General features: G+C 36.0%; 29 protein-coding genes and 1 rRNA gene. 16 read left to right on the plus strand and 14 right to left on the minus strand.

Going from position 1 to position 41,258, the window contains the following annotated elements:
• Positions 1-126, minus strand: a 16S ribosomal RNA gene (locus FFO06_RS16205); the annotation flags it as partial.
• A 306-nt stretch (positions 127-432) separates the two neighbouring features.
• Between FFO06_RS16205 and glyQ the strand changes: the two genes are divergently transcribed.
• The 3 genes from glyQ to FFO06_RS16220 all read left to right on the plus strand — a co-directional run bounded on the left by glyQ (position 433) and on the right by FFO06_RS16220 (position 4,418).
• Positions 433-1,311, plus strand: coding sequence for a glycine--tRNA ligase subunit alpha (gene glyQ, locus FFO06_RS16210; protein ID WP_137908963.1), 879 nt, complete (start codon positions 433-435; stop codon positions 1,309-1,311).
• Between the two features lie 172 nt (positions 1,312-1,483).
• Positions 1,484-1,969, plus strand: coding sequence for a DUF4079 domain-containing protein (locus FFO06_RS16215; protein WP_137908964.1), 486 nt, complete (start codon positions 1,484-1,486; stop codon positions 1,967-1,969).
• A 94-nt stretch (positions 1,970-2,063) separates the two neighbouring features.
• Positions 2,064-4,418 (plus strand): ComEC/Rec2 family competence protein, encoded by a 2,355-nt coding sequence (locus FFO06_RS16220; protein ID WP_137908965.1) that lies wholly within the window; start codon positions 2,064-2,066, stop codon positions 4,416-4,418.
• A 112-nt stretch (positions 4,419-4,530) separates the two neighbouring features.
• Here FFO06_RS16220 and FFO06_RS16225 read toward each other — a convergent pair whose 3' ends face one another.
• Both FFO06_RS16225 and era read right to left on the minus strand, forming a co-directional pair.
• Positions 4,531-5,004: a TspO/MBR family protein gene (locus FFO06_RS16225; protein ID WP_137908990.1), complete on the minus strand. Its 474-nt coding sequence runs from the start codon at positions 5,002-5,004 to the stop codon at positions 4,531-4,533.
• Between the two features lie 41 nt (positions 5,005-5,045).
• Positions 5,046-6,020 (minus strand): GTPase Era, encoded by a 975-nt coding sequence (gene era, locus FFO06_RS16230; protein ID WP_137908966.1) that lies wholly within the window; start codon positions 6,018-6,020, stop codon positions 5,046-5,048.
• Positions 6,021-6,366: 346 nt separating this feature from the next.
• Between era and rfbC the strand changes: the two genes are divergently transcribed.
• The 3 genes from rfbC to FFO06_RS16245 are packed head-to-tail and all read left to right on the plus strand — an operon-like array spanning position 6,367 to position 8,877.
• Positions 6,367-6,912, plus strand: a complete 546-nt coding sequence (rfbC, locus tag FFO06_RS16235) for a dTDP-4-dehydrorhamnose 3,5-epimerase (RefSeq protein ID WP_137908967.1) — start codon at positions 6,367-6,369, stop codon at positions 6,910-6,912.
• Positions 6,905-7,804: a dTDP-4-dehydrorhamnose reductase gene (gene rfbD / locus FFO06_RS16240; RefSeq protein WP_137908968.1), complete on the plus strand. Its 900-nt coding sequence runs from the start codon at positions 6,905-6,907 to the stop codon at positions 7,802-7,804. Before rfbC ends, rfbD begins: the two co-directional genes overlap by 8 nt.
• Complete coding sequence (locus FFO06_RS16245) at positions 7,801-8,877, plus strand: glucose-1-phosphate thymidylyltransferase (protein WP_137908969.1); 1,077 nt, start codon at positions 7,801-7,803, stop codon at positions 8,875-8,877. The genes rfbD and FFO06_RS16245 overlap by 4 nt, the downstream gene beginning before the upstream one ends.
• Positions 8,878-9,132: 255 nt before the next feature.
• Here FFO06_RS16245 and FFO06_RS16250 read toward each other — a convergent pair whose 3' ends face one another.
• Positions 9,133-9,450 (minus strand): helix-turn-helix domain-containing protein, encoded by a 318-nt coding sequence (locus tag FFO06_RS16250; protein ID WP_137908970.1) that lies wholly within the window; start codon positions 9,448-9,450, stop codon positions 9,133-9,135.
• Positions 9,451-9,751: 301 nt separating this feature from the next.
• Here FFO06_RS16250 and FFO06_RS16255 point away from each other — a divergent pair, with 301 nt between their 5' ends.
• Positions 9,752-10,012, plus strand: a complete 261-nt coding sequence (locus FFO06_RS16255) for an AbrB/MazE/SpoVT family DNA-binding domain-containing protein (RefSeq protein WP_137908971.1) — start codon at positions 9,752-9,754, stop codon at positions 10,010-10,012.
• Complete coding sequence (locus tag FFO06_RS16260; protein ID WP_199290866.1) at positions 10,006-10,329, plus strand: type II toxin-antitoxin system PemK/MazF family toxin; 324 nt, start codon at positions 10,006-10,008, stop codon at positions 10,327-10,329. Before FFO06_RS16255 ends, FFO06_RS16260 begins: the two co-directional genes overlap by 7 nt.
• A 167-nt stretch (positions 10,330-10,496) precedes the next feature.
• Here FFO06_RS16260 and pyk read toward each other — a convergent pair whose 3' ends face one another.
• Positions 10,497-12,266 carry a pyruvate kinase gene (gene pyk, locus FFO06_RS16265; RefSeq protein ID WP_137908973.1) on the minus strand — a complete coding sequence of 590 codons (1,770 nt, stop codon included), beginning with the start codon at positions 12,264-12,266 and terminating at the stop codon, positions 10,497-10,499.
• A 419-nt stretch (positions 12,267-12,685) separates the two neighbouring features.
• Here pyk and crtR point away from each other — a divergent pair, with 419 nt between their 5' ends.
• Positions 12,686-13,567, plus strand: coding sequence for a beta-carotene hydroxylase (gene crtR, locus FFO06_RS16270; RefSeq protein ID WP_028083201.1), 882 nt, complete (start codon positions 12,686-12,688; stop codon positions 13,565-13,567).
• A gap of 377 nt (positions 13,568-13,944) precedes the next feature.
• On the opposite strand, the gene FFO06_RS16275 is transcribed toward crtR, so the two are convergent.
• From FFO06_RS16275 to FFO06_RS16300, 6 genes are all read right to left on the minus strand, one after another.
• Complete coding sequence (locus FFO06_RS16275; RefSeq protein ID WP_137908974.1) at positions 13,945-15,201, minus strand: glycosyltransferase; 1,257 nt, start codon at positions 15,199-15,201, stop codon at positions 13,945-13,947.
• A gap of 98 nt (positions 15,202-15,299) precedes the next feature.
• The gene (locus FFO06_RS16280) at positions 15,300-16,559 is read right to left on the minus strand and encodes a glycosyltransferase family 2 protein (RefSeq protein ID WP_137908975.1); all 1,260 of its coding nucleotides are present in this window, start codon (positions 16,557-16,559) and stop codon (positions 15,300-15,302) included.
• Between the two features lie 142 nt (positions 16,560-16,701).
• On the minus strand, positions 16,702-17,160 hold the full coding sequence (locus FFO06_RS16285) for a DUF2141 domain-containing protein (RefSeq protein ID WP_137908976.1): 459 nt from the start codon (positions 17,158-17,160) through the stop codon (positions 16,702-16,704).
• A gap of 47 nt (positions 17,161-17,207) precedes the next feature.
• Positions 17,208-18,212, minus strand: a complete 1,005-nt coding sequence (locus FFO06_RS16290; protein ID WP_137908977.1) for an NAD-dependent epimerase/dehydratase family protein — start codon at positions 18,210-18,212, stop codon at positions 17,208-17,210.
• 219 nt (positions 18,213-18,431) lie between these two features.
• The gene (devC, locus tag FFO06_RS16295) at positions 18,432-19,610 is read right to left on the minus strand and encodes an ABC transporter permease DevC (RefSeq protein WP_137908978.1); all 1,179 of its coding nucleotides are present in this window, start codon (positions 19,608-19,610) and stop codon (positions 18,432-18,434) included.
• 109 nt (positions 19,611-19,719) lie between these two features.
• On the minus strand, positions 19,720-20,928 hold the full coding sequence (locus FFO06_RS16300) for an ABC exporter membrane fusion protein (protein WP_137908979.1): 1,209 nt from the start codon (positions 20,926-20,928) through the stop codon (positions 19,720-19,722).
• 1,620 nt (positions 20,929-22,548) lie between these two features.
• Between FFO06_RS16300 and FFO06_RS16305 the strand changes: the two genes are divergently transcribed.
• From FFO06_RS16305 to FFO06_RS16335, 7 genes are all read left to right on the plus strand, one after another.
• Entirely contained in the window at positions 22,549-27,942 is a 5,394-nt protein-coding gene (locus FFO06_RS16305) for a type I polyketide synthase (protein WP_137908980.1), read from the plus strand.
• A 96-nt stretch (positions 27,943-28,038) separates the two neighbouring features.
• Positions 28,039-29,769 carry an SDR family NAD(P)-dependent oxidoreductase gene (locus FFO06_RS16310; RefSeq protein WP_137908981.1) on the plus strand — a complete coding sequence of 577 codons (1,731 nt, stop codon included), beginning with the start codon at positions 28,039-28,041 and terminating at the stop codon, positions 29,767-29,769.
• A gap of 157 nt (positions 29,770-29,926) precedes the next feature.
• Positions 29,927-31,279, plus strand: a complete 1,353-nt coding sequence (locus FFO06_RS16315; protein WP_137908982.1) for a beta-ketoacyl [acyl carrier protein] synthase domain-containing protein — start codon at positions 29,927-29,929, stop codon at positions 31,277-31,279.
• A gap of 4 nt (positions 31,280-31,283) precedes the next feature.
• Positions 31,284-34,598: a PfaB family protein gene (locus FFO06_RS16320; protein ID WP_137908983.1), complete on the plus strand. Its 3,315-nt coding sequence runs from the start codon at positions 31,284-31,286 to the stop codon at positions 34,596-34,598.
• 131 nt (positions 34,599-34,729) lie between these two features.
• Entirely contained in the window at positions 34,730-36,400 is a 1,671-nt protein-coding gene (locus FFO06_RS16325) for a PfaD family polyunsaturated fatty acid/polyketide biosynthesis protein (protein WP_137908984.1), read from the plus strand.
• Positions 36,401-36,402: 2 nt separating this feature from the next.
• On the plus strand, positions 36,403-37,917 hold the full coding sequence (locus tag FFO06_RS16330; protein WP_137908985.1) for a thioester reductase domain-containing protein: 1,515 nt from the start codon (positions 36,403-36,405) through the stop codon (positions 37,915-37,917).
• Positions 37,918-37,974: 57 nt separating this feature from the next.
• A complete protein-coding gene (locus tag FFO06_RS16335; protein WP_137908986.1) occupies positions 37,975-38,766 on the plus strand; it encodes an SDR family NAD(P)-dependent oxidoreductase in 792 nt (263 codons plus the stop codon).
• Positions 38,767-38,901: 135 nt separating this feature from the next.
• On the opposite strand, the gene FFO06_RS16340 is transcribed toward FFO06_RS16335, so the two are convergent.
• The 3 genes from FFO06_RS16340 to FFO06_RS16350 all read right to left on the minus strand — a co-directional run bounded on the left by FFO06_RS16340 (position 38,902) and on the right by FFO06_RS16350 (position 41,163).
• On the minus strand, positions 38,902-39,354 hold the full coding sequence (locus FFO06_RS16340; RefSeq protein ID WP_236097167.1) for a hypothetical protein: 453 nt from the start codon (positions 39,352-39,354) through the stop codon (positions 38,902-38,904).
• Between the two features lie 131 nt (positions 39,355-39,485).
• On the minus strand, positions 39,486-40,430 hold the full coding sequence (locus FFO06_RS16345; protein ID WP_190396339.1) for an SPL family radical SAM protein: 945 nt from the start codon (positions 40,428-40,430) through the stop codon (positions 39,486-39,488).
• A 37-nt stretch (positions 40,431-40,467) separates the two neighbouring features.
• Positions 40,468-41,163 (minus strand): class I SAM-dependent methyltransferase, encoded by a 696-nt coding sequence (locus FFO06_RS16350; RefSeq protein WP_137908989.1) that lies wholly within the window; start codon positions 41,161-41,163, stop codon positions 40,468-40,470.
• Positions 41,164-41,258 lie beyond the last annotated feature (95 nt).

A 41,258-nucleotide genomic window follows, 5' to 3' on the forward strand; every position in this document is an offset into this window, starting at 1 on the left:
GACCTGAGGGTAGATTCTTACGCGTTACTCACCCGTCCGCCACTGTCTCCGAAAAGACCGTTCGACTTGCATGTGTTAAGCATACCGCCAGCGTTCATCCTGAGCCAGGATCAAACTCTCCATTTTGGTTCGTTCTTTTTAGCTCTTTCGACCGTTTTTACAACCACGGTCAGGTTATTTTTTTCTGACGCAGGGTACTTGTCGTATTCTGGCTTTCAAACTATAATATTTTCAAGGTTCGGTGCGCTGTTCGGCGTTGCCTCTCTTGGCTTCGCTGTCCGGCACTTATTCAATATATCTAATCTATTTGGGTTTGTCAACTACTTTTTCCATTTTTTTGGAAAAAAATTTTTTATTGCCCTGAAACCTGCCCACAGTGCTGGGTTTAGTCCACAATGGGTTAGAAATTGTTGACTAAAGGAAGAGTAGATAGTGAATTTCCAGTCCGTAATAGCGATATTGCATGAGTTTTGGGGACAGCGTGGCTGTTTAATTGCTCAACCCTACGATATGGAGAAGGGCGCGGGTACTAAGAATCCCCATACGTTTTTAAGGGCTTTGGGACCTGAACCTTGGGCTGTCGCCTATGTTGAGCCTTGTCGTCGGCCTACAGATGGTCGTTATGGCGAAAATCCGAATCGCTTTCAGCATTATTATCAATATCAAGTGTTAATTAAGCCGTCACCAGATGATATCCAGGAGATTTATCTTGATTCTTTGCGAGCTTTGGGGATTTGTCCTGAAGATCACGATGTTCGCTTTGTGGAGGATAATTGGGAGGATGCGACGGTGGGCGCTTGGGGTACTGGTTGGGAAGTGTGGTTAGATGGGATGGAAATTACCCAATTTACATATTTCCAGCAATGTGGAGGCATTGATTGTCGTCCTGTGTCCATTGAGATTACTTATGGTTTAGAGCGATTGGTGATGTACCTTCAGCAAGTGGAGGCTATTACTAAGATCCAATGGACTGATAACATTACTTATGGTGATGTTCATCTTCAAGGTGAGATTGAACAGTGTACTTATAATTTTGAAGCTTCTAATCCTGAAATGTTGCTGACGCTGTTTGGTTTATATGAGCAGGAAGCTACTCAATTAACAGAACGAGGATTGGTTTTACCTAGTTTAGACTATGTGATTAAGTGTTCTCATGCTTTTAATTTACTGGATGCTAGAGGGGTAATTTCGGTGACGGAACGAACTCGTTACATTACTAGGATTCGGCATTTGGCAAGGAAAGTGGCTCATTTATATGTTGAACAAAGGGAAAAGTTGGGTTTTCCGTTGCTTAGGAATAATATAAGCTAAAATTTTTGGCGTTGCATAATTGAATCATGAATTAACTCACGCAAAGGCGCAAAGGTAAGAGTTTTAAAAATGAAAGCCAGAGAATTCATACCTCAATTCAGCAAGTCCAAATTTTTCAATTCCCCCCCGCAAGGGGGATACGGAAGTTAATGTTAAAACAGTGGTGTGTAAGATGGTAAATATCAGTGCAGTTTTAGAACCAATTGCGAGTTGGTTTCGTTCTCTGGGTGTTCCTGAACCGATTGTACATTGGGGACATCCAGTAATGATGGGAATTGTGATTTTTGTGGTGGGGACTTTTGTGGGGGTGATGGGTTGGCGTGGTAAGTTGCTGGAGGGGAAGGATAAGGATGCAGCTATTCAAAGCCGTAATGCTCATCGTCAATTAGCTCCTTGGTTGTTTTTATTTTTAGCCGGTGGGTATATTGGTGGAGTTTTGTCGTTAGTGATGCAGCAAAAACAGCTGTTTGCAAGTCCTCATTTTTGGACTGGTTCGCTGGTGTTGATACTGTTATTAATTAATGGTGTGATTTCTCTAAGTGGATTTTTCGGGGATAAAGCTGGGTTGCGTGTAGTTCATGCTTATTTGGGGACTATAGCACTAGGGGTTATGTTTGTTCATGCTGTTTTAGGGTTTAATTTGGGTATTTCTTTATAATTTTCTGATTGCCAAAGTTACCAAAGATGAATTATTTGTGTAAAAAGCAAATTAAATTTTAATCTACTGGGCGCTTTGGCATTTATTGTGATTTATGATGCAAACGAGTGGAATAATTATCTGTCTTAGTTATATTTTGGGTTTGCTATTTACCGCAATTCCCTGGGGTGGTGTCTGGATTTTATTTTTGGGTGTGGTTGGGGCAGTGTTATTTCGCCGAATATATGTTAATTTAAGGAAATTTGCTCTCAAAAGAGATGGGACTGCTGACAAAACAAAGCTGGTTGCTAATAACTGGACAAATATTCCCCATCCTAGTCTGTGGTTAATAGCTGGTGTGGTGGGTTTGTTGGCTACTTTTTATTTTAATTTGCGATTACCTCAACCGGGAATAAAAGATATTAGTCGCTTTGTGGCTAGTGATAAAAGTAATCTTGAACAATCAGTGATTGTGCGAGGGTTGGTGGATAGTAATCCTCGCTTAACTCGCAGTCAAAGGGGACAATTTTGGTTAGCAGCGACTCAGTTAGATGAGGTACAGAATAATCAAGCTTCTGGAGGGAATCCCAGGGAGGTAACAGGTAGGTTATACGTGACTGTACCGATACTTCAGTCTACTGGTTTATATCCTGGACAAGAAATTGCGGTGACAGGATTTTTGTATAAACCAACAGCAGCGTTAAATCCTGGTGGTTTTGATTTTCAGAAATATCTGCGACAGGAGGAGACTTTTGCGGGTTTAGCGGGAAGACAGGTCAATATTCTCGATGATCAGCGTCCTTGGGGATGGTGGCAAGTTCGTGGGAAAATCGGGAGATCACAAGCTCGTTCATTAGGTGTTCCTGAAGGTCCTCTTGTCAGTTCCATGGTTTTAGGTGCTAAGGCTGTTGATTTACCCTATGATATCCGTGATTTATTTGTGAGGACTGGTTTGGCTCATGCTTTGGCTGCTTCTGGTTTTCAAACTTCTTTAATTTTGGGTGTAATTTTACAGCTAACTAAAGGTACAAATAAAGCCGCCCAGATCACTCTGGGTGGCTTGGGATTAACTGGTTTTTTGTTTTTAGCCGGTTTTGAACCTGCGGTATTAAGAGCCGTAATTATGGGCTTTGCGGCTTTGCTCGGTTTGGCTTTAGAAAAAGGTGTGAAGCAGTTGGGATCTTTGTTGATAGCAGCAACATTATTATTATTATTTAATCCTTTGTGGATTTGGAATTTAGGTTTTCAATTGAGTTTTTTAGCTACGTTAGGATTAATTGTCACCGCACCAGCAATAGATAAACGTTTAGATTGGCTACCACCAACAATTAGTTCTTTAATTTCTGCATCTTTAGCAGCAACAATTTGGACTTTACCCCGATTGCTAGAATTTGCTTGTGTAATTGTAGTTTATAGTGTGCCTCTTAATATTCTGACGACACCATTTATTTCTATCATTAGTCTTGGGGGAATGATTAGCGGTTTAGTAGGTTTAATTTTACCAGATTTAGGAAGTATTTTAGCGGGTTTTTTATATTATCCTACCCATTGGTTAATTCAACTGGCGGAATTTTTTGATCATTTACCAGGAAGTCAGATACCTGTTGGTAGTATATCAATTTGGCAAATGTTGATTATCTATCTTTTAATTATTTTACCTTTGTTAGTAAAATGGTGGCAGAAACGCTGGTGGTTTGCAGGTTTTATTGTGGTCGGTTTGGTGCTTTTTCCCCTGTGGTATTCTCATGATAATTTGCTAAGAATTACTTTATTAGAAACCAGGACTGAACCTGTTTTAGTAATTCAAGATCGAGGAAATATTGCGATAGTTAATGGGGGAAATGAAGGTACGGGTAGATTTACAATTCTCCCATTTTTAAGACAGCAAGGGATAAATCAAGTTAATTTGGCTGTCGCTAGTAAGTTCCCTGGTCATAGTTATGATCCTTGGTTGGAAATTATGCAAGATATACCAATTAAAAATTTCTATGAATATACTCCCAATTTAGAGGACAATATTGCCACTCAATTACTGCAACAGCAACTCCAAGAAGAGCAAGGAATATATCAAGGTTTAGCAGTTGGTCAACCGATAAATAATTCGACAATTATCGCACAATTAATTAATGAGCAAATACCAATTTTAAAATTACAAATTTTTAATCAAAACTGGTTATTAGTCGGTAATATTAAATCCCAACAAATTCAAGAACTAATTAAAAGTGGAGATTTGTCTTCTCCCCAGGTTTTATGGTGTCCATCAGAATCTTTACAAGATTTAATTTTAGCACTTAAACCCCAAATAGCTATCACTCCTGCTAATAATTTAGATAGTAAAACATTATCTTCTTTAAGTAAAGGACAAACGAAGCTCTTTTTTACTGGTAAAGATGGTGCAGTTCAATGGACACCGAATGGGGATTTTCAATCTTTTATTCAAACAACAGAAAATAAATCTTCTGTTTTGTAATATGGGGTTTTTTCGTGCCAAAATACAAAGGAGCAAAGACGCGAACAAAGAGATAAAACCTATGATAAAAAGTTGAAAGTTAAACATCATTAAGACTTTCAACTTTCCCGTTTTAAGCATCTTGAGGATTAAGACGACTCATTTCCCATGTGGTGTATGTACCTATAGGACTCCACAGTAAATAAGGTAATAATAGTAACGCTGCCCACATGGATACTGGTAAAACTGCTAATGTGATTAATAAACAAATCAGCAATCCTGTACCACCGATAATTGTCCCAACTATGAGACTGCGAAAATGTAACATTACAGGGGTGTAAGCTATGGTAAATATTTCTAAGAGTAGGTATAAACCCATCATTAAGCGTGCTGTATAGCTATTTGGGTTGTGTTCCCAAATGATGTAAGCTGACCAAGCACCACAAATAAATATTACTGTCCAAATCAGAGGAATTGCTGATTCAAATGTTAACCATCGAGGTCTTTGTAATTGTCTAAACCACTGACTCTGGTTGGGTGAGATCCAGTTACCAGCAAAACCTACTAAGAATGCTATAATGCCAATTATCATCCAAGATTTAATCATAACTGCCTTGGTGCTGACTTTTACCATAACTAGTTTATCACTTATTCCTCGACACGATAACCTAGTTCGGCTAACCGCACCCGTGAATGTCGCCATTTGGGTTGTACTTTGACAAATAATTCTAGATAAACTTTCCCAGCAATTAGCTTTTGAATTTGTTCTCTAGCTGCACTACCAACAGATTTAAGCATTGTTCCCCCTTTACCAATGAGAATACCTTTTTGCGAATCTCTCTCAACATGGATGGTGGCAAGAACGCGGGTAATTTTTGGGGTTTCTTCGACTAAATCAATGGCTATGGCTACGGAATGGGGAACTTCTTGACGAGTTAGTAATAATATCTGTTCTCTAATCAATTCACCCATAATAAACCGTTCTGGCTGGTCTGTAACCAAATCTGGGGGATAATAAAATGGTCCTGGTTCGAGGTGACTAATTAATAAATCTTGCAGTTGTAATAATTCCGCGCCAGTTTTAGCAGAAAATTTCGCAGTTTCCCATTGATAAGTATTAGCTAATTGAATATAACTTTCATTTATTTTTTGAGCATCTTCCGGTTGTTGATCAATTTTATTAATTCCTAAAATTACGGGTGTTTGACTATGAGTTAATAATTCAGCAACATAGCGATCGCCCGCACCACAGGCAACCGTACCATCAACTACAAATAATACAACATCTACTGACTCAATGGCAATTTTCGCATTTTTTACCAGCACTTCCCCTAATTGATGATGTGGTTTATGAATACCCGGTGTATCCACGAAGATCAACTGGGCGGTTTCTGTAGTTAAAATACCTCTTAAACGATTGCGAGTAGTTTGGGCTATGGGGGAAGTAATGGCTATTTTTTGCCCAACCAATTCATTCATTAAAGTGGATTTACCGACATTAGGACGACCGATAATACCGATAAAACCCGATTTAAATCCAGCAGGTGCTTGGGGAATCATCACACCACCGAAATCAGTAAAAATATTATTATCAATATGAGACACTTGTGATTCTACTTGCATTGTTTACAGTTATGATCAATAGATGATTTTGATGAAAATTCTCTTGAAGAATACAGATATATCAATTATTGCATATTTATGGAAATAACAAGAAAGGATAAATCAAAATTTGGCCTTGCTGATTAAATATATGAATATGTATCACCGAAAGGCGCAAAGATGCAAATAATCAGGTTGTAGCTGTTAAACTTTGATTGTGAAATTAACATTTTGTGCTATTATTTAATAGTTTTGAGAAAAAATAGGACTAAAGTTCTGACTACAAGTTAGAACATTATAGCAGTTGGCTAAGTCCTAAAAAAATAATACTTATTTATTAATTAGCGAACTAGTAAAATTAAAAACCATGAAAACTATTGCTACGGAGATACCAGAGATTATCTTGATTGAAACGCCAATCTTCCAAGACTCAAGGGGCTTTTTTTTGGAAGCCTATAACGAAAAAATATTCACAGAAAAACTGGGAATTACAGCCAAATTTGTTCAAGATAATCACTCAAAATCGGAAGAAAATGTGTTGCGAGGATTACATTATCAAATTATCCAGCCCCAAGGTAAATTAGTTCGCGTTATTGCTGGTAAAATCTTTGATGTGGCTGTGGATATTAGAAAAAAATCTCCCACATTTGGACAATGGGTAGGTTACGAACTCAGCACCGAAAATAAACTCCAAATGTGGATACCAGCAGGTTTTGCTCATGGCTTTCTCGTACTTTCAGAAATGGCAGAGGTGATATACAAAACTACAGATTATTATGCACCGGGAAGCGATCGCGCTATCATTTGGAATGATGCAGATTTAGCTATAGTTTGGCCTCTGAAAACACCTCCAATTTTATCAGCTAAAGATAGTAATGCTCCAACTTTTAAAAAAGCGGAAGTTTATGAATAAATCAATATTACTAATAGGTAGTAACGGACAAGTGGGTACAGAACTAAAAAATACCCTTTCATCCAACTCTACCAACTATAAAGTTATTGCTTATGCACGTCCGCAAATAGACTTAAATCAACCTGAGAACCTCCGTCAAATTATCAAAGAAACCCACCCGGAAATAATTATCAACGCTGCTGCTTATACAGCCGTAGACAAAGCCGAAAGCGAACCAGAAATAGCTAATACTGTCAATGCTATAGCCCCGCAAATTATCGCCGAAGAAAGCCAAAAACTAGGAAGTTTCTTAATTCATCTTTCCACAGATTACGTATTTAACGGTAATCACAATTATCCCTATCAAGAAACTGATATTCCTAATCCATTAAGTGTCTATGGAAAGACAAAATTAGCCGGAGAAATAGCAATTCAAAAAACTTGTCCCCATCATCATATAATTATCCGTACAGCTTGGGTTTATGGGACTTATGGAAAAAGTAATTTTGTGAAAACGATGTTACGACTTGGTAAAGAAAAACCCGAAATTAGGGTAGTTGCAGATCAAATTGGTACTCCTACTTGGTCTCAAGATATAGCATTGACAATATCCCAAATTATCCCCCAATTAACATCAGAAATTACTGGAATTTATCACTATACAAATAGTGGTGTTGCGAGTTGGTATGACTTTGCTATAGCTATTTTTGAAGAAGCTGAAAAACTGGGCTTTTCCCTGAAAATTGAAAAGATCATTCCTATTACCACTCCCGAATATCCCACACCCGCAAAACGTCCCGCTTACTCCATTTTAGCTTGTGATAAGATATCTAGAATATTGGCAACTTATCCTCCCCATTGGCGACAAAGACTAAGATTAATGTTAAAAGAATTACAAGGAAAATCTCTATGAAAGCACTAATTTTATCCGGTGGAAAAGGCACAAGATTACGCCCCTTAACTTATACCGGAGCAAAACAACTTGTCCCAGTTGCTAATAAACCAATTTTATGGTACGGAATTGAAGAAATGGCAGGGGCGGGAATTACGGATATTGCTATTATTATCAGTCCAGAAACAGGAGAAGAAGTCAAAAATAAAACCGGAAATGGGGAAAAATTCGCTGTGAATATTACCTATATTTTGCAAGAACAACCAGCCGGTTTAGCCCACGCTGTCCAGGTGGCGCGTCCTTTTTTAAAAGATTCTCCATTTATGATGTATTTGGGAGATAACTTAATTCAACAAGGGGACTTAAGTTCATTTTTGCATAAATTTAGCCAACAAGAACCAGATGCTTTAATTCTGTTGCGTAAAGTCCCAAATCCTAGCGCCTTTGGTGTAGCGAAGGTAGATGAAAAAGGTAAGGTATTACAATTAATTGAAAAGCCAAAAGTTCCCCCGTCAAATTTAGCATTGGTAGGAGTTTATTTCTTTTTGGCGACTATCCATGATGCAATTTCTCAAATTAAACCTTCAGCGAGGGGAGAATTAGAAATTACGGACGCTATTCAATGTTTAATAGATCAAAAAAAAGAAGTTTTAGCTTATAATCTTGATGGTTGGTGGTTAGATACAGGGAAAAAAGATGATTTATTAGAAGCTAACAGGCTAATTCTTGATACCTATTTAACAAAATCAATTTTAGGCGACATTGATAGTAAAACTCAGATTATTGGTAGAGTAGAAATTGGTGCTAAATCTAAAATTATCAACTGTACAATTCGTGGACCTGTGATAATTGGGAATAATTGTTATTTAGAAAACTGTTTTATCGGTCCTTATAGTAGCATTGCGGATAATTCAACCCTGATAGAAACGGATTTAGAACATAGTGTAGTTTTAGAAGGTGCTAAAATTACGGGTATTCAACAGCGGATTATTGATAGTTTAATTGGACAACGCGCCCAATTAAGTATAGCCCCCCGTCGTCCTAAAGCATTACGTTTTTTAATTGGTGATGATTCGCAAATTGAACTAACTTAAAGGCAATAGGTATCATTCTAGACACTGTACTAATATTCAATAAAAAGGCTGGTTTTAGCAATACTATAAATACCTTGCTACAACTGGCTTTTATATCAATATTTTCTGTCATGATTATTTCTTTTTATCTTTAGGACTTACGCACAAGTTACTAAAAACGAACCACGCCAGATCACAGAGATCACAGAGGAATGAGAGTTTGAGATCGAGTAAATATCTACCATTCATCAAAGTCAACCTTTTCACAAGCACAAATTAAACTACTATTATCCGTGCATCATCTCTAGATTTAGCTTTGACTGTAATTTCTACATCAATTCCCAAAGTATTGAGAAATCTAAACATTCTTTCTAGAGAAAAACCTGTAAGTCTTCCTCTCATTAAAGCAGAAACTTTTGGTTGATCAATTCCTAATAATTCAGCCGCTTCTGCTTGTGTAATATGACGTGCAATGATAGCATTACTGATTTTTCGTGCTAGTTCTGCTTTTACTAGTATTTCATCTGGGTTGGGTAAACCTAAGTCAGTAAATACGTTACCGCTACTGGGTTTTATTTCAATATGTTCTGTCATGATTATTTCCTTTTCTCTTACTGATAAACTTGTTTATAATGCTGTTTTTCTCTTTCAAGTCTTGCTTCAATTAAGTCAATGTCTTGCTTAGATGTAGCAATACCATGTTTTGATTTTTTCTGGAAGAAGCGAATCAATAGTTAACAGGCATAAAATCCCTTGAATTTCTTGCGTGGCGTGGCTGTATACAAAAAATATTAAGCCCTATCCTAAGTTTACATCATTACTTGCGGCTTTCTACTTGACTATTTTTATTTATGTAATTACAATGTAAACACCACCCTATCCCCAAAAACATAAAATGGGTACAGCAATCAAAACCCGAATAGTCAAAATTGGTAACTCCCAAGGGTTACGCATCCCCAAAACCCTATTAGAACAAAGCGGAATTAACTCAGAAGTAGAAATAGAAGTTCAAGGAAATCATCTCATTATTCGCCCAATTGAACAAGTCAGAAAGGGTTGGGAAAAAGCATTTATAGAAATGGCAGAAAACCGCGATGATATCTTATTAGATGACATCAACACAACAGAATGGGATGAAAATGAATGGCAATGGTAGTTAACAGATTTGATGTTTTCTTAGTTAATCTTGACCCTACCATTGGTAGTGAAATTAAAAAAACACGCCCTTGCTTAATAATTTCACCCAATGAAATAAACCATTATATTTCCACCGTAATAGTTGCACCAATGACAACAAAAGGGCAACCATACCCCACAAGAGTAACCTGTCAACTTCAACGAAAAGAAGGGCAAATCGTACTTGATCAAATTCGCACAATAGATAAAATCCGATTAGTCAAACTTCTCGGTCAAATTACTACAGAAGAACAAAAAGCCGTTTTGGATATCTTAGCGGAAATATTTGCAGAATAAATAACCTTCTTCTTCCTTCGTGTGCTTCGCTCCTTCGTAGTTTATTTTTATTCCTCATAAAACCAAGACGCAGAAAACGCCTTTCGCGCCTTTTGCGTCTCTGCATGAAATGTTTTCAAAACCCAAAAATTAAAAATCCAAAATGATTTTTTTGAATTTTTAATTGTTTAAGTTCCCACCGCCCCAGAGTAAATCAAACCTCGCTGTATATCTAAAGTTAAAATCGCACCGTCTTTAATTACCTGTGTTGCTTCCTTCACACCCAGAATTACTGGTACACCTAAACGTAAACCGATAACTGCGGCGTGACTAGTGAGACTATCTTCCTCAGTAATAATCCCCCCAGCTTTGCGAATTGCTTCTACAAAATCGACACCTGTGCGGGATGCTACTAAAATATCACCGGAATTAAAATTACTGGCATCCATAGCATTATGAACTACCCTAGCACGTCCACTGACTGAACCTTGACCTAGACCAATTCCCTGGCCGAGTATAGCAGTTACCACTTCCACCTTAATCAAGTCTGTTGACCCAGAAACCCCCTGAAGTGTACCAGCAGTCATTACTACTAAATCACCTTCCGTTAAGAGGTTTTTTTCTTGGGCTACATTGATAGCGGCTTGGAACGTCTGACCAGTGGAAGGTAATTCTAAGACTAAAAGCGGTCTTACGCCCCAGACCATCTGTAACTGTCGCGCTACGTTAACATGGGGTGTAATTGCTAAAATTGGTGTTTTCGGACGGAATTTAGAAACATTGCGGGCTGTAGCTCCAGTTTGTGTTAAAGTCATAATTGCTGCTGCGCCCAAATTTTCCGCAATTTGACCAACTGCTTGACTAATAGCATTGGGAATAGAGGGTTTATTATCTCGTGACTGACGGGAGTTGGGGTTTTGTGCGTACTCCTGTTCCATGCGTTCTGCTATCCTGGCCATGGTCGCTACAGCCTCCACAGGAAAACTACCGACGGCGGTTTCATTGGAAAGCATGACAGCGTCTGTACCGTCTAAAATCGCATTAGCGACATCGGATACTTCCGCACGAGTGGGACGGGGGTTACTGACCATGCTATCTAGCATTTGGGTAGCGGTAATGATGGGAATACCCAAGCGGTTAGCCGTAGCAATTAGCCGTTTTTGTAGTACGGGTACATCTTCCGCTGGTAATTCCACCCCTAAATCACCTCTAGCGACCATGACACCGTCACACAAAGACAGAACTGCCTCCATTTGTTCAATGGCTTCGTGTTTTTCGATTTTAGCAACTACAGGGACACTTTTACCGGTGCTGGAAATTAGTTCTTTAATTTCGATGATATCCTGGGGATTACGGACAAAGGAAAGTGCTACCCAATCAACACCCTGGTCTAGACCAAACATCAGATCCTCGCGGTCTTTGTCGGTCATGGCTTTAATGGATAAGTAAACTCCCGGAAAATTAACACCTTTGTTGTTGGAAAGTTTACCTGGAACTGTGACGCGACAGTGTAAATCACCTTTTTCGCGGTTGATGTCCTCTACCACCATTTCGACTTTACCATCATCGAGGAGGATTTTTGCACCCGTGGGAACTTCATCGGCTAAGTAATCGTAAGTGACACAACTTATTTCTTGAGTTCCTTCTATGGGGCGATTTGTCAAAGTGAAGCGATCGCCCTTGCCTAAGATTATAGAACCATTTTCAAACCGACCCAAACGGATTTTGGGACCCTGTAAATCTTGTAGAATTGCTACTGGTCTATTTAATTCAAAAGCAGTTTGCCGAATTAACCGAATACTACGCTGATGATCAGCATGAGTTCCGTGGGAGAAGTTGAGTCTAAGGGTTGTAGCACCCGCTTCAATAATTGCTTTCAGCATTTCTGGGCTACTGGTAGCAGGTCCAATAGTAGCAACAATTTTAGTTCGGCGCTGAGAATCTCTTAATTGCGTCATGGGCTGGGTTGAAGATTTTTGGAGTCTACCGGGGAATTTATCGTCATCTTTGCTTATACCATTTGAGATTTAAGATTTTGGATGATGAAAGACTGACAGTATCAGCAATTCATTTTTCCATTGATCACCATCATTTTGCAAATTGGTATGAATTAAACGAACTGTCTTTTTTATTAACTGCTAAATCAATGTTACAGGCAGTCAGGGAGGTAATTATGGTATAAATTTGATATCGTACATTGGCAACAGTCCTCTCAGAGAGTTTTTTATCTAAAAGCACTGGTTTAGCCAAGAATCATAGCCTCATTTATTGACCCTTCAACAGAACTGTAAATAAATCTTGCTTTACATAACTTTACTCTTAACTAAGATTAATAGTATGATCCGTAAAGATTGATGATTAATTAAAGGAGTTAATAATGCTCACGTCGGAGGCACAAAAGCCACTGACAATTCCCCCCAAAGAACTTTTATCACCTCCTGGTGATTTTAACCCCACGCTGCTGATGTTTTTAGTCGTAGTGATGATGTTAGTTTTATCTAATTTTGGGTATTGGTTGTGGGAATGGCCTCATTGGTTGTGTTTTAGTATCAATACACTAGCACTCCATTGTTCAGGAACAATCATTCATGATGCTTGTCACCAGTCAGCCCATCGGAATCGAATTGTTAATGCTATCTTAGGCCATTGTAGTGCCTTAATTCTCGCCTTTGCTTTTCCAGTATTTACACGAGTACATTTGCAGCATCATGGTAATGTTAACCACCCTAATGATGACCCAGATCATTATGTTTCGACAGGTGGACCCCTGTGGTTAATTGCGGTGAGATTTTTGTACCATGAGGTATTTTTCTTCCAAAGAAGATTATGGCGTAATTATGAACTACTAGAATGGTTTATTAGTCGCTTAATCATCATTACTATTGTTTATATTTCTGTCCAATATCATTTTTTGGGCTATATTCTTAACTTTTGGTTTATTCCGGCTTTTTTAGTAGGAATAACTTTGGGGTTATTTTTTGATTATTTACCCCACCGTCCGTTTGTAGAAAGAAATCGCTGGAAAAATGCCCGGGTTTATCCAGGTAAAGTTCTCAATATCCTGATTTTAGGTCAGAATTACCATTTAATTCATCATCTGTGGCCTTCGATTCCTTGGTATAATTATCAACCGGCTTATTATTTAATGAAGCCGTTATTGGATGAAAAAGGCAGTCCCCAAACTTCCGGGTTATTGCAGAAAAAGGACTTTTTTGAATTTGTCTATGATATTTTCATAGGTATTCACTTTCATCACTGATTTAGCGCAGTTTATAGCAGAATTATGTAAGCTGTTATGCTGCCTGGGGAAAACTAAGTTACGCTTTATTTAGTAACGAAGCGTAAAAATACTTTCCCCAGCGATGCCATAATCCCCGACATAAAGGTGAGGGTAGTGTAAAAAAATCACAAAAACCCCAGAAGTTGGTGCTTCTGAGGTATAAAGAGTTTTAGGCACGATTGAGGATAATAGTTATCTGGTGATCAATTTGGAGTAGGAAATCTTGAGAATGATCACAAGATAGCTTTATCAATATCTCAAACTAAGAACCTAAAAGCCCACAGGTCAACTACTTAAATACTTTAGCAGAGCTATTTCTATTTCAGTAGCCAAATTGGCGTTTGTTTGAGTTTGATTTAGACATCTACCTCTCGGCGGATATTCACTAATTCATAAAGCTTATTTTCAAACTTTTGGGTACAAGCTGACCAATCAAATTCCAGAATTGAGGGACGAGCTTGTTGAGTTAATTGATTTTTGAGGTCAGGATTTTCAAGAATTGTAATTACTTTTTGGGCAAAATCTCTAGGGTCATTGGGTGCTGCTAGAAAACCATTAACCCCAGAAATAACCTGTTCAGCAGTTGAAGGAGCGACAACAGCCACTACAGGTGTTCCAGAAGCTAAAGCTTCGTTAGTTGTAGTGCAGAAATTTTCGGTGATAGAAGGGTTAACAAATATATCTGCTTTTGCAAACCAACCTAAGAGTTCCTTACCATGAGATTCACCCCAAATAGTAACACCATGGGGGAAATTTTGAGCGCGACGACGAATTTCTGCATCCAAAGGACCGCTACCAACAATTACTAAATGAACATCAGGAATTTTGGCAGCAATGAGAGGATAAATATCTAATAGTTGACTGACATTTTTTTCTGCGGTAATGCGTCCCACAAATAAGATAGTTGGACGTTGATCATCAGGAATTGGATCATGACAAATATTGCGGGGATGAAATTTTTGACAATCAATTCCTTGATAGGGGAGATATTCACTTCGTTGAGCTTTTAATTTTTGGTATTTAGCTAGCTGTTCACGGGAAGAAAATAAACTTAAATCATAAGTTTCACTAAATTGTTTAACTAAAATTGGTAGCAGAGGACGCACTAAATTAAAAACTGTATTACCGAAATAATATTGGATATAGGCAATGATATCTGTATGGAAAATTGAAATAATGGGCGTGTTTGTTTTTCTGGCATATTCTACTCCCACAGAACGGCCATAACCTTGTAAAAAACCAGAATATAAACCTCTCATTTGTGGGGCTTCTTCGACAACAATAATATCAGGTTGAAAGTGAGTGAGTAATTTTGTATCACTCCAATGACGATAGTTTAATGGTTGGGGTAAAGATTTATAAAATATCAGTGGTTCTGTCGGAAATGAATAAGCAGAAAAATTAATAAATGTTTCTAGTTCTTCAATTCCTGTCATGGGACGCTTACCAACTTGTGGCGGGTATTGATCATTAATTTCTGGGTGAACTAGAAAAACCTCATGTCCTTGTTTTAATAACCAGTGAACTCTTTGATGAACAGCCACAGAAACTCCTGTTAAGAATGGAGCGTATAATCCTGTAAATAAGGCAATACGAAGAGGTTTTTTGTTCATGATTATGAGGTGATATTTCTTGAAAATTTTGAATTGGGGAATTTTAGATATTGAAGCGTTAAAGCGAAAATAGAACATCTAAAATTTCCCCTATTTCCCTAAAGAGAAGCTTTTGGATCAATTGGTTGATCTAACCATTGGTAAGGACGATATTCAATTAACTGAATATTTTCACGTCCTTGAATGCGATAAGTAAGTCCCCGCCAAGTAATAGTTGATGTCCAGAAGGAAGATAAGATTATTAATCCATAAATCCACTGTGTTAAAGGGATAACTATTAACATTTTGAGGATAATTAAAGGCGATAACTTGGGTATTTTTTTACCTTGATTATGTAAGATATGATGTATTGCTACTTCCATCAATAGCATGAGTAAAACTAAACCAATGGTGTAGGAAATGTAAGAGCAAAATAATAAAAATGCAGCGTACCATTGAGACTGAAGCAGGAGATAGAAAATGATGATGATGACTAGATTTGGTACGATAATACTAGAATATGCTTCACTAATTATGGCTAACCAGCCAGGGTGATAAAGTTTAGAACTAATTATTAATCGTTTTAATGATTCTAGTAAGTTACTTAAACTACTTTCTTCCTGATTTAGCATTAATAAAGAAGGGATAAACTTAATTTGTAACTTTTGTTGTTTGATAAGTTTATGGAGGAGTATATCATCTGTTAACACTTGTCCCCATTTATCCAAAAGTTTGATGCGATGTAATACTTCTGTTTTGATAGCTAAAGTTCCACCCCAAGGAATTTGAAAGAGAAACATTTGCACCACCGTAGAAACATTACCGGAGTAGCGAACTAATGAACCCCAATAATTACCAGTGGGAACATACCAACGATTTCCTGTTGTTAGACCAACTTTGTCATCAAGAAGAGGAGTGACTAATTCTCGTAACCATTGGGGATGAACTACAGTATCAGCATCAATAAAAGCGATAACTCCATAAGCATTATCTAAGTCAGAAACAGCTTGTAATAGAGAACTGCATTTCAGACTACAATTATGACGAACCACTCTTAATATGCTAATTTGGACATTAGTTGCACGCAGTTGATTGATTGTTTCACTGGCAATTTTAAAAGCTGGATCTTTTTGACTATCAATGATCAATTTTAGATCATATTGCGGGTAATTTTGTTGTAAGAGCGATCGCAAACAATGAGGCAAAAATGGATCTGCACCTCGTAAACAAAGAATTACTGCCGTTTTTGGTAATTTTTCATCTGGTAATAACCGTGGTTTGTATGAACGTAAATACCATAAAAATATTAACGTTAAACAACTCTGAATTAACAACCAACCCAACAAAGACTTAGATAGAAATATCATCAAATCTGGCATTATCTCTATAGTCTCAGATATAACTTAGAGGTCAGGAAAAAGAGTTAGCATCTATACTTAACTCCCGATTGTAAATTATAAATAAATACAGTTCAGTTAAGAATAGAGTTTTAGGCTTAACTAAACCGTATTAAATTCCGAATTAAGGATCAAGAGAATACTTCAAAAAGATATTAATTGTAGTATTCTTATCAACTTTAAAACGGGCATCTTTAAACTTAGGTGTGCCAGTGCTGATAGAAACAATGGGATTTCTAGAAATGCCAAAACCCTCTTCGGGAATCCCGAAAAAGTCTTTATTGAGTTTGTGATCACCATTTTGATCATCAACTACAGCCACAGCATAATTACCAGGTTTTAATCCAGAAAATACCTGTTTAATGGAATTTCCTGTAATTTTAGTACAGCCACTTTTAACTTCACTTTTAGCATTATCTGGAAATCCTTTTTCAGAGTTATAAACTCTCATGCAAATTTCCCCAGTTTGATTACGAATACCATTAACAACTACAGTTAATGATGTTGTTGATTCAGCTTGAGCTACTTCGGTAAAGCTAATAGTTAGCAAAGTGGCAATGAACAGGTTTACAATTTTAAACATTAGTCAACACTTCCTAATTGTGAAAATTTACCCTTGGAGAATTTTATCTATTTCATCAGTTTTTGAATGTCAGTTTTTTGCAACCATTCACGAGTGCGACCCATTCCTTCTGCTAAATCAACTTTAGCCCGATAATTCAAAATATTTTGTGCTTTTGCAATAGAATAGGCATAAGGACGACTCATAAAATCAACTGATTCCGGGAGAATATCAGCTTTTTTACGGAATAGTTTTTGTCCCTGAAGACGCACACGCAGAAATAACTTCATTTCCTCTTTAGGTAAAGACATTGGCGCTGGTAAACCTTCCAAAGAAGCAAGATGAATAAAATAATCTTTCCAAGAAGTTTCTTTACCGTCAGTAATGTTGAAAATTTCCCCATAGGCTGATTTTTCTATGGCTAAAAAGATAGCATCAATTAAGTTATCTACATATAGATGATTCATCACACCTTTACCATCATTAGCATAAGCAAATAATTTTTGTCGCATCATCTGAATTGGCCGAACAATCCAAGGAATACTTCCAGGACCATAGACATCACCAGCCCGAATTACAATTACTCCAAATTCAGGGGCATTGTTCAGTTTTAAAACTTCGATTTCTGCTTCAATTTTTGTCTGACAATAAGGATTATTTTCACCCGAAAGTACACCTGATTCTGTAACCCTTTCAGGGTAATCAAACCCATATACTAAAGTGCTAGAAAGATGGACAAATGTTTTTACACCTGCTTGTTTAGCAGCCTTAGCGATATTAATAGTACCATTGACATTTATTTCTCGAAAATGCTTAATTTCTCCAGCTTCTTCGGCAATTTGAGCAGTATGTAAAACTATATCTATTCCTTGACAAGCTTTTGAGCAAATTCCAGGATCAGTGATATTACCGACTAGAATTTCAATACCTAAATTTTGCGCTGTTTGATCTTTAATTTGGGAACTTTGTATACCTCTAACTTTCATCCCTTGAGCTATAGCTAATTCGGCTGCACGTAAACCAATAAATTCGTCAATTCCGGTAATCAGCAGAGTTTTGTTTTGCAAGTTCATGTTGAAATATAGATAAGTGTTTTGTAGTAGTGTGACGGTAACGATACAGTTGAGAAAGCAATACAATCTTATTTCCTAATTGCAGGAAATTGCAATTAAGAACTGTTGCACTGACAAGAAAATTTTACTGTTGCTAATAACATTAAACTTCTATCTTTGGTTGGTTTTAATTTAGAGAATATTGAGCAAAATTTGCTGAATTTACAGGAAAACAAATTCCTAAAAACTATCAGCCGGATCAGCAGAACGGAGTTTATTAATAGCTAATGCTCCAGAGGTGATGCAAATTAAGACTGTAGATACTAAGACAAGTAAGGCATTATTACTTGTCATCATGATAGGTAATTTAGTTGCTTTCATAGCAAAATCATATAAACCAATCGAAACAATAAAGCCGGGAATATATCCTAACAATGCTAAGATTAATGCTTGTTGAAAAACAACATTTAATAAATATCCATTAGCATAACCAATAGCTTTTAGAGTTGCATAGGCAATAAATTGAGTAGCAATGTTGCTATACAAAATTTGGTAAACAATTACAACACCAACAACAGAAGCCATGATCAGCATTAAGTTAAGAATAAAACCAATAGGAGTTCTTACAGACCAATATTGTTTCTCAAAATCAATAAATTCTTGACGAGTGAATATTTTTACATCCTGCGGTAGCTTGTTTTTTAAACTATTTAAAACTCGTTCTATATCAGCACCAGATTTGAGTTTAATCACTCCCATATCTATTTTTTCAACTGGGCGACTATTAGGATTAATTCTTAAAAAAGTTGAGTCACTAACAATTAAATTACCATCAACACCAAAGGAAGGTCCTAAACTAAATAAACCCCCGACTCGCACCCGATAGCCCTTAATCGCATCAAAGGGAAAGATTTCAATTGGTTGTTGAATATTTCCCTGATTAAATAATTCTGCTATTGGTCCAAATTCTGAACGGGCATCTCTATCAAATAGCATGACATCAGGAATTTTGAGTTTATCTAAATTTTCCTCAACTTCTGGAATATCTAGCACGGATTTTCCAGGATCAAAACCAATGACATAAATTGAATATTTCTCACCACTAACGGGATTTTTTAATTTTGCAAATTGCAAATAAATTGAACTAACAGAATCAACACCATCAAACCCTAATGTTTGATATAATCGAGTGCGAGAAAAACTTTGAATTGCTGTCAAAGATTTATATTGAGAACTAACTAAAAACAAATCACCGTTCAATCGTTGATGTAATGCTGTTGCACTAGAATATAGTGCATCTTGAAAACCAAGCTGGATAAACATTAACAGCACAATAAAGCCAATTCCGGCTACAGCTATCACAAAGCGAAGTTTCTGCTGGACAAGCTGTAGCCACGCTAAAGGAATTTTGATATTCATATTAGTTGTTAGTTGTCAGTTATTATTTGTCATTTATTAGTTATTAGTTATTAGTTATTAGTTGTCATTTGTTGAGAATAACAAATAACAAATGAATATTAACTAATAACTAAATTTGGATGGCAACGTCAACTTGTAAGTTAGTTAATCGAGATATATTTTGACTATCTGCGGGATTATCAATAGATATTTTGACTTCAATTACTCTCCGGTCTGCGTCAGAATTGGGATTAATACTAAAGATACCTTGTTGATTAACTTGCCAGCCAATTTCTCGCACAGTTCCTTGTAATTGACCAGGAAATGTAGTGCTGGTAATCTTAGCTTTTTGGCCAACTCGAATATTTTGAATATCTGTTTGATAGACTTCTGCTAAGACTTGCATTTGTGATGTATTACCAATTTCTGCAAAGCCAGCAGTAGAAATTATTTCTCCATTTCTGGCATTAATTCGCAAAATTTTCCCATCTATAGTGGAAGAGATGTAGGTTAAATCATGATCGGCTTTCGCTTGTTTAATTGCTGTTTCTGCACTTTTAACTTCACTTTCTGCTAATTCTACATCTACAGACCTAACTTCTTTAATACTATTAAGTTTAGATTTTGCTTCTTTGAGTTGATCTTTAAGTGTATTTTCAGTCCTTTTAAGAGTAGCTTGAGCCTCTTTTAGCTGCTGTTGTGTAGTTTTTAAGGTTAAATTTTTACTATCAACAATAGAAGCAGAAATAGCACCATCTTTAAATAATTGCTGATAGCGATTACTCTCTTTTTGAGCATTTTCAACTTCAGCCCGAATCCGATTAATTGTTGCTACTTGCGCGGCAATATCTCCTTGTAATTGGGAATTTAACCGAGTAATTGTGGCTTGTTGAGCATTAATATCTCCAGTTTTTGCTCCAGCTTTTACCTGTGCCAGTTTAGCTCTAGCAATTAATAATTTATCAAATGCTTGTTGTATGGCTGCTTGGGAACGAGCATAGTTTTCTAGATAAGCTAATACTTGTCCTTTCTTCACATTATCTCCTTCCTTGATCAACAGTTTTTCTACTCTGACACCATTGATAGAATTAGGGGCAGATAAATAAGTAATTTTATCTTTTGGTTGTAACCTTCCTAATGCAGTTACAGCAACTTTAATAGAGGTAGGTTGAGATTTACTAGCTGTTGTCGCAGGAGATAGAATCTGAGAATTGATCTTCAATTGATAGAAAATGTATAAGGATACTAACCCCGTAGCTAAAGTTAGAGAAGTTGCCAAAATTATTTTCCACTTTAGCGCAGTCAATTTGAATAATTGGCTTTGTTTATTTATTGCCATATTGTTATTCCCATGGTGTTATTTCAAAAAATACTCGTAATGGCTATAGACTTATCCTCTGTTGCTTTCATAGAAGCAATATGTCTAATTATTTATGTATGAATTGTTGTCAGCATTCCCAGCTGTTATAAATACCCAAATTAACCTAGAATTAACGTGGATTTTACTGCAAATAATTGATGATTAATGCCACGCTATGCTATCAATTTTATCTTGAATTGGCATTTAATTAAGTAGCCTAAAATACGATATTCCTCATCAGAAATAAAAATCTTCAACTCCTAAGCATTAATGATGCTAATAACTTAGATAAATGAATAAACTTACCTGCGAGTATCCCAAATAAATTTGATATTGTCAACTAAATTTATTTGTTTTTATCAAAATATTTGATTAATCATAAGTTAATATAAAAATTTGTATTTATTTTAGCAAATTTTACTAAATATATGGAGAATTTTCGTATTTAATGCTATAACTTATTAGTCTGGCATTGTTATCAATTATTGACATGATCAAGGACAAAAATTAATCTTTGGTTTATAAATAACCAATTGTCTATAAAAGGTGAGTTATCTTATAAATTCATCAAAAATTAGGACTTAATTATGATAGTTTGCTCAAAAAAGACCCGGTTATGTTCAAATATTTCCCTTGTATATTTATTGATTAGTGACTTATGAAACAATTTAGATATAATTCTTGAATTATCAAGAAAAGATTGATATTAAACCCGTAATTACCAAGAATATGTTATTAGGAAGTGCAGTTTTAAATTATACTTAGGAAATTAACTTGTATGTAAAACGAGGTAAATTAATAAATATTTTTCTCCAAAAATTAGCAAAAATGAACTATTCATTTTTCCTAAACTATGTTAGTCTTTTTATTAATTCAACATTTATAGATGAAAAATAAATTGTTGATTTGATGTCAAGAAACAGAATAAATACTAAAATTCATTCAGTTTTTTAGAGCAGAATTACCTAAAGAAACAAAACCTATTCCTTAATAAATTGGGGTTTTGTATTTCTCCAAGTTACAAACTGCTATATTTTTAAAAAACTGTTTAAGTATTTTTTCACTATTCAGAGAATTTGCCACAGAGTGCTGATTATTTTTGTAACGATTTTGGCAGCTTTTATGAGTCTAATCATCTAAAATAGGTTATCCTGGATTTTAAAAACTGGTCAAAGCATTTATCAACATACAGAATGTGATTATCAAATGGGTAAAACATTCAATGATTAAAAGATAAAAGCCCTTCTGTGTTGAGACCTGTAACCTAAGGAGTCAGTATGCAATTCAGATATCATACTTCTGGGAAGAAATCATAATTTATTCACAGGATTAAATAAAGAAGTCGGGGATATTATATCTTCACTTTCTCAATATCAAAAATCCAGTATTGTCTAGTATTTATTCATGGACAAAAGGTTCTAAAACTGGTTCAAAAAATCCAACGTTGCCAAAAAACTGTGTATATATTCTGTAGTGTTAATCTCAAGTCAAGCATTTAAACTTACCTGCGACAAATGCATTAATACAGATAGAATAACTACCTGTTAATAGTCTATTGTGTTGCACAATTTACGGTACTCAAGATTAGTCTATGCCATCATGTCTTACCCCCCAAAAAAGATAGACACAATAAATACTTCCTTGACGGAATTAGAAGCCCAAATTAATAGTTGTGAACAGGCTTTGCTTAGGTTTATAAAGGAAAAAAAAATGAACATGACTAACGGCACATTATCAGAAAACTCCATGTCAAATAAAGAAATTAACAGAAAACTACAAGCAAATCCAATAGCTATTATTGGTATGGCTTCTTTAATGCCTCAAGCGAGAAATTTAAGAGATTACTGGCAAAATATTGTGAATAAAGTTGACTGTATTACTGATGTTCCTTCAAGTCATTGGAGTGTGGAAGATTACTATGATCCCAATCCAAGAACACCAGAAGATAAAACCTATTGTAAACGTGGTGGTTTCATTCCCGAAGTTGATTTTAACCCCATGGAATTTGGCATTCCCCCCAGCATTTTAGAAGTTACAGATGTTTCCCAACTATTAAGTTTAGTAGTTGCGAAAGAAGCAATGGAAGATGCTGGTTATGGTGATTATCGTGAATTTAGCCGCGAGAATATTGGGGTAATTTTAGGTGTAGCAATGGGCAAACAATTAGCAATGCCCTTAGCTGCTAGATTAGAATATCCAATTTGGGAAAAAGTTCTCAAAAGCAGTGGTTTATCTGATGAAGATACTAAGAAAATTGTTGATAAAATCAAATCTGCTTATGTCAAATGGGATGAAAATGCTTTCCCTGGAATGTTAGCAAATGTTGTGGCTGGGAGAATTGCTAACCGTTTTAACTTTGGCGGTACAAATTGTGTAGTTGATGCCGCTTGTGCTAGTTCTTTCGGGGCATTAAAAATGGCCATTAGTGAATTAGTTGAACATCGTAGCGATATGATGTTAACTGGTGGAGTAGACACCGATAATACCATCATGGCCTACATTTCTTTTAGCAAAACTCCGGCTGTTAGTCCTAGCGATAATGTTAAACCATTTGATGCTAAATCTGATGGGATGATGTTAGGTGAAGGTATTGGGATGATTCTCTTAAAACGCCTAGAAGATGCCCAAAAAGATGGCGATAAAATCTATGCGGTAATTAAGGGAATTGGTACTTCTAGCGATGGTCGCTACAAGAGTATTTATGCTCCTAGAAAAGAAGGACAAGTTAAGGCTTTAGAAAGGGCTTATGATGATGCTGGTTTTTCCCCAGCAACTGTGGGTTTAATGGAGGCCCATGGTACGGGAACAATGGCTGGAGATCCTACAGAATTTGGTTCATTAAGAGATTATTTTGGGAAGCATGATACCCAAAAACAACACATTGCTTTAGGAAGTGTAAAATCGCAAATTGGACATACAAAAGCCGCCGCAGGTGCAGCTAGTTTAATTAAAACTGCCCTAGCATTGCATCACAAAATATTACCAGCGACAATCAATATTAATGAACCAAATCCGAAATTAGATATTGAAAATTCCTCCTTTTATCTAAATACTCAAACTAGACCATGGATAAAGGCAGAAGGTGAAACTCCCAGACGTGCAGGGGTGAGTTCTTTCGGTTTTGGCGGCACAAATTATCATGTTGTTTTAGAAGAGTATGAACCAGAACAACGAAATGCCTATCGTTTACATCATACCTCTAGTGAAATGCTATTATTTGGTGCTAGTCAAGCTGAATTAATTAGTAAGTTGGAGGCGACTTTCAATAATTTGCAAGCTAATGATGGAGAAAGGTATTATTCTCAATTATTGCAAGAGTGTCAATCTCTAACTATTCCCAAAACAGCGGTAAGAATTGGGTTTATAGCCGAGAATTTACAAGAAGCTTGTAAGTTACTGCAAGTTAGTATTGAGTTACTAAAAAATAAGCATGACGCAACATCTTGGGAGCATCCTCAAGGTATTTATTACCGTTCCTCTGGTATGGAATTGGCTGGAAAAGTTGTCGCTTTATTCTCTGGACAAGGTTCTCAATATTTGGAAATGGGAAGAGAAACGGTAATGAATTTCCCCAGCTTGCGGCAGTTATATGGCAAGATGGATAATTTGTTAAAACAAAGTAATTTGCAACCGATTTCTGAAGTTGTTTTTCCTCATTCTACCTTTGATGAAACTGAGAAAAAAGCGCAAATTGCAGCTTTACAAAGAACCGAATATGCCCAACCTGCCATTGGTGTATTCAGTGCCGGGTTGTATGGAATTTTGCAGCAAGCTGGCTTTAAAGCAGATTTCACCGCAGGCCATAGTTTTGGTGAATTAACGGCTTTGTGGGCTGCTGGAGTATTGAGTGAGGCTGATTATTTGTTCTTGGTGAAGTCTAGAGGACAAGCCATGGCCGCACCAAAAGACCCAGATCATGACCCTGGTAGTATGTTAGCAGTGAAGGAAGATATCAGCAAAATTGAACCGCTACTGAAGCAATTTCCTAGAGTGAGTATTGCTAATTTTAATTCTCCCACCCAAATTGTTTTAGCAGGTCCAAAGTTAGAAATTGATAAAATTCATCATGCTTGCCAAAAATTGGGATATGGTGCGGTTTTATTACCTGTGTCTGCGGCTTTTCACACTCCATTAATAGCATTCGCACAAAAATCCTTTGCTATTGCTACTAAATCAGTAACTTTTAAAAATCCGCAAATTCCCGTTTTTAGTAATGTCACTGGTAAACATTATCCCCAAGATGCCACAGCAATTCAAAAGAATTTAGAAAGCCATTTGGCTAGTTCAGTGCTGTTTAAACAACAAATTGAAAATATTTATGGTGCTGGTGGTTATTGCTTTGTAGAATTTGGACCAAAACGGGTTTTAAGTAATTTGGTGAAAGAGATATTAGGAGATCGTCCTCATATTACTATATCTCTGAATCCTAGTCCACAAAAAAATAGCGATCGCTCCTTGCGAGAAGCCGTGGTTCAGTTGCGCGTTATGGGCATGAATCTTAGCAATCTTGATCCTTATCAACTCCCTCCTGTGTTACCTCCTATTGCGGCTAAAAAGACCCTTAACGTCAAATTAACTGGCATTAACTACATTTCCGATAAAACTAAAAATGCCTTTATTCAAAGCTTGCAGAACGGAGATAAAAATTCAGTAATTCAGGAGTTTAAAAGTCCAGAAACTCAAGAATTTAAAATTCTAGAAATTGAAAATTCAGAAATTGTCAAAATTCCTTCAACTGGACATAACGGCAACGGTAATGGACATAAAAAACAACCCGTCATAGCAACTCAGTTACAATCACAGATGAATACTGCAACTCTCATTAAAGAACCGCAAAAAGAACCAGAGAAAATATCCATTTCAGAATTGTTCGCACAGCAATCTAGAGATCAAATGCAAACACCAGATAAACTTGTCAATTGCCAACAAATTCTCACCAGTTTGGAACAACTTCTCAGCCAGTTTCAATATAACCAAAGCGAGAATTTAGAAGTTCACAGCACATATCTTAACCATCAAATAGAATACACCAAAACATTCTTTCAATTAATGCAGCAGCAAAATAAATTATTTGCTAATGTTAAATCTTCTACTGAAGCTGCTCAAATTAAGCAGGTAATCATGGAGAGTTTAGAACGCAGCATGATGCAGTTTCATTCTCAACAAGGTGAAACTCTCCGCATTCATGAACAATACTTGCGGGAACAAATAGAATATACCAAACACTTTTTCCAACTTATTCAAGAAGAATATTCTCAACTGATTTCTGAAACTCAAGAAACAGCAGCTTTTATTCCCCTATCTACCGCTGAAGAAGCACCAGTCGCTGCTAATGTTACTATTATTCCCTCTCAAACAGTACCAGTAATTGAGCCAAAAGTTGAGCCAAAAGTTGAATTAGAAATACCTATTTCAACTGTCAATAAAGTTATAGAACCTGTAATTAACGAGATAATTGAATCCGCACCTGAACCAATTGCATTAATTCCTGAAACTGTAACCGTAGTTAATAACATTAATCTAGATGATTTAGCCAACAATTTATTAACTATAACTAGCGAAAAAACAGGTTATCCTATTGAAATGTTAGAACTCGATATGGATATGGAAGCCGACTTAGGAATTGACTCTATTAAAAAAGTGGAAATTTTAGGAGGATTGCAAGAATTATATCCTAATCTGCCTAAACCAAACCTCGAAGAACTAGCAGAAAAACGCACGATTGGTCAAGTTGTCGAATATCTGCAAAAACAGAATCCATTAACAACAGAAATCCCAGCAGAATCAATTATTATTCCTCAAATTCCCAGAGAGATAATAGAGGAATTAGCACCAGAACCAATTATTAGTCCCCAATTTTCAATTCCCAGTTCCCAACCTGCCGAAAACAGTAACGAATATGCTGATTTAGCCCAAACTCTGTTAAACATTACCAGCGAAAAAACGGGTTATCCGGTGGAAATGTTGGAACTGGATATGGACATGGAAGCAGACTTAGGTATAGATTCCATTAAACGAGTAGAAATACTAGGGGCAATGCAGGAAGCATATCCGAATTTACCCAAACCTAATATAGAAGAACTGGGAGATTTACGGACAATTGGGCAAATCGTTAACTACCTCCAAACACTGGTGGGAGGTGAAAAAAAAAAGCCGTACATTGATGTTAACTCGGTAACTCTTAATTCCCCGTTAATTAAGGGGGAAAGCGCGGGGGTGGAGTCGACTATCACAGTGGATTTAACCCCACCACCTATGGTAGATCCTCATCTTCCCCGTCGTCTAGCCCAACTCGAAACCTTACCCAGACCGGATTTTTGGGAAGCACAACTACCAGCAGGACACATTGGTTTAATTACGGACGATGGTTCTTTAACTACCACAGAATTAGTTGATGCACTGGTAGCACAAGGTTGGAGAATTGTAGTTTTGAGTTTCCCCCAATCCTTAATTCCTACACAATTGCCATTACCAGCAGGTGTTACCCGCATTACATTAGCCAACATGAGTGAACAACATTTGCAATTATTATTGCAAAGTGTGATTACTAAACATGGAGCAATTGGGGCATTTATTCACCTACATCCTCAATTTCAACCTGAAAAACCTGGTCATATTTCCTATCCAGAAGCAGAAAAAGCAATTATTAAACAAGTGTTTTTAATGGCAAAACATTTGAAAGTAACTTTGAATAATGCAGCATTATTGCCAGGAAGAACAAGCTTCTGCACAGTCGCTCATCTTGATGGTGAATTTGGGTTAGGACATGAAACTAATTTCAGTGCAATTGCTGCCGGTTTATTTGGTTTAACTAAGAGTTTGCGGTGGGAATGGCCACAGGTATTTTTTAGAGCAATTGACCTAAATCCCACTTTAGATCATCAGGAATCTGCTCAATATATTGTCGCTGAATTACACGATTCTAATCGCTATATTGGCGAAGTTGGTTATGGTAATCAAGGACGAGTAACGCTGGTTGCTAAGGCTGAATAATTTGTAGGGTGGGCATTGCCCACCATGAGATGATTTTTTTCACCTAGAGTCGCAGAAAGTAAGAGTTTGATATTTTGATTTTTTACGTGAGGATTTATGACTGCAACTGTTCAAATTAGTCCATCTTCTGTTTTTGTTGTTAGTGGTGGAGCAAGGGGAATCACTGCTCAATGTACTGTTAAATTAGCTCAACAACAACGTTGTAAATTTATTCTTTTAGGTCGTTCAGAAATTACTACAGAACCAGAATATGCGCGGGATTGTTTGGAAGATTCTGCCTTGAAAAAGCGCATTATGGAAAATTTGATTTCTCAGGGTGAAAAACCAACTCCCATGATGGTACAAAAGATATTTAACCAAATTAATTCTAGTCGAGAAATTAAGAAGACATTAGCAGCTATTGCATCTACAGGAGGAACGGCTGAATATATTAGTGTTGATGTGACTGACACTGTGAATTTGAAAGCAAAATTACAAGAAATTTCTCAGAAAGTAGGTCAAATTACCGGAATTATTCACGGTGCCGGTAACTTAGCAGATAAATTAATTGAAAAGAAGACAGAAGATGATTTCGAGAAAGTTTATACAGCTAAAGTTCAGGGTTTAGAAAATCTCCTCAGTTGTATTAATTCCCAAGAATTAAAACATTTAGTATTGTTTTCTTCGGTGAGTGGTTTTTATGGAAATATTGGTCAAACTGATTATGCTATAGCCAATGAAATTCTGAATAAATCAGCGCATTTAATCAAACAATATCACCCTAATTGTCATGTAGTCGCAATTAATTGGGGAGGTTGGGATAGTGGGATGGTGACACCACAATTAAAAAAAGCATTTGCAGAAAGAGGAATTGATATTATTCCTGTAGAAATTGGTACACAAATGTTAGTTAATGAACTACATCCAGCCTATCAAGATCATACACAAGTTGTCATTGGTAGTCCAATGTTTCTACCTCCTTCATCTTTAGATTCCCAATTGCGAATCCATCGCATTCGGCGGAAAATGACATTAGCAGAAAATCCGTTTTTGTATGATCATGTGATTGCAGGAACACCAGTTTTACCAGCTACTTGTGCTATGGCTTGGATGATCAATGCTTGTGAAGAAGTTTATCCAGGTTATCGCTATTTAAGTTGTCAACAATTCAAAGTATTAAAAGGAATTACCTTTAACGCCAATTTAGCAGATGAATTTTTGTTAGAGTTGAAAGAACTGGATAAGAAAAATGGTGAATTTATCGAATTTGAAACCACCATTACTAGTAAAAATCCCCTGGGTAAACCCCTATTTCACTTCCGTGCCGTTATTAAAGTAGTAGGAAAAACACCAGAACAGCCAATTTATCCAAGAGTGGATCTCACAGAAGACAATATTATTACTACCACCGGAACAGACTTTTATCAAACAAGTGATACCGCATTATTTCACGGTCCATGTTTCCAAAAAATCAACAGAGTCATCAACATCACCAGCGAAAAAATCACCACAGAATGTTATTGGGAATCAATTTCCCGTCAAAAACAAGGACAATTTCCCATTAGATGGTATAACCCTTATGCAACAGACTTGAGTACACAACCTTTATGGTTATGGTTAAATCATTTTTATCAAGAAATATGTCTACCTGGACAACTAACAGATTCCCAACAATTTGCACCAATTCCTTGCGACGCACCCTATTATGTCTCCTGTGAAATTAAAGCTAAAACAAATAGTGGTGCAACCTGTGATTTCATTATTCACGGTCGAGAAGGACAAATATACTCACAGATATTAGGAGCAAAGGCAGTAATTTGTCCACAGGAATTACTCAAACGTAAATAATTCATAACTAGTCCGTAGGTTGGGTAGAACAAAGTGAAACTCAACATTCCGAAACTACAATTTTTTAATCACAGCGCAAGTTTTTAATCCTTGCCAATTGGGGGAATAGCGTAAATCCTTTTCAGTCACGTCTTATGCCCCAACGAGGATTTCCACAGTGGAAAAAATAGCTATCATCGGGTTATCTTGCCTATTTCCCGATGCTAATAATCCCGAAGAATTTTGGCAGAATCTTACACAAGAAAAAGATTCCACATCATCTATAACTGTAGCGGATTTGGGAATAGATCCCGCTATATTTTACGACAATAACAAAGGAACACCAGAAAAATTCTACTTCCTTAAAGGCGGTTTTATCCGCAATTTTGAATTTGATCCTAGTGAGTACAATTTACCAGCATCATTTGTTGAAAGTCTCGACAATAGTTTTAAATGGTCACTATATGCCGCTAAACAGGCAATTCTTGATAGTGGTTATTTAGAAAATCAAACTGCACTCTCAAAATGTGGCGTAATTTTAGGAACTTTGGGATTTCCAACCAAAGCTTCTAATAGTTTATTTGCTCCTATTTATCAGCAAAATATTGAACCTGCAATTAGTGAACTTTTGCAGAATCAGGATTTTCATTTACCAGGAACAAATAATAGCATCAAAAAATCGCCATATAATGCTATGGTTTCCGGTTTACCTGCTGCTATAGTTTCTAAAGCATTTTCTTTATCTGCAACTCATTTTTGTATAGATGCTGCTTGTTCATCATCATTTTATGCCATTAAATTAGCATCCCATTATCTGCAATCTGGCAAAGCTGATTTAATGTTAGCTGGTGCGATTAGTTGTGCAGATCCATTATTTATTAGAATGTTATTTTCTGGTATTCAAGGATATCCAGATAATGGCATTAGTCGTCCCCTAGATAAGTCATCACGCGGGTTAATTACCTCCGAAGGCATAGGAATGGTAATGCTTAAAAGACACAGTGATGCTATTAGAGATGGTGACAATATCTTAGCCACAATTTGTGGTAATGGTTTATCTAATGATGGTAAAGGTAAACATCTTCTTAGTCCTAATTCTCAAGGTCAAACTCTAGCATATCAAAGAGCTTATTCTGAAGCTAAACTTAACCCCCAAACTATTGATTATTTAGAGTGCCATGCTACAGGTACTTTATTAGGAGATACCACCGAATTTAACTCAATTGAAAGCTTTTTTAGTCCATATAAAGCAACTCCATTAGTAGGTTCAACGAAAACAAATGTTGGTCATTTACTTGTTGCTGCAGGTATGGTAGGCATAACTAAGACAATTTTAAGTATGTCCCATGGTGTGATTCCTCCTACTATTAATGTGACCCAACCTATAGGTTCTGAAAATAATGTTATCTCTCCACAAAACATTGTCAGAACTCCTACTAAATGGCCAAGTCAAGGAACTAAAAGAGCAGCTTTAAGCGCCTTTGGTTTTGGTGGTACAAACTCTCATATTATTCTAGAAGCAGGGAAGTAAGCAGATGAATATTCAGCAACAGAAGACCGCAAAAATGGCAATTGTTGGTATGGATGCCTTTTTTGGTGAATGTCAAGAATTAGATGCCTTCGAGAGCAGTATTTATGACGGAAAACAGCATTTTATTCCTCTACCAGAATCAAGATGGCATGGTATTAATCAACAAGAAACTTTACTACAGGAGTATGGTTTAGAAGTTGGAAAAGTACCACAAGGAGCTTATATTGATAATTTTGAAGTTGATACTTTCGCTTACAAAATTCCTCCCAATGAAGTTGAAAAGATCAACCCTCAACAACTGTTATTATTAAGAGTTGCTGACCGCGCTCTCAAAGATGCGAAAATTTCACCTAATAGTAATGTAGCGGTAATTATTGCAGCAGATACAGAACTATCTGTTCACCAATTACAGCAAAGGTGGAATTCATCCTGGCAAATTAAAGATGGTTTAAATGGCGCAGAAATCACTTTATCACCAGAAAAAATTCATCAATTAGAAAGTATTGTTCAAGATAGTATTCACAATCAAGTTGAACTTAGTGAATATCTCAGTTATGTTACCAATATTATGGCTAGTCGCATTTCCTCTCTATGGAATTTCTCAAGTCCATCTTTTACAATTAGTGCGGTAGAAACTGCTGCTTTTAAAGCTTTAGAATTAGCGCAAATGCTGCTAGATACTAATGAAGTAGATGCTGTAATTGTGGGTGCTGTTGACTTAGCTGGTGGGGTAGAAAACGTCTTATTGCGAAGTCAATTTGGCAAAATTAATACAGGGGTCAATACTTTAAGTTTTGACGAAAAAGCCGACGGTTGGAATGTGGGAGAAGGTGCGGGTGCGGTAGTTCTTAAACGTCATGATGTCGCATTGCAAAATCAGGAACGCATCTATGCAGTTATTGATGCTGTTAGTATTGGTCAATCTGCATCTATGGCTGTAAATGATACCATCATTACTCAAGTCTGCAAACAAGCGTTTCAACAAGCAGGTATCCAACCTCAAGAAGTCAACTATTTAGAAGTCTGCGCTAGTGGTATTCCCGCCGAAGACGAAGCCGAAATTAATGGTATTCTCCAAGCTTATCCTTCCGTTGGAGATGGTTTACACTGCGCTATAGGTAGCGTTAAATCTAATATTGGTCATACCTTCGTTGCCTCTGGAATTGCCAGTTTAATTAAAACTGCACTGAGTTTGTATTATAAATATATACCTGCAACCCCCAACTGGTCTGGAGTGAAAACACCGCAAGTATGGGAAGGTAGTCCTTTCTATGTTGCTACCGAGTCCCGTCCCTGGTTTTTACAAAAAGAAGTCAAATGCAGAATTTCCGCCATTAATAGTATTGGTTGTGATGGTTCTTTTGCTCATGTAATTATCTCAGAAGAAACCAATCAACCAGAACCCCAAAATCGTTATTTAGAGTCAAAATCTTTTCATCTTTTCCCCCTAGTTGCTAATGATCAATCTAGTTTATTAGCAGCATTAGATCATCTACAGGCAACAATTGAAAATACAGATGATCTCAAAAATACAGCTACTCATAACTTTCTTAAATTTCAGCAAAATTCTGATACAAAGTACACATTATCAATTACTGGACGTAACCAAAAAGAATTAATTAAAGAAATTAATTCTGCCAAAAAAGGTGTAACAAACGCCTTTGAAAATGGCAAAGATTGGCAAACTCCCATAGGTAGTTATTTCACACCAAAACCATTAGGTAAAACTGGTGAAATTGCCTTTATTTACCCCGCAGCAGTTAACTCTTATTTAGGTATTGGTCGGACATTATTCCGACTATTTCCTAAAGCTTTTGATGATGTAATTGTCAAAAGTCTTTACAAACGCGCCGCTGATGTAGAAAAATTAGTATTTCCCAGAAGTTTAGGTAAATTATCTACCAGAGAATTAGAAACATTAGAAAAAAAATTGTTAGCTGATTCTCTGGCTATGTTTGAAGCAGAAATGCTATTTACCAGACTGATAACCACAATTATCAGCGACGACTTTCAAGTTAAACCCAAACATATCTTTGGTTATAGTTTGGGAGAAACCAGTATGATGGTTGCTCAAGGAGTTTGGAGTAACTTCTATCAAGGAAGTAATACCTTTAATTCTTCTAACTTATTTGGTGATAGATTATCAGGTTACAAAAATGCTGTTTGTGAGTATTGGGGACTACCAAAAAATTCTACCAATTCCCATAATAATTTGTGGGGTAACTATGTGCTGATAGCCAGTCCTGCACAGGTAAGAGAATGTTTAAAAAGCGAAAATTATGTTTATTTAACCCAAATTAATACATCAGAAGAAGTATTAATTGGCGGTGAACCAGCAGCTTGTGAACGAGTGATTAAAAAACTGGGTTGTAATGCCTTTCCTGCACCATTTGATCATGTAATTCATTGTCAAGCAATGCAGTCAGAATACCCAGAATTAGTTAAACTCAATAACTTACCAGCACAACAAATTCCCGGAGTTACATTTTATTCTGCTGCTAAATATCAACCCATTTCCCTAAAAAGTGAATCAATTGCTCATCATATTGCTACAGGTTTATGTCAGGAATTAGACTTTCCTCGTCTCGTTAATCGTGTTTATGCAGACGGAGCAAAAATCTTTATTGAAGCTGGTGCTGGTGGTATTTGTTCGCGTTGGATAAGTAAAAATCTTGGTAATCAAGAACATATTACCGTATCCCTAAACCGACGTGGTACAGATGATCATAGTTCCCTAATTAAAGCATTAGCAAAACTATTGAGTCATCAAGTCAAATTAAATCTAGCTCCCTTATATAACTTATCCTCAAAGAATCAAAAACAAAATAAATTAACCCTGAGGAAAGTTACATTAGGTGGTAATTCCATGGCTGCTATGATTTTAAACCCAGAAAATCAAAAACTTTTTGCTAATAACCAGCAGCAAAAAACTTTTCCTCATGAAGGGTATAAAATCATCAATTCCTTACAAACAGTAGAGAAAATAGCGCCCACAGAGATTTATCCCAAACCTAAACCCAAACCAGAAAAAAAATCCATGAAAACTATCATGGAGAACGGTTTGGAATTGTCAAAGAAACTAAAATTCTTTGAGTCAACAAAAATCTTAAAGCCAAACATAAACCAAGAACCTACTGAAAAAATTAGCATGAATGATTTAAAGATTTCTCAGTACAAAAAACTCAGTAACAACACCGCCAAATTAACTAAAACGCACACAAGTTTCTTAGCAGCTAGACAAGATTTTAGTCAGCAAATGAGCGAAATTATCCAATTACAATTAGCTTGCGCTCAAAACCTACTCAAGGAAGCTCCATAGGGTGTGTTAGCGATTAGTAACGCACCATTATTAAGAGTTTGGTGTGTTACGAATTTTATTCTAAAATACCCTACCAAACTCCTTAATTATTCATTTCAAATCCTTTGCTTATAAATTGAGGAATAACTACCGTGAAAACAATTGAGACGGTACGAAATCAACATGATAATGGACTTGGTTTTTTCGGCTGGAATCATCATCAAAACCAAATTTGGAAAGGTTCATTAGATTGTGTTAGCTTTGAAAAAAATGCCATCAAAGATAAACTATTAACATTAGATCAACCTTGTCATATTATCAAAATAGCAGGGAGAATTGGTGTTACTAATGATGGTTATTTAGCACCTAATGATAATGGTTCATCTGGACAACCAGAACTTTTAATCTCACTCCCACCTCTACGTTTACAACAACTTGGTGATTCTAGTTTTCTCACTGCTTATGGTGTAAAATACGCCTATATGACCGGCGCTATGGCTGGTGGTATTGCTTCTGAAAAGATGGTAATTGCATTAGGAAAAGAGAAGATTTTAAGCTCCTTTGGTGCTGGTGGCTTACTTCCAGAACGTTTAGAATCTGCCATTAATTCTATTCAACAAGCCTTACCAAATGGACCCTATGCTTTCAATTTAATTCACAGTCCCAATGAACCAATTATTGAGCGTCGCGCTGTAGATTTATATCTAAAATATGGTGTCAGAACAGTAGAAGCATCTGCATTTTTAGACTTAACTCCTAATATTGTTTACTATCGAATTGCTGGGTTAAGATTGAATGCAGCCAATCAAATTGATATCAGAAATAAGGTCATTGCTAAAATTTCCCGTCGAGAAGTTGCAACTAAATTTTTGCAACCAGCACCCGCGAGAATTATCAAAGAATTACTTCAGCAAGGATTAATTACCGAACTACAGGCAAATTTGGCCAGCCAAGTACCAATGGCTGATGATATTACCGTTGAAGCTGATTCTGGAGGTCACACTGATAATCGTCCTTTAGTATGTTTATTACCTTCAATTATTGCTCTCAGAGATGAAATTCAATCGCAATATAATTACTCAGTTCCTATTAGAATTGGAGTCGCTGGAGGCATTGGTACACCAGAATCAGCCTTAGCTGGTTTCATCATGGGTGCTGCTTACATAGTCACTGGTTCAATTAATCAATCTTGTGTTGAATCTGGTGCTTGTGAACATACTAAAAAGTTATTAGCACAAGCAGAAATGGCAGATATGATCATGGCTCCCGCAGCCGATATGTTTGAAATGGGAGTGAAATTACAAGTTCTCAAACGGGGGACAATGTTCCCCATGCGAGCGCAAAAACTTTATGAGTTATATCGCACTTATGACTCTATTGAACATATTCCCAAAGCCGAAAAAGAAAAGTTAGAAAAACAAATTTTTCGTAAAAGTATTCCTGAAGTTTGGGAAGGTACAGCCGCTTATTTATCCCAAAAAAATCCTGAAAAATTGGGTAAAGCTGTTAATAATCCTAAACTGAAAATGGCCTTAATTTTTAGATGGTATTTAGGGTTATCTTCCCGCTGGTCTAGCACTGGTGAAAAAGGTCGGGAAGTTGATTATCAAATTTGGTGCGGACCAGCTATGGGTGGCTTTAATGACTGGGTGCGTGGTTCATATTTATCAGAACCTAATCAACGTCATGTTGTTGATGTTGCTAACCAAATTATGAAGGGAACTGGATTTTTATATCGTACCCATAGTTTGAAAATTCAGGGTTTGCAAATGCCTCCTTATTACAGTCAATATCAACCAATTCCTTCTATATTGGAGAAGTAAAAATGAATTTAAAACAGTCTTATACTGCTGAAAGTATTCAAACATTTCTAGCTTCCAATCTTGCAGAAGTTATTGGAGTTACAACCGCAGAAATTGATGTTCACGAAAATTTAGAAAATTATGGTTTAGATTCTGCTCAAGCCATGATTATTATTAGTAAATTGGAGCAATTATTAGGATTTAAACCCTCTCCCGTTCTGCTTTGGCATTATCCCAATATTGCTGCCCTTTCTCAGCGGTTGTCAGAGGAAGCAAGTGATGATTCTCCTGGAAAAGATGCAGCTTCAGGTACAAATTCTTCTGTTAATTTTGCTCCCCCTTTCCTAGATTTAGCTGCGGAAGCTGTCCTAGACCCCAGCATTCAACCTGTAGGTAATACCGTTTTTGTTTCTCACCCCAAAAATATCTTTTTAACCGGAGGAACAGGTTATTTAGGTGCTTTCATTATCAAGGAATTACTAGAAGTTAGTGAAGCAATTCTTTATTGTTTAGTGCGTGCTAGTAGTCTCGCAGAAGGGAAAAGCAAATTAGAAAATAATTTGCAACAATATGGAATTTGGCAAGATCAATATAGTCACCGCATTATCCCCATTATTGGTGATTTATCACAACCACATTTGGGTATTAATGCAGAACAATTTCAAGATTTAGCTGCTAATATTGATACTATTTATCATAGTGCAGCTTTACTGAATTATGTTTATCCCTACTCAGCCCTAAAAACAGCGAATGTCTTGGGTACACAGGAAGTTTTACGTTTAGCTTGTCAAACCAAAGTTAAACCATTTCATTATGTTTCTAGTGTTGCTGTTTTTGAGTCTAGTGCTTATGCTGGTAAGATAGTTAAAGAAGATGATGATTTTCATGACTGGGAAGGTATTTTTCTCGGTTATTCCCAAACTAAATGGGTGGCAGAAAAGTTAGTAAAAATTGCTGGTAGTCGAGGATTACCTATCACTATTCATAGACCTCCTTTAATTTCTGGGGATAGCAAAACCGGAATTTGTAATACCCATGATTTCATCAATTTAATGATTAAAGGTTGTCTACAAATGGGTTCTTTTCCCGATGTAGATTATATGTTAGATATGTCTCCTGTTGATTATGTCAGCAAATCTGTTGTTTATCTTTCTCGACAAGAAACATCTGTAGGTAAAGCTTTCCATTTACAACATCCTCAACCCGCTTCTTTAATATCTTTAGTTGATTGGGTGCGTTCTTTTGGGTTTTCATTAAAGATGATTCCATACCAAGAATGGCAAGCAGAATTAATTAATAATGTCACCTCTCCAGACAATCCTTTATATACTTTGCGGCCATTTTTGTTAGAACGTTGGTCAGATGAACAAATCACTATTCCTGATTTGTATTTACAAGCTAGAAGACCAATTATTAGTTGTGAAAAAACTCTAGAAGCATTAAAAGGCAGTTCTATTGTTTGTCCTGCTATTGATTCTCAATTGTTGATGACTTACACATCTTACCTAGTGCAAACTGGTTTTTTAAGTCTTGTCTAATTCTTTTGGCACAGGTAAACTGTGCCTATTTTATTAATGTAATTCACTTCTTAAAAAATGAACATAAAATGTCGGGAAACTGTTTTAATTACTGGTTCAGCTAGTGGTATTGGCTATCAGTTAGCCCGGATTTTTGCTCATGAGAATTACAATCTTGTATTGGTAGACAGGTTAGGAGAAAAACTGCAAATAATAGCTGTTGAACTTGCACAAGAGTTTGGGATTTTTGTTAAACCCATTACCAAAGATTTATCTATATCCACATCTCCAGAAGAAATTTTTACAGAATTACAACAAGTCGGTATTAAAGTTGATATCTTAGTCAATAATGCAGGTTTTGGTAATCATGGATTATTTTATGAAACCAACCTCAATACTGAACTGGAAATGTTGCAGGTAAATTTGGTTTGTCTTACCCATTTAACCAAATTATTTCTTAGAGAAATGGTTAAACAACGTCATGGTAAAATTCTTAATGTCGCTTCTGCTGCTGCATTTCAACCAGGTCCGTTAATGGCGGTTTATTTTGCAACAAAAGCTTATGTTTTATCTTTTTCAGAAGCTATTGCTAATGAGTTAGAAGGTACAGGTATAACTGTAACTGTTCTTTGTCCAGGTTCAACTGCATCTGCATTTCATGAAAGAACCGGAATGGCAGATTCTAAACTACTAAAACGCAAAAAAATGATGGATGCAGAAACTGTAGCCCAAATTGGTTATCATGGTTTAATTCAGGGAAAAACAATTATTATTCCTGGTTTTGTTAATAAATTAATGGCAAAATGTATTCGCTTTATACCCAGGAAAATGGTAACAAGAATTGTCAGAAGTATGCAAGAAGATAAATAATTAAAGACAATGCAAAAGCACTGAAAATCTGATTATTGGGTAGAGGTAATTCATGAATTACCTCTACTTTATTGCTGTTTTGACTAAGTCTTATTTTAAATCCAGATCACTTTAAATAAAGTGATTTACTACTCTTTAATCACTTCCACCCCAAGTCCACACAGGATTACCTATTTTCATTCCCTGCTTGATAACTATTAAAGGATAATTATTAGGATCAAAACTGCCTGCTAAATCAAGCATAAAATAAACTTTACCCTTAACAAAATGCAGCCGATAATGACTATTTCCAGCAGAAGCAAAGCATTGAGCATATTTCGGTTTTAATGTTCCTACCCATGTCGTACTAAAGCTATTACTTGTGCTGATAGAAATATTATTTGCGTACCCACTCAAATTCACAGAACCGTCGGTAGCAAAACTTCCCTCTCGATAAGGTTGGGGAATTTCCGTGACAATAACTTTATCTGGACAACTTTGTTTTTGCACGTTTTGACTATAAACTTTAAGTTCAATTTTATTTCCTCCCTTTTGTGCTTGGACACTAAAGGATGAGAATAGGGAAAGTAAAATAATACTTATTCCCATGGTTAAATTCTTAAGTGGAATATTACGCATAAAGTTATCAAATGTGTTTGTGAGTTGATTTGTGGTATCACTAATACACAAATTGGACAAGATCATCAAAATCTTAACATTCAACAGTTCTGTGTAATTCCCTATTTGCTATTCCATTTCTCTATAGTTGGTCTATATAACCAATTATCAATTTTTTCTTCACTAACAAAGCCTTTTAAAGAAGGATCTGGCCAAATGTGGACTTTATCAAGACATCCAACTTCTTTAGCGGCTGCTTCAATATCATTCCATTGTTTAATAAAAGTGTCTGCCCAAGATTGTCTACTCATAATTGATTTTGCAAAATCTAGACCAGCAGCTAACATTCTTCTGCCATTTGTTCCTCTAGCATTAATTGGTTCCCAAAAAATTACTTCTGGGTTAATTTTCATAAATTGATCTAAGTTAAACTTAAAATTGTCTAAAGTCATCATAGGTGGAGTTGGAGCCATAGCTACATACAAACGACATTTAGCTTCATATCCTTTTTGCAATGCTTTATATCTATCAGATGATAAAGGTGCTTGTGGTTCAATTTTTTTTAGTAGTTCATCATTTATACAAGGGATACTCATTCCTATAGAGATGTTTGGATGAGTTAAAATATCTAAATCATTTTGCCATAACAAGCCACGAGTTAAAATTCTTACGTTTTTATTATGTTTAATTAAAACTTCTATTGTTCTACGAGTAATTTCTGCTGTTTTTTTGTTTTGATATGGATCTGTTCCAGAGCAAAGCAAAATTACTCCTTTACCAGAAGGTGTTTCTTCCCACTTTCTTTTTCTTTTTAATATTTGATCTAATTTTTCAGGAACTTCTTCCCTTATGAATAGATACTTACCCCAGTCTAACTGAGGATTTTCTACACCTTTTTGATGCAATTTTTTTTGTTGAGTTCTAATACTTGGCGTTGAAGGAACGTAGCAAAATGTACATCCATGTAAACAACCAGAAGCAATATTAACAACATAGTCGCATAGACTTTTCTTGTTTAAAGCACTTTTTTGCAGTGGATTAATTATTTTTTCAGTTCCAGTAATCATGATTTCATTATATGTTTAGTTGTGTCTTAGAAATTATTTAGGATATATAGCCACGCATATTAAATAAAATTAGTTGTGGTGATAGTTTAATTATATCCCCATTTTCTAATTTTTGACTATTTGTTTTTTTACCCTTCCTAATCACTTGTATTTCTTTAGCTTCTCTTAAGAAATTGAGATATTCAAAATACTGTTGTCTAGTTGCTGGATTTCGTTCCATTGTTTTATTACATAATTCTTCAAATAAAATTCCATCTGGATTATTATGTATAATTTTATCCAAGTCGGTACTTAATTTATTAATACAAGCTGTTTGACTATCTTGATTAATATCTAATTTTAAGTCCAATTGATTATCTTCATAAAATAATGCTGCTTTAAATCCAAATCCATAAATATCATAGTGATATTGATAGTTTAAATTATTAAACTTCCAGCTTCCATCTTTCATTACCTCTAAGGCTCTTAAATGACTACAAATATGGAATAAGTAATATAATACTCTATCATTATTATTAGGCATCATAGCAAATGTCATGATTCTACTTGCATTACCTTTATCTCTCAATAATTTCATAAAATTATTTCTAAATTGTGCTTGTTCGCCAAAAGTATCTAAATTTATAAAGTGATCAATATCAAAATAACCATCTGTTTCCAATACTTTGGTAAAAGTATCTCTTGCTTTACACTTGGGATCATAAAACCCACATTCCGCACCCCAAACTGTCACAGAGGTAAATTACGTAGAGAAAAAATTAAAGAGAGCATCAAAACAAACATATAAAGTGAAAAAAGGCATTTGAGAAACAGTAAATCACCAAAAAC

This window comes from Dolichospermum planctonicum, assembly GCF_005402965.1.
Lineage (GTDB): Bacteria > Cyanobacteriota > Cyanobacteriia > Cyanobacteriales > Nostocaceae > Dolichospermum > Dolichospermum planctonicum.

Coding starts and splice junctions, on each gene's coding strand:
- FFO06_RS16310 (WP_137908981.1), top strand. CDS start 28,039: ATGACTGCAACTGTTCAAATTAGTCCATCTTCTGTTTTTGTTGTTAGT.
- FFO06_RS16330 (WP_137908985.1), top strand. CDS start 36,403: ATGAATTTAAAACAGTCTTATACTGCTGAAAGTATTCAAACATTTCTA.
- FFO06_RS16280 (WP_137908975.1), bottom strand. CDS start 16,559: ATGCCAGATTTGATGATATTTCTATCTAAGTCTTTGTTGGGTTGGTTG.
- devC (WP_137908978.1), bottom strand. CDS start 19,610: ATGAATATCAAAATTCCTTTAGCGTGGCTACAGCTTGTCCAGCAGAAA.
- FFO06_RS16220 (WP_137908965.1), top strand. CDS start 2,064: ATGATGCAAACGAGTGGAATAATTATCTGTCTTAGTTATATTTTGGGT.
- FFO06_RS16225 (WP_137908990.1), bottom strand. CDS start 5,004: ATGATTAAATCTTGGATGATAATTGGCATTATAGCATTCTTAGTAGGT.
- rfbD (WP_137908968.1), top strand. CDS start 6,905: ATGAATAAATCAATATTACTAATAGGTAGTAACGGACAAGTGGGTACA.
- FFO06_RS16340 (WP_236097167.1), bottom strand. CDS start 39,354: ATGGGAATAAGTATTATTTTACTTTCCCTATTCTCATCCTTTAGTGTC.
- FFO06_RS16305 (WP_137908980.1), top strand. CDS start 22,549: ATGTCTTACCCCCCAAAAAAGATAGACACAATAAATACTTCCTTGACG.
- FFO06_RS16275 (WP_137908974.1), bottom strand. CDS start 15,201: ATGAACAAAAAACCTCTTCGTATTGCCTTATTTACAGGATTATACGCT.
- FFO06_RS16260 (WP_199290866.1), top strand. CDS start 10,006: ATGGTAGTTAACAGATTTGATGTTTTCTTAGTTAATCTTGACCCTACC.
- FFO06_RS16345 (WP_190396339.1), bottom strand. CDS start 40,430: ATGATTACTGGAACTGAAAAAATAATTAATCCACTGCAAAAAAGTGCT.
- rfbC (WP_137908967.1), top strand. CDS start 6,367: ATGAAAACTATTGCTACGGAGATACCAGAGATTATCTTGATTGAAACG.
- FFO06_RS16245 (WP_137908969.1), top strand. CDS start 7,801: ATGAAAGCACTAATTTTATCCGGTGGAAAAGGCACAAGATTACGCCCC.
- FFO06_RS16320 (WP_137908983.1), top strand. CDS start 31,284: ATGAATATTCAGCAACAGAAGACCGCAAAAATGGCAATTGTTGGTATG.
- FFO06_RS16285 (WP_137908976.1), bottom strand. CDS start 17,160: ATGTTTAAAATTGTAAACCTGTTCATTGCCACTTTGCTAACTATTAGC.
- FFO06_RS16255 (WP_137908971.1), top strand. CDS start 9,752: ATGGGTACAGCAATCAAAACCCGAATAGTCAAAATTGGTAACTCCCAA.
- FFO06_RS16215 (WP_137908964.1), top strand. CDS start 1,484: ATGGTAAATATCAGTGCAGTTTTAGAACCAATTGCGAGTTGGTTTCGT.
- FFO06_RS16300 (WP_137908979.1), bottom strand. CDS start 20,928: ATGGCAATAAATAAACAAAGCCAATTATTCAAATTGACTGCGCTAAAG.
- FFO06_RS16250 (WP_137908970.1), bottom strand. CDS start 9,450: ATGACAGAACATATTGAAATAAAACCCAGTAGCGGTAACGTATTTACT.
- FFO06_RS16290 (WP_137908977.1), bottom strand. CDS start 18,212: ATGAACTTGCAAAACAAAACTCTGCTGATTACCGGAATTGACGAATTT.
- pyk (WP_137908973.1), bottom strand. CDS start 12,266: ATGACGCAATTAAGAGATTCTCAGCGCCGAACTAAAATTGTTGCTACT.
- crtR (WP_028083201.1), top strand. CDS start 12,686: ATGCTCACGTCGGAGGCACAAAAGCCACTGACAATTCCCCCCAAAGAA.
- FFO06_RS16335 (WP_137908986.1), top strand. CDS start 37,975: ATGAACATAAAATGTCGGGAAACTGTTTTAATTACTGGTTCAGCTAGT.
- era (WP_137908966.1), bottom strand. CDS start 6,020: ATGCAAGTAGAATCACAAGTGTCTCATATTGATAATAATATTTTTACT.